At 59.0% G+C, this 57671-nt stretch carries 43 protein-coding genes (2 of these 43 cut by a window edge); 20 read left to right on the forward strand and 23 right to left on the reverse strand.

Translation table 11 applies throughout. The features are described 5' to 3' along the window. A protein-coding gene (drt3b, locus tag G411_RS21360; RefSeq protein WP_022958548.1) for an antiviral reverse transcriptase Drt3b crosses the window boundary here: on the forward strand, nt 1–253 show its 3' end. 1685 nt of this gene lie to the left of the window's left edge; the window shows 253 of its 1938 coding nt (coding positions 1686–1938); its start codon lies beyond the left edge, outside the window; its stop codon occupies nt 251–253. Between the two features lie 146 nt (nt 254–399). Here the strand turns inward: drt3b and G411_RS0107410 are convergent, their stop codons facing one another. From G411_RS0107410 to G411_RS0107425, 4 genes are all read right to left on the reverse strand, one after another. Further along, nucleotides 400–819, reverse strand: coding sequence for a BLUF domain-containing protein (locus tag G411_RS0107410; protein ID WP_022958549.1), 420 nt, complete (start codon nt 817–819; stop codon nt 400–402). 87 nt (nt 820–906) lie between these two features. Further along, nucleotides 907–1350, reverse strand: a complete 444-nt coding sequence (gene cynS, locus G411_RS0107415) for a cyanase (protein WP_022958550.1) — start codon at nt 1348–1350, stop codon at nt 907–909. A gap of 16 nt (nt 1351–1366) precedes the next feature. Continuing rightward, the gene (locus G411_RS0107420) at nt 1367–3151 is read right to left on the reverse strand and encodes a bifunctional protein-serine/threonine kinase/phosphatase (protein WP_022958551.1); all 1785 of its coding nucleotides are present in this window, start codon (nt 3149–3151) and stop codon (nt 1367–1369) included. Beyond that, nucleotides 3148–3996, reverse strand: coding sequence for a formate/nitrite transporter family protein (locus tag G411_RS0107425; RefSeq protein WP_022958552.1), 849 nt, complete (start codon nt 3994–3996; stop codon nt 3148–3150). Before G411_RS0107425 ends, G411_RS0107420 begins: the two co-directional genes overlap by 4 nt. Nucleotides 3997–4692: 696 nt before the next feature. On the opposite strand from G411_RS0107425, the gene G411_RS0107430 reads away from it, so the two are divergent. Both G411_RS0107430 and G411_RS0107440 read left to right on the forward strand, forming a co-directional pair. Then, the gene (locus G411_RS0107430) at nt 4693–7467 is read left to right on the forward strand and encodes an ATP-binding protein (protein ID WP_157581175.1); all 2775 of its coding nucleotides are present in this window, start codon (nt 4693–4695) and stop codon (nt 7465–7467) included. Nucleotides 7468–7789: 322 nt separating this feature from the next. Further along, nucleotides 7790–11116, forward strand: coding sequence for an InlB B-repeat-containing protein (locus tag G411_RS0107440; RefSeq protein ID WP_022958554.1), 3327 nt, complete (start codon nt 7790–7792; stop codon nt 11114–11116). A 67-nt stretch (nt 11117–11183) separates the two neighbouring features. Here G411_RS0107440 and G411_RS0107445 read toward each other — a convergent pair whose 3' ends face one another. From G411_RS0107445 to G411_RS0107455, 3 genes are all read right to left on the reverse strand, one after another. Next, nucleotides 11184–11597: a hypothetical protein gene (locus G411_RS0107445; protein ID WP_022958555.1), complete on the reverse strand. Its 414-nt coding sequence runs from the start codon at nt 11595–11597 to the stop codon at nt 11184–11186. A gap of 3 nt (nt 11598–11600) precedes the next feature. After that, nucleotides 11601–12791 (reverse strand): MFS transporter, encoded by a 1191-nt coding sequence (locus G411_RS0107450; RefSeq protein WP_022958556.1) that lies wholly within the window; start codon nt 12789–12791, stop codon nt 11601–11603. Between the two features lie 134 nt (nt 12792–12925). After that, a complete protein-coding gene (locus G411_RS0107455) occupies nt 12926–14557 on the reverse strand; it encodes a long-chain fatty acid--CoA ligase (RefSeq protein ID WP_022958557.1) in 1632 nt (543 codons plus the stop codon). Between the two features lie 176 nt (nt 14558–14733). Here G411_RS0107455 and G411_RS0107460 point away from each other — a divergent pair, with 176 nt between their 5' ends. After that, nucleotides 14734–16191: an HDOD domain-containing protein gene (locus tag G411_RS0107460; RefSeq protein ID WP_022958558.1), complete on the forward strand. Its 1458-nt coding sequence runs from the start codon at nt 14734–14736 to the stop codon at nt 16189–16191. 108 nt (nt 16192–16299) lie between these two features. On the opposite strand, the gene G411_RS0107465 is transcribed toward G411_RS0107460, so the two are convergent. The 7 genes from G411_RS0107465 to G411_RS19700 form a co-directional block, all read right to left on the reverse strand. Next, the gene (locus G411_RS0107465) at nt 16300–21522 is read right to left on the reverse strand and encodes a PKD domain-containing protein (RefSeq protein WP_022958559.1); all 5223 of its coding nucleotides are present in this window, start codon (nt 21520–21522) and stop codon (nt 16300–16302) included. 261 nt (nt 21523–21783) lie between these two features. After that, nucleotides 21784–23262 carry a purple acid phosphatase family protein gene (locus G411_RS0107470; RefSeq protein ID WP_022958560.1) on the reverse strand — a complete coding sequence of 493 codons (1479 nt, stop codon included), beginning with the start codon at nt 23260–23262 and terminating at the stop codon, nt 21784–21786. 93 nt (nt 23263–23355) lie between these two features. Then, complete coding sequence (locus G411_RS0107475) at nt 23356–25629, reverse strand: TonB-dependent receptor (RefSeq protein WP_169530636.1); 2274 nt, start codon at nt 25627–25629, stop codon at nt 23356–23358. A gap of 140 nt (nt 25630–25769) precedes the next feature. Further along, entirely contained in the window at nt 25770–27167 is a 1398-nt protein-coding gene (locus G411_RS0107480) for a parallel beta-helix domain-containing protein (RefSeq protein ID WP_022958562.1), read from the reverse strand. Between the two features lie 28 nt (nt 27168–27195). After that, on the reverse strand, nt 27196–28371 hold the full coding sequence (locus tag G411_RS0107485) for a cytochrome-c peroxidase (RefSeq protein ID WP_022958563.1): 1176 nt from the start codon (nt 28369–28371) through the stop codon (nt 27196–27198). Next, entirely contained in the window at nt 28371–29093 is a 723-nt protein-coding gene (locus tag G411_RS0107490; protein ID WP_022958564.1) for a c-type cytochrome, read from the reverse strand. The genes G411_RS0107485 and G411_RS0107490 overlap by 1 nt, the downstream gene beginning before the upstream one ends. A 329-nt stretch (nt 29094–29422) precedes the next feature. Next, on the reverse strand, nt 29423–30247 hold the full coding sequence (locus G411_RS19700; RefSeq protein ID WP_022958565.1) for a metal-dependent hydrolase: 825 nt from the start codon (nt 30245–30247) through the stop codon (nt 29423–29425). Nucleotides 30248–30375: 128 nt separating this feature from the next. Here G411_RS19700 and G411_RS0107500 point away from each other — a divergent pair, with 128 nt between their 5' ends. After that, nucleotides 30376–31413 carry an AraC family transcriptional regulator gene (locus G411_RS0107500; protein WP_022958566.1) on the forward strand — a complete coding sequence of 346 codons (1038 nt, stop codon included), beginning with the start codon at nt 30376–30378 and terminating at the stop codon, nt 31411–31413. A 64-nt stretch (nt 31414–31477) separates the two neighbouring features. On the opposite strand, the gene G411_RS21835 is transcribed toward G411_RS0107500, so the two are convergent. Next, entirely contained in the window at nt 31478–33346 is a 1869-nt protein-coding gene (locus tag G411_RS21835) for a S8 family serine peptidase (RefSeq protein WP_022958567.1), read from the reverse strand. A gap of 195 nt (nt 33347–33541) precedes the next feature. Continuing rightward, the gene (locus G411_RS0107510) at nt 33542–34549 is read right to left on the reverse strand and encodes a DUF2804 domain-containing protein (RefSeq protein ID WP_022958568.1); all 1008 of its coding nucleotides are present in this window, start codon (nt 34547–34549) and stop codon (nt 33542–33544) included. A 163-nt stretch (nt 34550–34712) separates the two neighbouring features. Between G411_RS0107510 and G411_RS21365 the strand changes: the two genes are divergently transcribed. Genes G411_RS21365 through G411_RS0107535 form a run of 5 tightly spaced genes read left to right on the forward strand, consistent with a single transcriptional unit; the run spans nt 34713 to nt 39323 of the window. Further along, complete coding sequence (locus G411_RS21365) at nt 34713–35507, forward strand: 4'-phosphopantetheinyl transferase family protein (protein WP_022958569.1); 795 nt, start codon at nt 34713–34715, stop codon at nt 35505–35507. A gap of 59 nt (nt 35508–35566) precedes the next feature. Further along, nucleotides 35567–36727 (forward strand): iron-containing alcohol dehydrogenase, encoded by a 1161-nt coding sequence (locus G411_RS0107520; protein WP_022958570.1) that lies wholly within the window; start codon nt 35567–35569, stop codon nt 36725–36727. Nucleotides 36728–36776: 49 nt separating this feature from the next. Beyond that, a complete protein-coding gene (locus G411_RS0107525) occupies nt 36777–37226 on the forward strand; it encodes an acyl-CoA thioesterase (protein WP_022958571.1) in 450 nt (149 codons plus the stop codon). Beyond that, the gene (locus G411_RS0107530; RefSeq protein WP_028968245.1) at nt 37219–37854 is read left to right on the forward strand and encodes a GNAT family N-acetyltransferase; all 636 of its coding nucleotides are present in this window, start codon (nt 37219–37221) and stop codon (nt 37852–37854) included. Before G411_RS0107525 ends, G411_RS0107530 begins: the two co-directional genes overlap by 8 nt. A gap of 11 nt (nt 37855–37865) precedes the next feature. After that, the gene (locus G411_RS0107535) at nt 37866–39323 is read left to right on the forward strand and encodes an NAD-dependent succinate-semialdehyde dehydrogenase (protein WP_022958573.1); all 1458 of its coding nucleotides are present in this window, start codon (nt 37866–37868) and stop codon (nt 39321–39323) included. 4 nt (nt 39324–39327) lie between these two features. Here G411_RS0107535 and G411_RS0107540 read toward each other — a convergent pair whose 3' ends face one another. Both G411_RS0107540 and G411_RS0107545 read right to left on the reverse strand, forming a co-directional pair. Further along, entirely contained in the window at nt 39328–40248 is a 921-nt protein-coding gene (locus G411_RS0107540; protein ID WP_037508431.1) for an alpha/beta hydrolase, read from the reverse strand. An 11-nt stretch (nt 40249–40259) separates the two neighbouring features. Then, a complete protein-coding gene (locus tag G411_RS0107545; RefSeq protein ID WP_022958575.1) occupies nt 40260–41078 on the reverse strand; it encodes an SDR family NAD(P)-dependent oxidoreductase in 819 nt (272 codons plus the stop codon). Nucleotides 41079–41258: 180 nt separating this feature from the next. Here G411_RS0107545 and G411_RS0107550 point away from each other — a divergent pair, with 180 nt between their 5' ends. From G411_RS0107550 to G411_RS0107580, 7 genes are all read left to right on the forward strand, one after another. Beyond that, nucleotides 41259–42419: a helix-turn-helix transcriptional regulator gene (locus G411_RS0107550; RefSeq protein WP_022958576.1), complete on the forward strand. Its 1161-nt coding sequence runs from the start codon at nt 41259–41261 to the stop codon at nt 42417–42419. Between the two features lie 97 nt (nt 42420–42516). Continuing rightward, a complete protein-coding gene (locus G411_RS0107555) occupies nt 42517–43977 on the forward strand; it encodes a flavin-containing monooxygenase (RefSeq protein WP_022958577.1) in 1461 nt (486 codons plus the stop codon). Nucleotides 43978–43989: 12 nt separating this feature from the next. Next, entirely contained in the window at nt 43990–44718 is a 729-nt protein-coding gene (locus G411_RS0107560) for an SDR family NAD(P)-dependent oxidoreductase (RefSeq protein ID WP_022958578.1), read from the forward strand. 70 nt (nt 44719–44788) lie between these two features. Beyond that, entirely contained in the window at nt 44789–46114 is a 1326-nt protein-coding gene (locus tag G411_RS0107565) for a DASH family cryptochrome (protein ID WP_022958579.1), read from the forward strand. Beyond that, nucleotides 46107–47639 carry an FAD-binding domain-containing protein gene (locus G411_RS19715; protein WP_022958580.1) on the forward strand — a complete coding sequence of 511 codons (1533 nt, stop codon included), beginning with the start codon at nt 46107–46109 and terminating at the stop codon, nt 47637–47639. Before G411_RS0107565 ends, G411_RS19715 begins: the two co-directional genes overlap by 8 nt. Further along, nucleotides 47636–49198 carry a cryptochrome/photolyase family protein gene (locus G411_RS0107575; protein ID WP_022958581.1) on the forward strand — a complete coding sequence of 521 codons (1563 nt, stop codon included), beginning with the start codon at nt 47636–47638 and terminating at the stop codon, nt 49196–49198. Before G411_RS19715 ends, G411_RS0107575 begins: the two co-directional genes overlap by 4 nt. 31 nt (nt 49199–49229) lie before the next feature. Continuing rightward, a complete protein-coding gene (locus G411_RS0107580) occupies nt 49230–49475 on the forward strand; it encodes a DUF202 domain-containing protein (RefSeq protein ID WP_022958582.1) in 246 nt (81 codons plus the stop codon). On the opposite strand, the gene G411_RS0107585 is transcribed toward G411_RS0107580, so the two are convergent. Next, nucleotides 49472–49900, reverse strand: a complete 429-nt coding sequence (locus G411_RS0107585; protein ID WP_022958583.1) for a DUF3429 domain-containing protein — start codon at nt 49898–49900, stop codon at nt 49472–49474. The genes G411_RS0107580 and G411_RS0107585 overlap by 4 nt on opposite strands. Before the next feature lie 71 nt (nt 49901–49971). Continuing rightward, nucleotides 49972–51912, reverse strand: a complete 1941-nt coding sequence (locus G411_RS0107590; RefSeq protein ID WP_022958584.1) for an alpha/beta hydrolase — start codon at nt 51910–51912, stop codon at nt 49972–49974. Nucleotides 51913–52113: 201 nt separating this feature from the next. Between G411_RS0107590 and minC the strand changes: the two genes are divergently transcribed. From minC to minE, 3 genes are read left to right on the forward strand one after another with little or no spacing between them, the layout of a single operon-like run. Beyond that, nucleotides 52114–52866, forward strand: a complete 753-nt coding sequence (minC, locus tag G411_RS0107595; RefSeq protein WP_022958586.1) for a septum site-determining protein MinC — start codon at nt 52114–52116, stop codon at nt 52864–52866. 59 nt (nt 52867–52925) lie between these two features. Further along, nucleotides 52926–53741 carry a septum site-determining protein MinD gene (minD, locus tag G411_RS0107600; RefSeq protein ID WP_022958587.1) on the forward strand — a complete coding sequence of 272 codons (816 nt, stop codon included), beginning with the start codon at nt 52926–52928 and terminating at the stop codon, nt 53739–53741. Further along, nucleotides 53738–53989, forward strand: a complete 252-nt coding sequence (gene minE, locus G411_RS0107605; protein ID WP_022958588.1) for a cell division topological specificity factor MinE — start codon at nt 53738–53740, stop codon at nt 53987–53989. The genes minD and minE overlap by 4 nt, the downstream gene beginning before the upstream one ends. 11 nt (nt 53990–54000) lie before the next feature. Here the strand turns inward: minE and G411_RS0107610 are convergent, their stop codons facing one another. From G411_RS0107610 to G411_RS0107620, 3 genes are all read right to left on the reverse strand, one after another. After that, entirely contained in the window at nt 54001–54444 is a 444-nt protein-coding gene (locus G411_RS0107610) for a hypothetical protein (RefSeq protein WP_022958589.1), read from the reverse strand. 54 nt (nt 54445–54498) lie between these two features. Then, nucleotides 54499–55569, reverse strand: a complete 1071-nt coding sequence (locus tag G411_RS19720) for a CNNM domain-containing protein (RefSeq protein WP_022958590.1) — start codon at nt 55567–55569, stop codon at nt 54499–54501. A gap of 74 nt (nt 55570–55643) precedes the next feature. Beyond that, nucleotides 55644–57671: the 3' portion of a TonB-dependent receptor gene (locus tag G411_RS0107620; protein ID WP_157581184.1), read on the reverse strand. 486 nt of this gene lie beyond the right edge of the window; 2028 of the gene's 2514 nt are visible here — the last part of the coding sequence; the start codon falls outside the window, past its right edge; it ends in the stop codon at nt 55644–55646.

Consider the following 57671-nt stretch of genomic DNA (forward strand, 5'->3'; position numbering starts at 1 on the left):
GTTCATTAATGCCGAATACTTCATGTTTTATTTTGACTATATCGCATGCCCATATATAGACTTGAATTTCCGAAAAACCGTCATAGAAGAAGTTAAGACAAAGACTTTAAATAGGAAAAAACAAAATGTAGACTTCGACTCATCAAAGCACGGCGCTACCGCGCTCAAAAACGACTTTATTGTTAGTTGGCGCGACCCCGGATACTTAAAGAACAGCTTGGAAAAGAGGGAGTATATTTTTTCATATAACTAGTTTATGTCGCCCGCCTCCGTATGCTTCTGCAAACACTTTTCGGTGAATGCAAGGGCTTTGGGAAACCAAGGCCACACACACGATGGGGGGCGGGCGGCACCCTACATTTAGCGTTTGCTAAGCTAGGTTCCACCTCCCCCGCTCAGTCACACCGACTTCAACATCCCCTTCAGTTCTACCATCAACTTATGACAGCTCTCGCCCGACATATGGTAGGGGCTGAATTCCCCTGTCGGAGAGTAACGCTTGTAGCTTTCTCGTGTGGCTTTGGTCTCAGGCAGGTAGCCCATTTCCCAGGCGGAGAAGTCGCGGGCTTCGATTTCCTGATAGTCGAGGATGATGGGATCGCGGTGGCGTTTGTCGTTGAGGATGCGGTGGTAGATTTTGTTGACGTTGGAGCGGGAGCCTTCCAGGCATTGCAGGAAGTAGTGCTGATTGAAGTACATCAGACCAGTAACGGCCATCGGGCCATTATTGCGACGCGAGGCATCTAGTATGTCCTCAATGGATTCCGGTTTGAAATGTTCGGTGGGCTGGCTGGTATAGATCAGGCGGACGAGGTACATGGTGGCGTCTCCACTCGGGCAGGATAAATTGCATACGCGGCGCCCAGCCCAAGTGGATAATGCGGAATATACCTATCCTCCGCCGCGCTAGTAGGATTTGTAGGGCAGGAATTTACCCGACATCACCACGCTGACGCGATCGCCTTTGGGGTCGGCTTCCCGCTGGATATCTACCGAGAAGTCGATGGCACTCATAATGCCGTCGCCAAATTCTTCGTGGATAAGTTCTTTCATGGAGCCGCCGTATACGCTGACGATTTCGTAGAGGCGATAGAGCAGCGGATCGGTGGGAATACCCGGCGTGCCTTTGGAGGGCACAATCTTCAGCCAGGCAATGGCTTCGTCGCTGAGATCAAACAGGCTGCCGATAACAGCGGCTTGTTCTTCGTTCAGGGCCATCTGGCCGAGACAGGCGGCGGTGGTCCACTCTTTGGAGAGGCCGACTTTCTCAGCAACGTCTTTCCACTTGATCCCCTTACTGACTTTTGCGGCGAGGATCATCTGGGTGACAGTTTCACGGGATGTGATCATGGTGTGCTCCTTAGCATCAGGGTGAGTTGGGCCATTGGCTTAACAGGTAAACGACGAACGCCAGCAACAGCGCGCTGACGCCCTGCCAGAATTGCACGGGTTTGCGCTCAATGAGGGGCGGCCGGGTTTTGTTGAGAAACTGTTGATTGGGATGGCGCAGGTCGTAGAGGAATTCCGAGAGCTCCTGATAGCGTTTTGCCGGATCGGGATGCACGGCTTTTTTCAGGGTATCGTCCAGCCACGCGGGCAGCTCGCTGTCTTCATCACGCACGGAGAGGTAGCGCAGACGCCGCTGGGCATTGAGGCTTTTGGCGCGCGCTACGGTGGGGCCGTAGGGAAAGCGACCGGACAGGAGTTGGTAGGCAATCACGCCCAGCGAGTAGAGATCGGACGCCGGGCTGCCGCCTTCGCCGAGAAAGTATTCCGGCGCCGCGTAAAGGGCTGTGCCCAGCAGCTCAGGCTGATGCGGAGCCAATTGCGATTCAACAATGCCCGCCACGCGCGTCGCACCGACGTCGATAATTTTGACCGTGCCCGCAGCATCGATCATCAGATTGTCGGGCTTGAGGTCCTGATGCAGCATCTCCAGCCGATGAAAAGCACGCAGCCCCTTTGCGGCCTGTTCGATAATATCCCGCACGGTTTCGAGATCGGGCTCGGGATTGTCGCGCAGCCACTGGGTAAGCGTACGACCCTCGATGTAATCACTGAGGGTGTACAGGCAGCTTCGCGGGCGGCGGACCGGCGGCACGCTGAGCACATGGGGCGAGTGAATGCGCCGGGCAATCCACTCTTCCAGCAGAAAGCGCTCCAGATACTCGGGGTCTTCCGCCAGATCTATCGACGGCGTTTTCATCACGTATTTGTCGCCGCTATCGGTATCGACCACCAGAAAAACGTGGCTGCGACTGGTGGCGTGAATCTCCCGCTCTATGCGATAGCCATCCAGCACATCGCCTGACTCAAGCACCGGCGGCAGCGGCAGCGCCTCGGCCAGTAAATGCAGATCCCGCGCGTCGGGGTTTGGCAAGGCGTCCACGCGCAGCAACTGCACGCTGAGGTTGTCGTCGCTGCCTCGCTCAAGCGCGATAGTCGCCAAGCGGCGAGCACTGTCATTGAGGTCGTCGGCGTCACTGAGCGCCGCCCACACGGTGGCCGCATCGAGGTATTCATACACACCGTCAGTCGCCAGCAGAAAGACATCACCTGCACGCAGCGGCAGTGCCCGATAGTCGATTTCCAGCGGTTCCTCCACGCCCAGCGCGCGGCTCAGATAGCTTTCCTCGCGGGATATACGCAGGCGGTGGTCTTTGGTGAGCTGTTCCAGCTCACCCGCTTGCAGGCGATAAATGCGCGCATCGCCCACATGAAACAGGTGGGCCGTAGCCGCTTTGATCACCAGCGCACTAAAGGTGCAGACATAGCCCCGGTCGGCATCGTGGCGGTATTCGCTGCGGCGGGTTTGCGATACCAGCCAGGAATTGCTGGCGGCGATCACGCGCTCGGCCGCGGTGCGCACCGACCAGGCTTCGGAGGTACAGAAGTAGTCATCGAGAAAGCTTTGCACGGCACTCGCACTGGCGATCTGGCTGACCGGACTGGAGCTGATGCCATCGGCGATGGCAACGGCGGCGCCCTTGAGGCTGAGCTGGGGCTCGGGGGGAATCCTCGCGGCGCAGGCGTCCTGATTGTCGACCTTGCGTCCCTTATCTGAATACTGGCCGACACTCAGTTGCAGTCGCGGCGGTGTGGCTGCCACGTTTGCCCCGGCTACACTGGCCGGGGCCGTGGGACGGTTCATGCAGAGGTCGTCGCCGCTTTGGCAGCCGGTGCTGCAGCCACTTTTCGCTTGGCGCCGGTGCGCACATGCGTGGTGTAGAGAGTCAGGCCGGTGAACGCCAGACCGCCAACCAGGTTGCCCAGTGCGGTGGGGATTTCATTCCAGAAGAAGTAATCACCAATGGAGAATTCGCCGCCCATAATCATCGCGAAGGGGAACAGGAACATGTTCACCACCGAGTGCTCGAAGCCCATGAAGAAGAACAACATGATGGGCATCCACATCGCCAGCACCTTGCCACTGACGTGGGTGGAAATCATCGCGCCGACAACGCCCATCGACACCATCCAGTTACACAACATGCCGCGAATGAAAATGGTGAGCCAGCCGTCCATGCCGTAGGCCGCGTAGCCCACGGTACGCGATTCACCGATACTGGCCACTTTCTCGGCGATCGCGCCGCCATCGGTGTTGTAACCCATGGTGAAGATGTACGACATCATCACCGCCACGGTAAAGGCACCGGCAAAGTTGCCGACAAACACCAGCCCCCAGTTGCGCAAAATTTGTGAGGGGGTGACGCCGGGGCGCTTATCCAGCCAGGCCAATGGCGTGAGCATGAAGACGCCGGTCAGCAGGTCGAAGCCCATCAGGTAGAGCATGCAAAAGCCCACCGGGAAGAGAATCGCGCCGATCAGAAACACCCCGGTTTGCACCGCCACAGTTACCGCAAACACCGCCGCCAGTGCCAGAATGGCGCCCGCCATATAACCGCGAATCAGGGTATCGCGAGTGGACATGTGAACCTTGGATTCACCCGCGTCGACCATTTTGGTCACGAACTCGGAAGGAACTAAATAAGCCATAGAATTAGCCTCGCTCAGCGTTTAATGCACTACTTTCGATAAATGGTTTGAAGCCGCCCAAAGCGCATAAAAAAAGCGCCCGCACTTACCCCGCTTGCTGCAGGTCAGTGTCGGACGCCTTTATCCGGATACGCTCAATGTCGATCGAAGCCAGCCTTGGCCTCGAGTGATTTACGTTTCGCAAGCCTCGTGCCAATTAGGCAAAGCGGGGTAAGTTGTTGCAGAGAAAGGATTTATTGGAATCTCGGGAACGCCGCGCAAAGCAACAACATGCGTTGCACTGGTGCAGGCGCTGCAAACGCTGCGCCGTATTGGATCAAAACACAGTGAAATTAAGGCGCGATATGACGCCTACAAATTCAGCCTCCAGGCAATGAGCAAGGTATAACTCGCCGCCCTCGTCGAATCGAGGGCCAGTCAAGCCTGTCGCCGCAATGTTGAGCTAGCCTGCACAGTTCTGCGCTCTGCAATTGCTAGAGTCAGAACCGCTTCGCTATGATGGTGCCACCGTTCTAACCCGACTTGCTGCGCTTCCCGCTTTGTTCGCGAAGTGCCCTGTGCATTGCTGTGAACAATAACGCCTTAACCAACAACATCGCGGCATGGCTTTTCTTATTCCTTACCGCACTCTTTGCGCCATCGCTGCTGGCAGCAGACTCGCCGTGCCAGTTTCAATGGGATGCGAGCGCTGCGCCGATGACAGCGCTGGCCGGTCAGTGGTGCGCGCAGAGTGGCGACGCCAGCGGGCAGCTCAACGTGCCCGGCACCTGGCACAATACCCGGCTGGCAGAAGCCCGGGTGCCCGGCGATGCCGAAGTGCACTACCGCCTGACGGTGAAACACGGCGAGCTTGACCGCTCACTGGCCATTCGCCTGCCTCGCCCCTACGACAGTTATCGCCTGCGGGTTAACGGTCGCGAGCTGCTGGCAACCGGCCGATACAGTGCTTCCGGTCACGATGAACGCTACCCGCACTATGCCCAGTTTTATGCCAGCGGCGACCAGAGCCTGATTGAGGTCGATGTTGCCAACCAGCAGTTCATTGCCGGGGGCATGCGCTCGCCCCCCATATTGGGGCTGGCCGATGACATGTATGAATGGCGGGCCAGAGAGCTGGCCATTGAAGGCTTTCAGTCCGGACTGCTGGTGTTGATGGCCTTTATCCAGCTCGGCCAGTTTGCCGCCGCGCGGCGTGTCTATGCCGCCCAGCTTTTCTTCGGATTAACCTGTTTGTCGGTGGCGGTTTTTTCCAGCCTTGGCGGCGAACAGTGGCTGAGCCTGTTGCTAGCACCGTGGCACCTGGCTCCCGACCTGCATTTGCGCTGGGCGATGATTCCCCTTGCCATTCTCGGTTTAAGCGAATTCAGCGCGCAGCTCTTTCCCGATGAGTTTCATCGCCGCCCCCGACAATACTGGCGCGCCATTACTGTCGTCTTCCTGCTGGGAAGCCTGCTGCTGCCCAGCCGCCCTCTGGCCGTGCTGTTCTGGGCAATGGAGAGCGCAGCCCTGCTGATGTCGGGTTATATCCTGTTCGCCACCTTCCGTGCGGCGCGGCAACGACGGCCCGGCGCCCTCTCGCTCACCGCGGTGTATGGCATTCTGTTTATCACCGTGATGCGCGATATTGTGGTGGATTTTCAGGGCCAGTACCTGGGCAATCTCGGCCCCACCGGCATGGTGGTCTGCCTGGTCTGGCAGGGGCTGCTGCTGGCCCGCCACAACGCCCGCGCCCACAAACGCTCTATGGAACTGGTGCAGCAACTGGAGCAAGCGGAAGCGGTAAAAGATGAGTTTCTCGCCAACACCTCTCACGAACTGCGCACGCCGCTGCAAACCATCATCGGACTGGCCGGGCTGGACAGTCAGACCCAGGATCAACGCGGCCGCAATGCCGGACTGATCGGCGACACGGCTCGGCGGCTGGCCCTGCTGGTCGATGACCTGATGGACCTCACGCGCATGCGTCATCAGGGCATACAGGTGCAGCCGATGGCGGTGTCATTGCGCGGCGAATTTGAAACCCTGCAACAGCTCTTTTCGCCGGTGATCCGGCACCGGGACCTGGAAATCCGACTGGCGCTGCCCGCTGACGACCTGTACGTGATGGCCGACCCGAAGCGCCTGAGGCAGGTGCTGTATAACCTCCTCGGCAACGCGGTGAAGTTCACCCCGGCAGGCGAAATCTGCCTCTACGCCGAAGTACAAACAGAAGTACAAACACCGGGCGGCGAGCTGCGCATAGGCGTGCGCGACACCGGTCCGGGCATGGACAGCAAACAGTTGCGACTGGCTCGCCAGCGCTATCAGCAAGGTGAGCTTGCCAGCGAAGGCGTGGGGCTAGGATTGCCGATCAGCCACGGCATTCTCCACGCCCACGGCTCGGCGCTGGAGATCGACTCCACCCCCGGCAAGGGGACGGATTGCCACTTTGCCCTGCCGCAAGCAGAGGCAACGGCAAGTCCGTCTGTCAGCCCGATGGAAAACGCCATCCCGGCGCCCCGTCCCGCGCCTGTGATTGAGCAGACCGTCGATCAATCAAGCCCGCCGGACGAGGACTATATTCTGGTCCTTGATGACGACGGCTGTATTCTCGAAACCGTCGCTCAGCTATTGGCGCCACTGGAGCACCCGGTGCTCACCGAGAGTCGCATCGACCACGCCCTGTCGCTGATCGACAGCCGCGTACCCGCCCTGTTGATCCTCGATCTGATGATGCCCGAGGCCTCCGGGTTCGAGGTGCTGGAGCTGCTGCGCCAGCGCTACAGCGCCACCCATCTTCCCATCCTCGTGCTCTCGGCCCGGCAGGCCGAGAGTGATCAGCAACGCGCGCTGTTGCTCGGGGCCAACGACTTTCTGGTGAAGCCCTGCGAGCCACTGGAGCTGTGCAACCGCGCCGCCGGTCAACTGGCCCTGCGCGATAACTACCGACGCCGCTGGATGCGCCGCCTTGAACAGCAGGAGCAGGACCAGATCATTAGCGAATTGTTGAACAGCGAACGTCCCGTGGTGGTAAGCAATACCCACGGCGAACAACTGCTGAGCAACGAGGCGGGCAGGCTGGCGATGAACGAAGGGATTGAGCAGGCCGAGTTAAACCTGCCACTTCAGGGGCAGCGACGCCTGCTGCTGTGGCCGGAAAAATCGGCGCAGCACAGCCCGCGCGACCTGCTGGTCGCCCTGCTGCAAGAAGCCATCAAGCTTTGGGAAGACGCGGGACACAGTCGTCTTCACCTCGCCGAGCACTCCGGACAATGGCGGGTTCAACTCGACGGCAGCACGGCGCGCTCCCGCACCTTCGACCGCTACACCGCGCTCAGCTCACTGCCCAAACGCCCCAATGTCGACCGGGTCATCAGCACCGCGCGCTTTGTGGAACAACAGCTCAATGCCCCCGGTATTGAGCTGCAAAATCTGCTTGAGCGCGTTGAGGCGCTGCGCACCGCGAATCCTCGCGTATTCATTGAAGGCTGAGCATCGTTCCACGGCTTTACCAGTTTTTACCATCCGCAAACTCGCTGTGAGCAAGTGACCTAGGCTGTTGATTTAGCCGCACTTTCTTTCAGCAGCACAAGCGTTACGCGCCAGCGGCACGCTTGCTCCCCTCGCCGTTTCAACCACAATACTGGCTCCGCTATCGCGGCCAACACGCTCGGCAAATTCGCGGCGACGCCGTTTTTTGCGCGACCGCCGCAACCCCAACGCCACAGGAAGGCAAGCCACAGCATGGCCGCTTGCAGCCCGGCGGACACCCTCTGCCGGGCTGCTGCGCATTAGCCCAACCAGGAAGACGATCATGACACCACGACACCTCGCCCACCTTCTGCTGGCCAGCGCCCTGCTGACGGCCTGTAACGACAGCAACAGCCCCTCGCCCAGCAATACCCCCGACACGCCGACATCCACGGTGGTCAACGGCAGTGTGCGTATGGATTCCGGCGAGCCACTGAGTGATCTGTCGATTTCGCTGTACAACGCTAATAATGAGCTGGCCGCGTCGACGGTCAGCGATGCACAGGGGCGCTTTCAGTTTGACCTCGCCCAGCAGCTTTATCGCATTCGCGTCGATGCGGTATTCGATAACGGCGCCAGCCTCAGTCAGGGACGCGTGGTCGATGTGCAGGGCGAGCGCAGCAGCGAGCTGCCGGATATTGTCTTTCCTAACCTGGAGCTGTCAGCGCTGGTTATCAGCAACGGTGAGGCACAGGGTGAAGACATCGCCGTCAGCGGCTTGCCGGAGGCGACAAGCACCCTGTGGGCGGCAAGCTACAGCGGCGACGATCTGAGCGCTTTTCCCGGCGAGAGTGCAACGGCCGACGAAGCGTTTTCCTCTGGCGGCTACTGGTGGTTTGCCGCGGCAGATCAGGATGGCAACCGCCTTCGCCAATTCAGCCCGCCGCTGACCATGACGGTCGACATCGACCCGGATGTGCTGCCTCGCTATCAGGACATCACCCCCGGCAACCAACAGATTGATGTGGGCATGGTGTCTTACAATCCCGACACCGGGCTATGGCAGGACGAAGCCAGCGGCGTGCTGGTCGACGAACAGGGCGACGCCATTGCGGAATCACAACTGGCATCAATTCAGGCGGGTAGCTACAGCGGCGAGGTGAGGCTGCAATTCTCGGCACCGCATTTTTCTGCCTATTCCGCCGCGCTGTTTTATCGCGTGGGCCTGCCCGATTTCAACGACGCCAATGCGGGCCGTCAGCAGAAGCATCTGCGCCCGGAAATCGCCTTTAATACCGGGAATAACTACGCCGACTTCTGGCTGGGCCGCGATGTCTCCGGCGAATTCGAGCCCGCCATTGGCGACGGCAGCGACGATGCGCTGCTGAGCTGCGGTGCCCAGAGCTGGGTGAAGGTCAGCTATAAGCCGGTGCCGGGACGCAGTCCCAGAACGGTTTATTTGCAGGTCTTTCAGATGGCTGGCGATCTCTTGGACATCGACGGCAAGGGCAATGCCGAAGACGGCCATGCCATTACCTTCGACAGTTCGCACTGGGTGGGCCAGAACATTGCCGTCGATGATTGGCGTGCCAGCTACGGGCCGGTCAGCCACGCCTATGTACTGCTCGACGACGTCATCGGCAGCGGCGGCACCGACAGCGATGTGCTGGTGCACGGTCAGGGCTATCTCCGCCTGATGCTGACCGGCAGCCCCATTACCGACGTTGAAGCCGACAGCCCGCGCGTTTATGAAGGCGGGGAAACCGAGGACTACCTTAACTCCTGTGCCTATCAGTTGCGGCTGAAAGCACAGGGCCAGGCTGGCGATACGGTCAGCGTCGGCGGACTGAGCTGTCCGGAGGGCGAGAGCTGTAATCTGCGCATCGCCGCCGGAGAAACCCTCACGCTCGAAGCCCGTCGCAATGGTGAAGCCATCGCGGTGGACTGGTACCTGCCCGCCGGTGTCAGCAGCACACAGCCTTGTGAAAACACCGCTAGCTGCAGTATTCAGCGGGCCGACGCGGGCATCGTTGACCTGAGTGCGAAACCCTATCTCGGCGTCGAATTTCCGCTGCCACCCTCGGTACTCGTCTCGTATATCAAGGGCTTTGGGGCAGTGACCGACGACGTCGGCAAAATTAACTGCGACCGCCGCTCTCACGAGGAGCGCCCTGACTACGAGCAGTGCAGCGCACAATACAGCGACGGTGAAACCGTGGTGCTGCGGGCAGACGCCGCCGAAGGCTGGGAGTTTTCCTCCTGGTTCCCCATCACCTGTGAGGAAGGCGACCAACAAGGCAGTGAGTGTTCATTCAAGGTGTATACCGACGATTCACTGCGTCAGCAGGCGTATTTTGTCGAGTCACCCACACTGACCGTCGCGCCGAATGGTGACGGCCGCATAGTCAGCAATCCAACGGGGATCGACTGCGATACCGCAGTGCCTGACAGCCCCTGTAGCGCGAAATTTTCGTCCGGCAGTGACATTGTACTCACCGCCATTGCCGACGCGGGGATGGCGCTGAGCGGCTGGACCGGCCCCTGCGCGGGCACCCAGGGCAATCAATGCACCCTCAGTATTACCGAGGACAGCAGCGTAGGGGTTAATTTTGGCTCCTCCGCGCCGCTCACGATCACTATCGACGGGCAAGGCGAGGTGGTCAGTACCCCCGCCGGCATCGATTGCAGTGAGCTTGCAAGCAGCGACTGTCAGGAAGATTTCGCTTTGGGGCAATCCGTCACCCTCAATGCAACGGCGGCCAATGGCTTTGTCTTCGCCAACTGGAGCGATGTCTGCGCCGGTGAAGGCGATGAATGCACATTGACCCTCGATCAGGCGCGCAGCATCACCGCTAACTTCGACCGTCTCTTCGACCTCGACGTGAACGTAACCAGCACCGGCGGTCAGGTCACCGGGACCGGCAGCATTATCGGCTGCGAACAGGACGAAGCGGGCACCGCAGTCTGTCAGGAGTCCTACCCTGACGGCAGCCAGGTGACTCTGCAGGCCGAAGCGCAGGACGGCTTCGAGTTTGTTGGCTGGGGTGGCGACTGCGCCTTTGCCGCGAGCAATACAAGCTGCAGCTTTGCCATTGCCGCCGACAGCAGCGTAAGCGCCAGCTTCCGGGAAACCGTACGCTCCTTCACGCTGACGTTGCGGGTTGAGGGGCGGGAAGGCTCTGCCGGGGATTATATGGAGCTGCTGGGCTGCGATAACGCGCGCTCACCCTGCTCGCAAACCTATACCAGCGGCAGTCAGGTTTCGCTCTACGCCGTTCCCAGCAACGATGGCGACATCGTGCGCTGGAGCGGCGCCTGTACCGGCACCGCCGATAACAGCGACTGCACCGTGACGATGGACGAAGCACAGGAAGCAGTGGTGACGTTTATCGAGGCGAGCAATCAAGAAAATGCCACGCTGACGGTTACCCTCACCGGCGATGGCGAGGGCACCGTCAGCGATGACCAACTGCAACTGAACTGTTCAACGGGCTCCTGCAGTGCGGCCTACCCCAGCGGCACGTCGGTCACGCTCAGCGCCACACCGCTATCGACGGACGACCAGTTTATCGGCTGGCTTGCGCCATCGGGCTGTGTGGGTGCCAGCGCCAATTGCTCGATATTGCTTGAGGGGGATGTCTCCGCCACGGCCGAGTTCGGCAAGAACTGAGGCGCAGTATTAGTAGCAGCACGGTCGGCGATCCGCCCGGCGAGGCTTACTCATTGCCGGGCGGGAATCAGCGCGACAGGGACGCCAGTTGTGCCTGATAGGCCTGCTGCTCAAACACCCAGCGCGACAGCTCGGCATAGCGCTCCTCGGAATCGGGCCAACCGCCCAGCCGCCAGTGAACCCAGCCATTAAAACAGCGTGTATCGGCCCACAACTGCGCACAATCCACATCGCCGCAGGTGCATCCCAACAGGATGATCCGTCGGCTTTGTCCGTCCTCGGCGCTCTGCCGCCAGCTTTCGAGGGAATACCAGACAACATCACTGTGCGGCAGAAACCGCAGACCGAGGTCGGACTCGGCTAACTGGGCAGATACCCGTTCAATCAGTGACTGCCCGCCGATCTCCACGCCCAGTGACGCCTCCCCTCCGGCATTTTCCGGCGGATGCCAGGTCAGCGTCAGTTCACTGTAGGCAGCCATGATTCACACTCTTGCCAGCCGGGTCGCGAACGCAGAGACCAGTAAAAGCATTGCCGCCACCAGCACATAGGGCACGACCGCATTGAGGGCGTAGACAAGGGTGCCGACCAGCGGCCCGACAATCACCCCCGCTCCCTGCGCGGCACTGACGGTACCGGCAACCACCCCCTGCTCGCTGGACTCCACCGCGTTGGCCGCCAACGCGGATACCGAGGGATACACCCAGCCCATACCCGCAGCGGCGATACCAAAGCAGACCCACAGCGCCCAGTCACTGGCCGCCAGCGCGGTGGCCGCAAAACCGACGGCGGCAATCACTGCGCCCACTCGAATCAGGTTCAGGGGTTCCCAGCTTAGGCGGCGCATCAAGGTCTGTGACAACACCAGCGCCACGCCGACGACCGTCAACGCAATACCCGCGACCTGTGCCGCCGCCGAGGCGTCGAGCTGCAGCACGTCCAGAGCAAAGAAGCCGACGGTGACCTGAGCAATCGATACCGAGAATGCGGCGACGAAGGCCACCACAATCGGCGCTCGCAAACGCGGATCGCGCAGCGAGGGTGACGGCATGGCTCGCGTGGCTCTCGGTGGCTGGTCCGGCAGTCGCCACCACACCACACAGAGCGCGATCAGCGGCAGCAGTGCCGTGATGTACATGGGCAGACCAAGACCATAGGGCGCCAGCAAGCCGACAAAGCCGGGGCCGACCACCATACCCGCGCCGGTTGCCGCGCCCAGCATCGCCATGGCTCCCGCTCGCTCATTGGCGGGCAGATTATCGGCAACCATGGCGGCCGCAGAGGCCGGAACCGCCGCATAAAACACCCCGATAATGACTCGCCCGAGCGCAATACCGCCGAACGCCAGCAGCGGGGTCAGCAACCACTCCAGCGACAGGTCGATAAACAGGCAGAGTAGAAAGTAGCTGACCGTGAAGCCGCTGAGCCCCAGCAGCATGACGCGCCGCCGACCGTGACGGTCGCCAAGACCACCCCACCAGCGTGCGCAGAATATCCAGGTGAAGCCACCCAGCGTCATCGCAACGCCAATATGCCAGGCCTCCAGCGACAGGATGCTGGCCACCGGCCCCACAAGCGCAACAAAGGCCATGATGGCCAGTGTGCAGCTAAAGTTCTGGAACATCAGCGGCATCAAGCTGAAGTGGGGCGTTTTTACGGCGCTATCACTGTTCATGAAAAGTCATCGTTGAATACTCTGGCCAGCGCGAGACAGCCCCTGAAACATTCCGTCATACAAGAACATCTCGTCAGACAAGAAAATCCCGCCATAAAAAAAGCCGCACAAGGCGGCTTGTTCACTGGCACAGTTTACGCTTCATCCGGCCAGCGATAATCCTTGTAGGTCTCACGAATATCTTTTTTGCTCAACTTGCCGGTCGCCGTGTGGGGCAGGCTGTCGACAAACAGGCAGTCTTCCGGAATCCACCACTTGGCGACCTTGCCATCGAACCAGTGCAGCATTTCCTGCTTTTCCATGGTCTGGCCTTCCTGCAGGATGACCAGCAGCAATGGCCGCTCGCTCCACTTGGGATGGGGAATCCCCACCACAGCGGCCTCGGCCACCTTGGGGTGGTTTACCGCACAGTTTTCCAGATCGATGGAGCTGATCCACTCACCGCCGGACTTGATCACGTCCTTCAAGCGGTCGGTAATCTGCATATAGCCATGCTCGTCGAAACAGGCGACATCCCCGGTTTCAAACCAGCCGTCATCATCGAGCGTCTGACCGTCATAGCCATAATATTCATTAACGATCCACGGGCCACGAACTTTCACCGCCCCGGAGCTTTTTCCGTCCCACGGCAGGGTATTGTTGTCGCTGTCGACCACTTTGATATCCACACCAAAGGTGGGACGGCCCTGCTTGAGCTTGATTTTGATGCGCTCTTCTTCACTAAGCGAGTCCAGCTCGTGAGGCATACCGCCGTTGTATGTGCCCAGCGGGTTCATCTCGGTCATACCCCAGGCCTGCTGCACTTCCACGCCGTATTTCTCGCTGAATTCTTCCATGATTTTATAGGGGCAGGCCGCGCCACCGACGGTGACTTTATTCAGGCAATCCACGGTCTTGCCTGACTTGGCGAGGTAGTCCAGCAGCGCGAGCCACACGGTCGGCACCCCGGCAGACATGGTGACGCCTTCCTGATTGATCAGCGAGCACAGTGTCTCGCCGTCACCCATCTTCGGTCCGGGCATCACCAGCTTGCTGCCGACCATCGGCGCACTGTAAACCAAACCCCAGCCATTGACGTGGAACATCGGCACGATGGGCATCACCACATCTCGCAGCGACATGCCAAACACGTCCGGTGCAATGCTGGCAAAGCTGTGCAGAATGGTGGAGCGGTGGGTGTACATTACCCCTTTGGGATGGCCGGTGGTGCCAGAGGTGTAGCACAGTGCTGACGGCGTATTTTCGTCCAGCTCCGGCCAGCTAAATTCATCACTGGCCTTTGCCAACAGGCTTTCATAGCAGTGCGCATTGGGCAGGCTGGTTTCAGGCATGGAGGCTTCTTCGCACATCACGATATAGCCTTTCACCTTGGGCAACAGCTCTTTGACCGGCTCGAGAATCCCCAGCAGGGTCAGGTCGATGAAAATCCACTGGTCATCTGCGTGGTTAACAATGTACTCAATCTGCTCGGGGAACAGGCGCGGGTTTATGGTGTGGCAGATGGCGCCACTGCAAGACACCGCATAGTAGATTTCCAGGTGACGGTAGTCATTCCACGCCAGCGTGCCGATGGTATCCCCCGCTTCGACCCCCAGCTCTGAAAGCACATTCGCCAACTGCCGCACGCGGCGAAAAGCGTCCCGATAACGGTAACTGTGCCGGGGATGATCCGCCGTTACAGAAACGATTTCGGCATTGCCGTTCACTTTCTCAGCGTGTTCCATAATGGCGGTAATGGTGAGCTGACTCATCATCATTGGGGTCATTCTTATTGGTCTCCGAGTGTTTTTCTTTTGCCCCATACTATCCCGGCCAAAGAGCCGGGTGAACCGTTATCATCGGTCAAAAAGCGGGATTCGCGGACAAGCTGCTGACCCCGCATCACCGCGCTGGTATGGTCTACTCTATAACCGACAACTACCCAGGCGGCAGGCCCACAACGATGTATGGTCAAAGTGATTCACTGGACCTTTCGGATCCGCGCTTACCCGCGTTACTGCCGGTTATCCCGCTGCTTGTCGATCTGCTGCGCGAGCAGGACATCGCACCGGAGCAACTCGTTCATCTGCTCAGCGATACTCCCGGCCTGGCCGAGGACACCCTGAACTTTATTAACTCCCCGGTCTTCAACCCAAAGCGCCCACTGGTCGACATCCGCCGCGCCACCGTGTTGCTGGGCAGTCGCAGTATCGCCATTCTCGGGCTCGCCGTAAGCCTGATAGACAGCTACAAAAAACAGCCGCTCAATGGCCTTCGTCACAATACTTTCTGGGCACGGATACTGTTCTGCGCGGTGTCAGCGCGACTGATCGCCGAACGCGAAGAAGACATTGCCGTTGATGAAGCGATTTTTATCGCCAGCTTCCAGGATATCGGCATGCTGGTGATCGATACGCTGGAACCCGGTTTCTACGCCTCGATTGCCCAGCACTGGCAGTCCCATACCGACCTGAAATTACTGGAAAGCGAATACTTCGGCTGTGACCATGCGGCCATCAGTACCGCCGTGATGCGTCAATGGGGGCTCGCTGATGCGCTCGCGGAGGCCGCCGCACTCAGTCATTTAAGTGAACCGCCGCTGAGCAAAGGCAAAACGGAGAGGCTGGGCTGCATTGCGCGTATCGCCTCGCAAATGGCCGACCTGCCCTTCAGCAACGACCCCGACCTTATTCTTCGGCAACTCCACAGCGAGTGTATTGATGGCCTGCAATGGCAGGATGGTCAGCTCGCCATGCAGTTGCATATCTATCGAAATGTGTTTTCGGAGCTCGCCCCCCTGGCACAACGGCTTGGCATAGAACGCAGCGCCTATGAGCGCATTGCCCAGCTCAGCCGTGAGCGTCTGCAACCCCGGCTGGTTGACGCGGCTTTTCGGGCACCGGCCAAACCCGCACCGAAGCTCCACCGCGAGGCCGATGTTCAGGAGGTCAGCGATGCCATTGACCCATTGACCGGGCTGTACAATCGCGCGTCGTTTCCCGAGCTGCTACAAAACGCCCTGAACAACGGTGAGTACGACCAGCAGCCGCTGACCCTGGTTATGCTCAGCGTGAGCAATTTTCCGCGTATTGCGCGGGAACGCGGCGACGAAAGCAGCCATCAACTGCTCGCCGACGTCGCGCGCGTACTGGACCGCCATACCCGGCGCGACGATCTGGTCGCCCGGATCTCAGACGCGATTTTCGCCATCGCCCTGCCTGACGCCCCCGGCACCGCCGCCGCCGCCATCGCCCAACGCTTTGTTGCCAGCGTCACCGAAGCGCTGAGCGAAGATTTTCCGGAAGCGCGAATTCATGCCGTGCCCGCCACTCAGGAAGAGAGGCAGCCCTATCTGTCAGCGCAGGCGCTGATCTCTGATACCGGAAAACAGTTGCTGGCAACGCTGAGAGCAGCCAAGTAATTCCGCACTCGGCAAGACTCACCGTCGTGATGTCAGCGAAGCGATGGGCCAAAAACAAGAAAGCCGCCTGACTTGCAGGCGGCTCTGGGATAAAGGGGCTAAGCGGTGCTAGGCACCGCAGAACAGCGTAGCGCCGTCCGGATCGAAGGTCTCACAGATGCTGGCAACCCCGTCGCTGAGGCACTGATCTGGACTGGAAGCATCACCACACAACTCACCCAATAAAAGGTCGGGGTCCAGCGGAAGCTCTGAGGGCAATGCGGGATCGCTGCTCTCGCCACAGAATGGCGACAGACCATCGGGGTCGAAGCTGCCACACAAGCCTGCAACGCCATCGGTTAGACACTGTTGTGGATCACTGGCGTCCTCGCACAATTGCCCCAGCAGTACCGATGGATCGAGCGGGAACTCTGTGGGATCGCTCGGCTCACCGCAAAATGGCGTCGCCCCCTCGGGGTCGAAAGCATTACAGAGTGATGCCGCGCCATCAGTAAAGCACTGTTCGGGCTGACTGACATCCTCACAGAATTGGCCGAGAAGTGCGGCGGGATCCAGAGGAATGCCGTCACCCGAGCAGAAGGGTGTTTGCCCTTCAGCATCAAACGTCTCACAGACGCTGTTAACGCCGTCGGTAAAACATTGCTCCGGGCTGCTGACATCCTCGCAAAGCTGCCCCACCAGTGTGGAGGGGTCAAAGGGGAATTCCGGCAGCTCCGGGTCGGTCGCGCCGCCACAGAACGGCGTCAAACCGTCGGGATCGAAGGTCTCACAGATTCCGCTGGCACCGTCGGCAAAACACTGTGGCAGGTTCGCAACATCGTCGCACAATTGTCCCAACAGCTCGGAGGGATCGACCGGCAGTTCGCCCGGCTCAGCCGCACCGCTACACAGTGGCGTTTGCCCCTCGGCATCGAATACCGCGCACAGACCCTCGGCACCACTGCTCAGGCACTGCGCCGGATCACTGCTGTCCTCACAGAGCTGGCCCAGCAGCTCGGAGGGATCAAAGGGCAACTCGGGCGTCCCCGTGCCAGCACAGAATGGCGTGGCGCTTTCAGGGTCGAAGGTCTCGCAGACTGCACTGAAGCCGTCGGCGAAACACTGTTGCAGATCCGTCTGATCTTCACACAACTGTCCGAGGAAGCTTCCCGGATCGAGCGGCAGCTCCGGCGGCAGACCGGGACCCGTTGCGCCACCACAGAACGGCGTCAAACCGTCGGGATCAAAAGCGCCACAGAGTCCGGCAACCCCTTCAGTCAGGCACTGCTGCGGGTCCGAGCTGTCTTCGCAGAACTGGCCCAGTAAATCGGCGGGATCAATCGGCAGTTCGGGAATAGACGGATCACTCGGCTCGCCGCAGAACGGCGTCGCGCCATCGGCATCAAAGGCCTCGCACAAGCCATCGAGGCCGTCACTGAAACACTGTTGCGGATTCGTGGCGTCATCACACAACTGCCCCAGCAGATCGGCCGGGTCGACCGGAAACTCCGGCGGAAAACTCGGATCGCTGGGTTCACCGCAGAAGGGGGTCTCGCCATCGGGGTCGAAGGCATCACACAGGCCCGCCAGACCACTGGTGAAACATTGCTGCGGATTGCTCAGGTCATCGCATAGCTGCCCGAGAACGTCCGCTGGATCGACGGGAAACTCGGGGATCGATGGATCACTCGGCTCACCGCAGAACGGCGTCGCCCCGTTGGGATCAAAGGCATCGCAAAGGCCATTGAAGCCGTCAGTAAAGCACTGCTGCGGGTTGGAGGTATCCTCGCAGAGCTCCCCAAGCAGTGTCGCCGGATCAAGCGGCAATTCGGGAATAGACGGATCACTCGGCTCGCCGCAGAACGGCGTCAGGCCGTTGGGATCGAAGGTACTGCACAGTCCGTCTAGACCGCTGCTGAAGCACTGTTGAGGATCACTGGCGTCTTCGCAGAGCTGCCCGAGCAGTACCGCAGGGTCCAGCGGAAAGGCTGGCGGCTCAGCGGGATCGCCCTCGCCACAGAACGGGATTGCACCCTCGGCGTCGAAGGTCTCGCAGAGTCCGGCAACGCCATCGGTAAAACACTGCTGGGGATTGCTGACGTCCTCACAGAGCTGGCCAAGCAGAACAGCGGGATCAAAGGGCAGTTCCGGGGGGAACGTGGGCTCAGTCATCTCTCCGCAGAACGGGGTTTGTCCGCTGGAATCAAACGCGGCACACACCGCCTCGACACCCTCGGCAAAGCACTGTTGCAGATCGCTGCTGTCCTCACAAAATTCGCCGAGCAGCGCCGCAGGGTCCAGCGGCAGCTCTGGAATAGAGGGATCGCTCGGCTCACCGCAGAAGGGGGTTTGACCGCTGGAATCAAAGGCCCCGCAGAAAGCGTTGAGGCCATCAGTAAAGCACTGCTGCGGGTTGCTCACATCGCTGCAGAATTCACCCAGCAGCTCTTCGGGGTCGAACGGCAACTCTGGCGGATCCGTCGGCTCGCCGCAGAAAGGCGTCTGTCCGCTGGAATCGAAGACCTCGCAGATACCGTTCAAGCCGTCAGTAAAACACTGCTGAGGATTGCTGGCATCCTCACACAGGGCACCCAGCAGTTCAGAGGGATCGAAGGGGAATTCGGGCGGGAAGCTTGGGTCACTCGGCTCACCGCAGAACGGCGTTGCCCCGTTGGGATCAAAGGTAGCGCAGAAACCGGCGACACCGTCAGCAAAACACTGTTGCAGGTCACCGCTGTCTTCGCATAGCTGACCAAACAGATCCGCCGGATCGAAGGGCAGCGAGGGCTCTCCGGGCTCACTCGGCTCACCGCAGAAGGGTGTCTCTGCATCCGGATCGAAGGTCTCGCACAGACCGGCTACGCCGTCGGCAAAACATTGCTGAACATCACTGCTGTCATCACACAACTGCCCAAACAGATCCGCCGGATCGAAGGGCAGCGAGGGCTCTCCGGGCTCACTCGGCTCCCCGCAGAAGGGTGTCTCTGCATCCGGATCGAAGGTCTCGCACAGACCGGCTACGCCGTCGGCAAAACATTGCTGAACATCACTGCTGTCATCACACAACTGCCCAAACAGATCCGCCGGATCGAAGGGCAGCGAGGGCTCTCCGGGCTCACTCGGCTCCCCGCAGAAGGGTGTCTCTGCATCCGGATCGAAGGTCTCGCACAGACCGGCTGCACCGTCAGCAAAACATTGCTGAACATCACTCACGTCCTCACACAGCTCGCCTAACAGCAAGCCGGGGTCCAGCGGAAATTCAGGGAACGTGGGATCGCTGCCGCCACCGCAGAGCGGGGTTTGGCTGCTGGAATCAAAGACCTCACAGAAGGCGGCGACGCCGTCGCTGAAACACTGTGCCGGATCGCTGATATCGTCACAGAGTTCGCCGAACAGCAGCGCGGGATCAATCGGAAATTCCGGATCGGATGGCTCGCCACCATCAGCGCAGAATGGCGTTGCTGATGACGGGTCAAAGGCACTGCAGAGACGGTCCACACCGCTGGTAAAGCACTGCTGCAGATCGCTGGCGTCCTCACACAACTGACCCAACAGTTCAGAAGGCTCGCCCGGAAACTCCGGGAACTCCTCAATGGGCAGCAGGCACAAGGTCTCTGGATCCATGTCGGCGCAATTCTCGAACTCCTCGGCAATCTGCTCGAAGCCGGAGAAGTCATCGGGAATAAACTCCTCGTAGGGCAGCGGACAGGCCGTTGCCACGTCGCCATCGGTACAGGCGATAAAGCACTGGCCGTAGGTCGTCGGATCAGTGGCATCACAGGTAGGCAACGGCGTTACCGTAATGGCTACCTGCGCCGAGGCGTTCAGCTCGCCGTCAGAGACTGTCAGCTTGAACGTCAGCACCTCTTGCTCACTGACATCCGGCGCCACAAAGCTGGCTTCGGCCTGATCGGCATTCTCCAGGGTGACAGCACTGCCCTCCAGCTGCTCCCAGGCGAAGGTGACAACATCCTCATCGGGATCGCTCCCGCTGCCGAGCAGTGCCACCTGATCACCGCTAGAGACATTTTGCGCGTCACCCGCATCGGCAGTCGGCGCCTGATTGGCGGGGGTATCACCGGGCTGCACCGTGACAATTTGCTCGTCGCTGCTGCTGGCGCCCTGAGCATCGGTGACCGTCAGCCGGAAGGTCAGCTGGGTAGCCACTTCAACCGTCGGCGCCGTGAAACTCGCCTGCGCGATGTCGGCGTTTGTCAGCGTAACGCTGGGCTCGTCACCGCTGATGGACTGCTCCCAGAGATACGATGCAATCGCGCCATCACTGTCGGCGCTAGCGGAGCCATCCAGGGCGACATCGTCACCCGAGGTCACCGTTTGATCCTCACCGGCATCGGCAGTCGGCGGAATATTGCTGCCGCCGCTACTGTCGCTCACAGAGACGGCAATAATGTCGTAGGCCGACTCATCACTATTGTCGGTAGCCGTCAGGGTAAAATAGAAAATCCGGTCTTCATCGACCTCTGGCGCAACAAAACTGGCCTGATTGCCATCAGCGCCGGTCAGTTCAATACCGCTGTCGACCGGCACACCGTTGCGATTGCTCTGTTGCCAAAGCAGGCTCACCACGCTGCCATCTTCGTCGCTGGCAATCCCGGCAAGGGTGACCGTCGCACCTTCTTGAGCGGAGATATCGGCCCCCACCTGAACCGTGGGCAGCAAGTTAATCGGTGTACCGCTGTTGCGTTGGGCTTCAGTGTCGCGTACTTCCGCCTCGGCGGCCGCTGCGGTTTGAATATCGTCGGCACTGCAAATATTGGCCCCACGGCTCTGCTTCACGTCGCACACAAACTGCACTGCGGGCTTGTCATCCGACGCGAACATTTGCGGGTCGGAAAAGTCGAGCTGGCTGGCATAATTCGCCGCGATGGCATTGGCCTCGAAGGGCACTTGAATCCCGTTACTGCTATCGCCATCCACGTCCAGTGATTGCAACAGGCGGGCAATATTCAACACCTGCGGATAGCTGCCAAACACCTCATCGAGGGTCGCGCCACTGTCGGCCGCGGCCCGGGCGCCATCCACCAGATCAAGCAATGTCACCAGCGGTGCGCCAGGCACATTCCCCAACATCAGAGAACCGATAGAGAAGCTCACCGCATCACTGGGCAGATAATCAAACACCCCGTTCACGTTGGTGATACCGGCTCTCGAGCCGGGACTCGTCACGTAGCGCAAGCCCTGTACAGGGCTGTCGATAATACGCCCGGCAAGGGGATCGGTAGTGGACCCGTCACCTCCAGAACCGGAGGAACGACTGGAGGAAGATGAACCGCCACAAGCGGCCAGGCTGACCGCCAGCGCAGCAACGGCGAGTTTCGAGGATAAAGACATATTGCCCCCAACTGGTGTTCGCAGATAAACCCAGATGTTTATTATTTGAACGATTTGATGAATGACAGATGAGCAGCCGAAGCGGCGAGTCCCTGCCTATTTTTATTTAACCAGCGAACTATGTAACACACATGCGAGATGTGTGCTATAGCAAATCGTTATAAACGGGGGCGCCCTGACAGACGATCAGGCACATTTCATCAGGAAACGATCCCGGCCACGGTGGCGGCCGGGATCGGCAAAAGCGCCGGCGCATTGCACTCAGCAGTGATGGGACAGAATGCGGTGATTCCGCTCACGGGTATGCTGGGAGATGGCTTCAAAATCCGCCAGCAGGATCTCGGGACCACGCGCAGGCAGCACGCACATTTCGCAGGCCAGTTGGCTGCGCGCATCGATCTCGAAACTGTCACGCAGGGCGAATTCGCCGGTGGTGTATTGCCGCCCCTCATCGCTCATATCGAGCGGAGGCGCACCATAGTACTCACCGCGAATTTTTCCTGGAGAGACAAAATACTTGCAGTAGCCGACGCCCACAAACTCGCTCGCCGACCAGATTTGCGGCCCGTTGTCATCGAAGATGCGAATAGACTGACCACCCGTCCCCACCAAGACTTGAACATAACCCAGCGGGTTGGGGAGCCCGAAGCCCATTTTTTCCGAGCGCTGATACACATGGTCGTGTCCCACCGCCAGCAGGTCGACGCCGTAGCGCAGCAGAATATTTTCCTCGAGCAGCACCAGCGCGGGATTCATCGGGCTGCGGCCATCCTGATCGGTCCAGATCGTGTAGTGCTGCATCACCACAATAAAGTCGATTTCGCCCCGTGCGCGACGCAGGGCCGCTTGAGCCAGATCGACCTCGATATTCAACAGCTCTTCCGGGAGCGTGCCGTCATTAATGAGCGCGCCTGCCGTCGTGACCAGGAAATGCACGCGGTTGTAGTCAAAGGAATAGAACGTTGTACCGGGACCATCGGGATTGATACCGGATGTCAGCGGCTTCGGCGGATGGGTGAAGCGGTTTTTGAAGGTGTCGCCATCGAAGTCTTTCTGCTCGTGGTTACCCGGCGCGGCCATGGTAATGCGCTGCGACATCAGCGGCTGCATCTGATCAAACCAGGTATCCCAAATCGCTTGCTCGCCATTGGCATAACTTAAATCACCCGCTAACAGCAGCAAGTCAGAAGGGTTCTTCATCACTTCGGCGGTCAGCATTTGCGGCATTTCCCCAATGCCATGATCGCCAAAATGGATGAAACTCCATTCGCCACTGGGCGACGGCGGAATCACATACACCGGAGACCAGCCCCCGTCATCGGACCCTACCCGGTAGCGCATCGGCTTTTCCGGATCGATCCCGGTCGCCGTCGCGCGATGCGTGAGTGCGTCTACACCAGTTGTCTCAGCAGCGCTGGCATCGACACTGAACTCAAACACCCGGTCTGCAATATCGGCATCGCTCATTGTCTCGTCGACACTGCCGTACTCCATGCGCGAGTAGGGGGCATCCAGCCCATCGGTAAACCAGGTGATCGAGCGTGAGCTGTGACTGTCTTCGGTGAAGCTGGCGTGAATCCCTCGCGGCTGATAAGGGCCGGGTTCTTCAGTATCGGGAATCGGTGTATTCGTACCGCCACCCGAAGAGCCAGAGCCCCCGTTACAGGCAGACAGCACCAAACCCGCCATACCGGCGGCAACAAAACGGCGACGCGTCCAGGGATTTGAGGGGCCAGACATAAAAAAACTCCACGGGGAATATTCAACCCCGTAGAGTGTAAAGAGACAATATGAAGACTGCGTGACAAAGGGGCATAAATGCCCCGTTAGAACCTAGAAAAACGCTTTAAAATCGACACCATAAGTTCTCGGGTCAACCACACCCACATGGTAGGTGCCGAGCACATCGCCGGTCAGACCACCCGGCTGTGACACCCGGTCATCATCAAGCAGGTTTTTGCCCCATACCGCAAACTCATAGCCGCCACCCAGGGTGATATAGCTGAAGCGTGCATTCAGGAGTTTGCTGTCTTCGCCGTAACCCGGAACATTGAAGAACTCATCGAGGTGATCCTCGTTCTCCGGGTCGGTGTTTTCTTCGTAGATGTAATCGACGTGGAGCAACACCGTACCGAATGACACTTCAGGCGACCAATCGAGAGTCAGCGTGTATTCCTGCGGTGAGGTTGCCGAGACATTATCGGCAGTAACGAATTCGCCCTGCGCATTGTAATGCGCTTCACGACTCGACTCCTGCTCGCGGTAGGTATAGATCACACCAAAGCGAAGAGATTCAATCGGCAGCCAGTTTGCCGTCAGCTCAACACCTTGAATTTCTTCATCGGTATTAATCACTGTCGGTACCGCCGCGTTATCATCTGGCCCTCTCGACTCAATCGCCTCCTGGCGATCATCGATAGTCATACTGAACAAGGCCAACTGCGCACGAACCGTCGTTGCAAGGAAATCGCCCTTCACACCCAGCTCGTAGTTTTCTACGACTTCAGGCGAAAGCGGCGCGGTGCGCGTACCGGTATTCAGCGAATCAAAGCCACCAGCCTTGTAGCCGGTAGAAAAGCTGGCGTAAGCCATCGCCGTTTCACCGAGCGCATAATTGGCCACCAGTCGACCCGTGACTTTCTCCCAGCTATCTTCGCCTTCTTCCAGGCCATCGCTGTTGAAAAAGAAGTTTTCGCCAAGCAGTTGCGACAGGGCAAAATCCGTCAGCGGCGCATCCCAGTCAAATTCCTTCTCATCCTTGCTGTAGCGAACACCTGCAAGAATATTCAAGCGGTCAGTAACGGTGAAGTCGGCGTCAGCATAAACACCGTAGTTTTTGAACTTACCGTTGTTGGTCATGGTTTCTGTGACGAACTGTCCCTCCAGCAACCCGCCGAACAGATCATTGATCCATCCCGTGGGCAGCCCACCCAGCATCGAACCTGCCAGCTCAACTACCGCCTGATAGCTGAAGGTGAGCGAGGTGCGCTGATAGGTCTCTTCTTCGCTGTAGTTGAAGCCGGTAACAATATCCACCGACTCCAGTGCCAGGTTGTACTGGGCCTCAAAATAGGCGATATCAGAGTCTTCTTCGTTGTTGGTATCAACGTAAACTTTCTCGACGCCTGTGCCGTCCTCGTCCTGGCGGTTGTAGGTTTCGAACGCGCGGTAGCTGGCGATCAAGCTCACACTGCTGCTGTCACCAATGTCGTACCAGAGCTTTCCGGTCACGCCGTACATGTCACGACTTTCACCGCCTTCCATCACGTCGGTATTCAATTTCCGATCTTGTGGGTCAGGAAAATTGGAGTACTCCTCGCTAATCCCCATCATCGCCTGAGGACCGTTATCCACCTTGTCGTAATCCGCTGCCAATTGCAGGCGAAGCCGGTCGCTTGCTTCCCACAGCAGAGCCGCACGAGCGAACTGATTATCCTGCTGGCGAGGGTCAGGCTTGGCTGGCCCCTTGTTCTCGATAACGGCGTCACGCTCGTTGTGTAATACATTCAACCGCAGTGCCAAGGAATCGCTCAGCGGTATATTGCCCATACCCTCTACGCGCAGCAGACTGTAATCACCCACTTTTGCCGAGACAAAACCTTCCGCTTCATCTAGGCTCGGTGCGTTGGGCACGAAGTTAACCACCCCGGCCGCGGCGTTGCGACCAAACAGTGTTCCCTGTGGCCCTTTCAATACCTCGATGCGCTCCATATCGGAAAACGGCACGGTAATCGCCGCACGCGGCAGATATACGCCATCAAAAAATGTGGCGACGGATGGATCTCCGCCGGTACTGATGTTCGAACTCTCAATGCCACGGATCACAAAAGAAGACTGTGTGACGCCGCCGGCATCCTGCACATTGGTGCCCACTTTCAGACCGGGAATATAGGCCTGAATATCAGCCATGGTTAATGCACCGGTATTTTCCACATCCTGCGTGGTAAACGTATCGATTGTGACCGGCACGGTCATCGCACTCTGCTCACGCTTCTGCGCGGTAACAACGACTTCTTCGAGAGCCAGATTGTTGGCAGCCTCACTCATGGGAGCAACGGCAAGCAGGCCCGCCCCGAGAAACATTGAACGTCGACGGTTCTTGTACATGGTTTCGCCTCTTCGCTTCTGTGGAGCAGCTTGAGCCACTTCCAAAGATTTAGGACCCATCCCTAGTCGGGAGTTAAACCTTCCAACCACAAACAATGGATCGGAAGGAACTTCTTAACTCTTTTATAATTAGCGAATACTTACTTCTTAACCTGTAGCATAAACTCTGCCACTTTGCGCCTTAATTCAGGTGACAGGTGAGATTGCGTCGGCATCGCCGGATAATCCGGACGCACTTTATGCGGATTGGCAATATATTCAGCAATACCTTCAGCGTTATTGTGATAAATCGCCTGCACAGCCAGAGTTGGCGGACCAATCATCCGCACGTTATAGGCGTGGCAACCCGCACAAATTCCGTAGTAAAGACGTTTAATACGTTCTTCGTCATTTTCAATTTCGCGATCAGGCGCGCCATCAGCGAGCAGGTAGGTATCAATATCGTGCGTATTTTCACGCTCGCATTTGCTCCACTTATCCAACCCGAAGGTGACGTACATTTCTTTGTTTCGAATGCAGTTGTCGGGCTCTTGTGCTGAACCCAAATTAGCCAGAACATCGGGACCACGGCGTTTAAATTTCGTGAGCATAGCCGCTTTAATTTCCGCTACCGGATCCGCACCGTTATCAAACATCAGGTTATCAAGTACGGCGATGCGATCCGGGTTGGGCTCTGATTCGGGGTCGGAAGCAATATCGGTCACGAACGACAAATCTGTCACGACAATACCGGCGGTCTGGTTACCGGAGATTTGATTGCCTTCTACAATCACGTCATCGGCAGCCATAATTACCACACCGATACCCTTGGGCACCTTGCCAACCAGGGAGCCTGGCTCGCCAAAGTTTTCGGTATTGTTATTCACCACAAAGTTATTGCGGAGAATAATGTCGTAGGCGGTTTTAATCGGCAGACCGGGAGTAATAAAGACCAACAGGCCCGCAGTGTTGTTATGCGCGTAGTTGTTTTCAACAATGGCATGGCGCGTGTTTTCGATTTCGATACCCGCGACGTTTTCGAATACTTCATTGTTACGCACGACCACGTTGTCACACATGCCAACATAAATCGCGGCGTCCTCAATACCACTGAGGGTGTTGTACTCGACCAGACCATTTTTACCGAGCTGCGGGAAAATACCGTAAACGCCGGTATCAATAACGCGGTTATAACGGATCACATAGTTATTGCCCGCCTGCCCCATAATTGCATTACCTTTGTAATGCTGAATGGTCAGCCACTCGACCGTAACGCCATTACCGGAATACAGGACGGCATCATTGAGCTTGCCCTCGCCTTCCATGACCGGCCACTCACCATCGACCACCACACCGCGCAGCGTAATATCGTCTTTGTCGATATAGACACTTTCTTTATAGGTGCCAGGATGAATCAGAATAACGTCACCGGGTTCGGCCTTATTGACGGCGTCCTGAATCGACTCGCCATCTTTGACATTAATTTCCGCCGCCAGCAGCCCCGGTGCCAAACAAATCAGGCTGAGCCATAACAGCAGTTTGCGAACAGAGGTACTCATGGTTGATCTCCTCGATACATGCGCCGACTCAGGTCGACGGCAGCTTGACGCCCAATACCGGCGGCAGCCCTGAAGGAACCGCATCAGGCAAAGCCGGCATAAAGCTTTCATCAGTCAGTGTGTGTAAAAACTCCACCAGCAGATCCAGTTCCTCATCGGTCAGATTCGGTTCCCAGATATGCCAGTGCAAACTCAGTTGTTCCCCTTCGGGCACCGCGTGGCCGCGACCGCCGGTATAAAACGCCACCGCCTCGCGCAGCGTGGCAAAGCGACCGGAATGCATATACGGCGCTGTTTTGGCGATATTTCTCAGCGTCGGCACCTTGAACCCGCCGCGCAGTGACGGGTCGCCAGTCACCGTTTGAGCTCCGGGGTCCAGTGGCAAGCCTTCCGGCTCCGGGGTCCCAAGTACGGCGATTTGCTGATTGGTAAACGCGGGCGGGGTGTGGCATTCCGCACAGCGGGCAACAAAGGAACGAAACACGTTCATCCCCTGAATTTCACGCTGATTCAGCGCCTCGTGGTAACCCAGGGCGTAAATGTCGTAGCGGCTGTTCAACGAGATCAGCGAAGCCTGAAATGCTGCGATGGCCTCGTAGACCTGCGCCAGTTGAATATCGCCATCTCCGCCGTAGGCCTGAGCAAACAGCTTGCGGTACGCCGCGTTGCCGCGCAGATCGCTCAGCAACTGATCCGGCGTATTTGCCATTTCATTGGCTGCAAACAGGGGCTCGAGCATCTGCGCCTCCAGCGAGGCCGCGCGACCGTCCCAAAACAGACGACGCAGAAAGCCGACATTCCAGAGGGTGGGTGCAGAGCGAGGCAGCGGCTTGCCGTCGGCCCCCATGCTGCGACCCACGCCATCGGCAAAGCCTTTTTCAGGGTCGTGACAGGAGGCACAGCTCATTTGGCGACTGCCAGACAGCAGGGGATCGAAGAACAGCAGGCGCCCCAGATCAATCTGCTCAGGAGAAAAGCCCTGGCGCAGCGCTGGCAAACCGGTCTGCAAACCACCAACACCGCTGTCTTGCAGCGACGCATAGTCGTTGTACAGGCTGCTGAGATAACAACCGCCATCACGCAGGGCAAAGCCGGCGGGACAGTAGTCGTTAAGCTGCCAGTCTGCACGCAACAGCGCGCTATTCGTCAGCAACAGCAATAGCAGCAGCGGCGCCACAACGCCGCGCCCTGTCAGCGCCAACATCAGTCTGCCAGGCTTTGGATATAGCTCAGCACGTCCGTCAACACCGCCTCATCAGACAGGTGCCGGGCCATGATCGCCATTTGATATCCGTACTTATCTGCCTCGTCAGCACCGCGCAGACCATCGCGGAAATGCTGGTACTGACGCATCAGGTACCAGTCATCCACACCGGCCAAAGCGGGCGCCTGCAGCACGTCCAGCCCTTCCGCAGCCGGGCCATGACAGGCGCCGCAGAGGTTGCTGTAGTAGTCAGCACCGCGTTTGATATTACCTTCCAGCGTCGCTTCCGCCGCTTTGCCACCCAGACCGGCGATGTATGCCACTACCGCATCGACGGCAGCCTCATCGGGCAGGGTTTTGGCGATAGCCTGCATCTGCATGCCATAGCTGTCTTCAGGGTGACTGCCGCGCAGGCCCGCGCGGTATTGCTGCAGTTGACGCTTCAGATACCAGTCCTGCTGGTTGCGAAGCGACGGTGCACCCAATGCGCGATTGCCCTCGGCTTTGTCACCGTGACAGGCAACACAGGCCGCATACAGCGCTTTACCATCGGCGCTGCCGCCAGATGCCAGCATCTGCTTGGCTTCCGCCGCCGCTTGCTCACTGTCGGCCGATGGGCCGGGATCGCCACTACAGGCGCTTAATACGATTGCCAAAAGGGCCGTGATAATTGGACCGGCACGGAATACCGGCAAGCCAAAACGACCAACAAAAACTTCCATTGCGCTCTCCTACACTCAGGCGTTATCCGTCATATCAATTGCGGATATTTTTCTTATCGTCGCTTTGCGCAGCCTTGCTAGCAGGGTCTATGCCAAAAACGTTTACATTGCCCCGTTAGAGCGCAAAGTTAGCAGCTAACACATAAGAAGTTAGCACCTATTACATCTTCGGCAAGGGGGAATGTGACCGTAGCATTACGACTCATCGCCTTTATAACATGTAACTACGTCGCGCAAAATGCCCCAAAAAAATGCCCCGACCGGAATTTCGCACTCCAGCGGGGCAAAGGGCATCGAAACATGCAGGGGCACAGGGCCCCGTGGAAAACTCAGCGCTGCAGGGCAGCAACCTCGGGGTAGCGCTGCTGCCAGTCGGCAATCAGCGGGCGCTGATCGATATCATCAGGATGAAATCCCCGACGGAAGGCCTTTAGAAAATGGGGCAGCGATTCGCGCATCAAACCGCCCTTCCCCCAGAAGAAGCGCATCGCCTGCCACCATTCGCGCAGGCTGGCGCGACGCTTGTCGGCGCGCATCAGGAAGCGCTGGAATCCCATCATTCGGACGAAGAACAGGATCAGTGACAGCAGCAACACACGGCGACGCAGCCATTCACTGCCAACCTGCTGACGAAAAACATCAAATGCCACAGACTTGTGCTCGATCTCTTCAACAGCATGCCAGATCAACATGTCCCGGAACGTCGGGTCCATCTGCGCCATGATCTCGGGGTGACGCAGGGCGTGCTCTGCCAGCGTTGCGGTGACGTGCTCAAGAGCAACGGTAATCGCCAACTGCCGCTTGGGACTGAGCCGCTGGCGAGCATTGTTCAGCAACCACTTGGAACGCTCTGTCACTTCCCCCATGGGAAACCCAAGATCCTCAAGGGCTTGATTAAAATCCTCGTGCGCCTTGCCGTGATGCGCTTCCTGGCCGATAAACCCGCGAATACGCTGCTTCAATTCCGGGTCGTCAATGCCAGGCTGGTAGTGGCGAACCGTATCGATGAAGAAACGTTCGCCGTCGGGAAAGGTCGCCGACATCGCAAAGAAAAACGCGGAGATGAGGGGATTCCCTCCAAACCAGTATTTTTCCATATCGGGGCGAATCTCAAAATTCATTCGCCGAACGGTAATCGATGCCGCTTCGCTCATGATCTTTCCCTCTTAGTGTTATAGCGGGGCGCACACTGCCCCTTGGATGATTACACTATGGCATGGCACATTAATCAGCGGCAGGTTAAATTGTGTCACTCATCGGTGCTTAGAATGCAGCAATAAAAATGGATATCGAAAAGCATGGGCACGGCCGGTACGCAATTTCCAGCGACTATCTCGTGTCGTTGAGCGAACAGGCCTTTGAACGCGGCATGAACGTCACTAGTCTTCTGCACAACAGCGGACTGGAGACCAGTGTGCTGCTGCGGCAGGACGTCAGTATTGGCCACGAGTCGTTTCTCACGGCGATTGCCAACTTCCACAATATGGACGGAAACCTCTGGTCTGCCTTGGAGGGCGGGCGCCGCATGACACTTTCCAAACACGGTTATCTCGGCTACGCCGCGCAACACAGTCGCAACTTGCTGGAGGCCGCCGACAAGCTCTATCGCTATGTTTCCACGCGGGTTGATTTCATCAGCCTGCAGCGCGGCGGACGCGAGGACCGGGCAGAAGTGCTGATCCTGCCGCGCATTGAGGAAAGCCCCGCTCTGCGCTATATCTGCCTCTGCATCATGGTCTGCCTGGAGACACTGGGTCGCCAAATGATGGGCAGCCGGGCAGAGCAGCTCGCCAGTTGTATTACCATGAAAGGCCCCGCCCCATCGACTCCCGCGCCGCCGCTGCCCGGCAATTCACGTATTGTCTTCGACGCGGATCGATACAGCGTCTCCTGGCCGCTGGAAGTGGTCGACTTTCCCCTCGGCAGTCGCGACGCCGAGCTGGCCAAGCTGGCCGATGCGCGCTGTGAAACTGCCCTGCGGCGATCGCTGGACAGTCAGACATTGACCTCTCGGGTACTGGCCCTGCTTCACCGCAACACGGGCGAGCTTCCCTCACTGGACGACATCGCCGCGCGGCTGAATATGTCCACCGCAACGCTGCAGCGGCGCCTGAAATCTGAGGGCGCAAGCTTCCAGCAGTTGAAGGACCGCTTCCGGGAGGATCAGGCCAGAACCCTGCTCGCCAGCGCGATGAGCATCGAGCAAATCGCCGATCAGCTTGGCTACAGCGACGCCAGCAATTTTGCCAAAGCCTTCAAAAGTTGGACCGGCAGCAGCCCCAGCCACTATCGACAACAGTTGACCAGAGCCGGGGAATAAACGCCCCTAAACCAAAACAGGCGCCCGAAGGCGCCTGTTTCCAAAGAGCTGAGATTCAATATTCTCAGGGGTTATCGGTATACAGCGTGTAGTCACCGCTGCCACTGTAAGACTTTATCCGCCAGCGGTAGGTGCCGCTGCTCCCGTTGTAGGTAATGGTTTCATCCGAGCCATTGGTTTCACTGCTGGCAACGGCCGACCAACTACTGAAGATCAGGAAACCACCCAGCTTCTCCAGTACCAGATCAAAGTCTGCATTCGCCGGTCCTTCCAGCACCGCGTAAAACTCACCGCCATTGCTGTTAAAGCCGCTACTGCTCGGGCTATAGTCAGTATCGTTGCTGCCACTGAGATTGCCACTGCTTTGCTCGCACTCCGGACAGGGGCTGGCACCCGGCTCGAGCAGACTGATCAGCTCACTGGCCGTATCGGATTGCCCTTCGGCGTCGTTAACCTGCAGGCTCACCGTGTAGTCGCCGTATGCGGCATAGCTATGACTAGGGGCTTGTCCGCTCGCCGTCGCGCCATCACCAAAAGACCAGCTGTGCTGGGTAATACCCTGATCGTCCGTCGATGCAGACGCATCGAAGCTGCACGTCAGCGCATTACAATTGTAGGTGAACGACGCGCTTGGTGGGAAATCAGCGCCTTCGCCCTGTGCGATCTGCAACAGCAGATTCGGTGAACCGCTACCGATGCTGCTCAGTTTGTTCGCAACACCACCTTGCAGCAGGCTGGCAAAGACACTGGCCGGACTGGCCGTCGGGGTCTGCGCCAGAATCAATGCCGCCGCCCCGGCAACATGGGGCGAGGCCATGGAGGTACCGCTGATGGTATTGGTGTCACTGTCACTTTGATACCAGGCAGAAGTGATGGACGAGCCCGGCGCAAAGATATCCACGCAGCTGCCTTTGTTGGAAAAGGAAGAGCGTGCATCCGATGCGGTCGTCGAGCCCACCGTCACCGCCTCGGCGACGCGATTAGGCGAACCATTGCAAGCATCTACATTGTCGTTGCCCGCGGCCACCACAAAGGTCACACCCGCGCTGATTGCACCGCGCACCGCCGCATCGAGCGCGTCACTGTTCCCGCCACCCAGACTCATATTCGCCACGGCGGGGGCCTGGTGATTGGCCGCCAGCCAATCCACCCCGGCAATCACCCCGGAGTTACTGCCCGAGCCATTACAGCCCAGAACACGGACGGGATGCACTGTCGCCGCTTTGGCCACGCCGTAACGACTGCCCGCGACGGTGCCCGCCACATGGGTACCGTGTCCGTTACAGTCATCGGTATCGTCGGGGTCTGTGCTGCCGAACAGAAAACCGGAGGACACAAAGTTACGCCCGGCACCGACACGCCCGCCGAACTCGTCGTGGCTGCTGCGGATACCGGTGTCGACAACATAGACATGCACACCCTGCCCATCAACGGAATAGGCGTACTGATTGTCCAGCGGCAACGACGGCTGATCGATGCGATCCAGCCCCCAGGTGGCATTGCTCTGCACCTGAGCGATCGCGACGGTCTGGTCCTGCTCAACCAGTTTGACCAGAGGGTTGTTCGCCAGCAGTGCGGCGGCCTCCGGGCTTAACTTGGCAACAAAGCCGCTGACGGCAGACTGATAGATACCCAGCAATTCACCGCCAACCGTGCCCAGCAGTTGCTCCACCAGTTCCGGTATTGGCAGACCGGAGAGCAAACTGTCTTCGGCCTTCTGCAGGAGGACAATGTACTGGCCGTCGATCGGTTCACCCGCAGCAATGCCATCAGACACCGACACACTGACGTCGCCACCCTGCTGCTCCCCGGCCGCGGGCTGACTGAGGCTTTGTGCCGCGGCACCGCTACTCTCGCCGCCACTTCCACCACCCCCACAAGCACTTATCGTCAGCGCCAGCAGAGTACTCAGCATTACCTTGTTTTTATTCATATTATTAACGTCCTTAAACCAATAGCGTGAAGTCTTATCGACAACAGGAGCCCGGCAGAGCCCAGCGCAGAACTGTAGACAAGCTATTGGGTAAACGACCGTTAACCAATACGTATTCCTAAGGAGCCGCATAGGCGAAATGTCATAAATCTTCCGTTTCGTGACATCGTTCACCACAGCGACGCTCGGCAGCGCTCACCACCGCGCGTAGTGATCCTCCGCCAGCCCCCAAAGTCCGTCCACATGCAGGGTTTCTCCCGGCAGCCTAACCGTGCCGATATAGCGGCCAAAAAACTGACTGAAGTTGGAGGCAATAAAACCCGCATCACGTCGCTCGCTGCGACGTCCAGCGGGTTCGAAAGACAGGTCCAATACGCCGTCCTGGGAGCGCATTCGCCAGCGCGACTCACGATGGTCGCGGTCGAACTCGAACACCACCGTACTGAGCTTGATAAGCTGGTCGTCCAGCCAAAGCGCATTTTCGGTGTAACCGGTGTCATTAACACCGGCAACCAGATTGAATCCTAGCCGTCGACCATCGGGCAGGTATGCCGACAGACTGCCCCAGTTCCAAAAGGTCTCACGGCGCATATAGCCCGCCGTCCAATCTACCGAGCCGAGACTGCGCTGCGCCGCCAGATCGTGATCAGTCCCCTGCCAGTGTACCGTCCCTTTCACCGGCCTCGCGGTGATCTTCTGCGTATACACCCAGCCCTGATAGCCCGCACGGGTGCACAACGCCATCGGAGCGTAAGCATCGCCCTCATCAATATCTGCCTCAATGCGCAGCCCCGAGGCGAGGCTCACCGACACGCGACGCAACCCCCGCTCTGCAGAGATATGCAGGCGGTTAGAGCCTTTGTGGAACACGGCTTCGCCATCATTAGGACGCGTCTCGATGCCTGTCCTGCGCGCCAGTGGCTGGAGAAAACTGAATTCCTCAAATGCGCCGCTCAGCGGCGAGTACGCGTAGACAAAGGCGTTGCTCAACCACTTCAAATCTACAATGGCCAGCCCCACAATTAACTCGGGGCTGCTCAGTGCCACAAACTGAAACTGATTAAATGCAAAGTGTCGGGCAAGCCGTCCCCGGCGCCTGTCCATGGGGCTGCGCAGGTCGCAGTCGCGATAATTGATGTCAGCAGGCGCCGGATCAAATTGACCAAAATGCGGCTGGCCGTTGTCGCCAATCAGCTTTTCCATATCGATATTTTCCTTCCGAACGGCTCAGTGCCAACACTGACGACAAGCACCGGCAAAGCAAACCTATTTCCGCCGACATTAAATGACAGCGGCAACCACTTTAGCCAGCCGTTAGCAAGCATTCACTCTCAAAATCGCGACATTCGACGCATCAAGCCCTACAATGGCTGTTTTTACCCGGTGCGGGATCAAGGAAGACGTCACCGACGACCGCTTTGAAACGATGAGTCGACAGGGTTCATTCATGCTTGGCATTGAACAATTTATTCGACTGCAAACACCCCAGCCGCCGCTGGGGGAGACTCCGTGCTGCCTGGCCGCAGACTTCGACGCCGCCTATTTCAACCCCGCCTTTTTTGACGCCTACGATATTCACTGCCCCGACAATATTGCCCGTGCCGCCAATAAACGGCAGGCGGAGTATTTTGCCGGACGCTGGCTCGCGGCCAAAGTGATGGAAAACTTTGGCATTCGCAACTTCAAGCTCAGCGCCGATACCCGAGGCTGTCCGCAATGGCCCGAGGGCTTGCTGGGCAGTCTCAGCCATGGCGACGACCATGTGCAGTGCTGCGTCGGCGAGCGCAAACACTTTCGCGCCATCGGCATCGACGTTCAGGCACCGATTACAGAAGACGCCGCCCGAAAACTGCAAATGCGCATTCTCTCCAGCGCAGAGCGCGATCTGCTGGCGCAGAGTGAGCTGCCACTGAACACCGCCGTGGCCATGAGCTTTTCTGCCAAGGAGAGCATTTACAAGGCCATCTACCCGATTGTGCGGCGCTATTTTGGCTACCGCAGCGCCGAGCTGATCGCCATTGATGAGGCGCAGCAGTCGCTGCGTTTCCGGCTCGACGCCGAATTGACGGAATTGCCCGGCTGCCCGGCCGAAGTCAGCCTCAGTTACCACTGCCAGCCCGAACGGTTGCGTACCACCTTGCTGCTGAAAACCGGCAGTTGAGCCAACACCGCGCTTGGCCGAGCATTTCTGACATCGTCGAGAATAAAGGAGCCCAGACCATGCAGAACTTCCTCTTCCAGAGTTGTCCCCGCATCGTCAGCGAAGCCGGCGGCCTGCAACGCCTCGCCGACTTTTGCCGCCAACTGGGCATGAAACGTCCCTTTATCGTGACCGACCCCGGGCTCGCCCAACTCGGCCTGCTGCAGAATGTGCATCAGGCGCTGAACGATGGCGGCCTGCCCCACGCCAGTTACAGCGAGGTGGAAGCAGACCCCGCCGAACACATTGTCGAGGCCGCACTGGCCGCTGCCAAAGCCTGGGGAGCCGATGGCATTATTGGCTTCGGCGGCGGCAGCTCCATGGATACCGCCAAACTGGTTGCACTGATGGCGGGCGGCGGCGAGCCTCTCAGCGCGCTCTACGGCGTGGACCAGGCCAAGGGACAGCGCCTGCCACTGGTTCTGATCCCCACCACCGCGGGCACCGGCTCGGAGGTCACCGCCGTAGCGATTGTCACCACTGGCGCCACCACCAAGATGGGCGTCGTCACCCCGCAACTGTTTGGCGATCTGGCCCTGCTGGATGCCGAACTGACCCTGGGCCTGCCCCCTGCGATTACTGCCATGACCGGTATCGACGCGATGGTTCATGCGATTGAGGCTTACACCAGCGCGATCAAAAAGAACCCCTACTCCGACATGCTGGCACGGGAAGCACTCAGGCTGCTGGCAAGCAATATTGAAACCGCCACCCACCGTGGCGATGACCGCGATGCCCGTCAGGCCATGCTGCTTGGTGCCTGTCTGGCCGGGCAGGCCTTTGCCAACGCCCCGGTCGCCGCCGTTCACGCGCTGGCCTATCCGCTGGGCGGCCACTACCACTTGCCTCACGGACTAAGCAATTCACTGATGCTGCCCCATGTGCTTCGCTTCAACGCCGCCGAAGCCGCACCGCTGTATGCGGAGTTGGCCGAATTGCTGGTCGATCCACAGCGCCTGAGCGGCGACAGCGAAAGCCGCTGTGCGCAGTTTATCAGTGACATCGAGCAGTTAATCGCACGCCTTCAGCTACCCACAAAGCTGGCGAAACTGGATGTCCCCGAGGCGGACTTGCCGATGCTTGCCAGCGATGCAATGCTGCAACAGCGCCTGCTGGTCAACAATCCGCGTCCGGTCAGCGAGGCCGACGCGCTGGCCCTTTACCGGGCCGCTTACGCTTGACGGCAAAGGCCGCATCGCCGCTGTCGCCTCGTCATCACAAGGAATAATCATGTCTGAAGATGCCGCCCGCCAGCGGTCGCACTATCGCTGGTTCACCCCCATCACCACCCGCTGGCTGGACAACGATGTCTACGGTCACGCCAACAACGTCAATTACTACGCCTGGTTTGATACCACCGCCAACCGCTACCTTATTGAACATTGCGGGCTGGATATCCACCGCGGCCAGCAGATCGGCTACATCGTGCACAGCGAGTGTTTCTACAAAAAAGCGGTCGCCTTTCCCGACCAGTTAGAGGGTGCGTTGCGGGTCAACCGGCTGGGCAACAGCTCGGTGGAATACGGTCTGGCCATCTTCCGGCAGGGCGAGGAGGCGGCGGCTGCCCACGGCCGTTTTACCCACGTTTTTGTCGACCGCGACAGCGAGCGCCCGCAGGCAATTGAGGGTGAGCTTCGCCGGGGCCTTGAGCAATTACTGGATGCTGACAGCCATGGCTGACCCCCACTTTCGCCCCTGTCGTCCCGGTGATATCGACGCCGCCCTGCCAATGATTATCAGTTCCGGCCCCGAAGCCTTTGGCTATGTTTTTAATGACCAGCGCGAGGATCAACTCGCCGCCTTTCTGCGCCGGGCTTTTCAGGAAAAAGGCAGTGAATTCAGCTTTCAGCAGCATGTCGCCATCGACGTAGGCGGTGAGGTCATGGGCGTTGGCGCCCTGCGTTTTTCCCACCAGACAGCGGGCTTTTCACTTCGCGCACTGAGCCTGATGCTTCGCCACTACGGACTGATCGCGGGACTGCGCACAGCCATCCGCGGACTGCGCACTGAAGCCATCATCAAACCACCACCAAAGAACGTCGCCTATCTTTATCAATTGGGCGTACGTCCCGAGCAACGCGGACGCGGACTCGGCAGGGCACTGATTGCCCACCTGATTCAACGCGCCGAGGACTTGGGCTACCTGCGGATTGGGCTGAGCGTATCGATCGAAAACCCCCGCGCCCAGACGCTGTATGAACAACTGGGGTTTACCGTCATCAGAGAGTACAGCAGCGCGTTGCGCAGCGATTTCGGTCACGTGCCCGGCCAACGCTATATGGAGCTGGACCTGAGCAATACCCGGTAGGAGGACAGATCATGCAACTGCAACGTCAAAATCTTTTGCGTCGCGACAATTACATCGACGGTCAATGGCGCAGCGCCGCCAGCGATCAGCGCTTCAGTGTACTGAACCCCGCCACCGGCGATACCCTCTGCGACGTGGCAGATGCCGGGGCGGAAGACACCCGTCTGGCCATTGCTGCCGCCGATCGCGCACTGCCCGCCTGGCGCAGTAAAACCGCCAAAGAACGCGCCAATCTACTGCGCCGCTGGTTTGAACTGATCATGGCCAACCAGCGCGACCTGGCGCAGATACTCACTGCCGAACAGGGTAAAGTCCTCGCCGAAGCCGAAGGGGAAATCGCCTACGGTGCGAACTACGTGGAGTGGTTCGCCGAAGAAGCCAAGCGCATCGATGGCGATATTATTGCGCCGCCCAGCGGCGACAAAAGGCTGCTGGTGATAAAGCAGCCGGTCGGCGTCGTCGCGACCATTACGCCCTGGAACTTCCCCAACGCGATGATCGCCCGCAAGGTCGCCCCGGCGCTGGCTGCCGGCTGCTGTGTCGTCAGCAAGCCCGCGGCAGAAACCCCGCTCAGTGCGCTGGCTCTGGCGGTGCTGGCAGAGGAAGCCGGCATCCCCGCAGGCGTATTCAACGTGGTCTGCGGCCAGGACGCCAGCGCCATTGGCGGTGAGATGACCGCCAACCCCACCGTGCGCAAACTCAGTTTTACCGGCTCAACCGCCGTCGGCAAACTGCTGATGGCCCAGTGCGCCGATACGGTCAAAAAGACCTCTATGGAGCTTGGCGGCAATGCGCCCTTTATTGTCTTTGACGACGCCGACCTCGACGCCGCTGTCGACGGCGCGATGGCCTCCAAATACCGCAATGCCGGGCAGACCTGCGTGTGCAGCAATCGCATTCTGGTGCAGGACGGCATTTACGAGGCCTTCGCCGAGAAACTGACCGAAAAAGTCCGCGCGTTCACGCTCGGCAATGGCGCCGAATCGGCGACCACCATGGGGCCACTGATCACCCCCGTCGCCTGCGACAAGGTCCGCACACTGGTAGAAGATGCCTTGGAAAAAGGCGCCTCCGCGACCACCGGCGGTCAGCCTTCTGCTCTGGGCGAGCACTATTACGAACCGACGGTACTGCGCGACGTCACCACCGAGATGCGGGTGTTCCGGGAGGAAATTTTCGGCCCGGTAGCGCCGCTGCTGCGCTTCTCCACAGAAGACGAGGCCGTGGCGATGGCTAACGATACCGAATTCGGTCTGGCCGCTTATTTCTACAGCCAGAACCTGGGTCGCATCTGGCGGGTGGGCGAAGCACTGGAATACGGCATCGTCGGCATCAATGAAGGCCTGATCTCCAATGAAATGGCCCCCTTCGGCGGTATCAAGGAATCCGGCAATGGCCGCGAAGGCTCCAAATACGGCATCGATGACTACATCGAAATCAAGTACCTGTGCCTGGGCGGTCTGCGCTGAGTGCTTAGGCCTTGTCCAGCGACGCGGCCACTTGCTCCACGACCCGACGCGCGGCGGGTAAGCCTTGCAGGTAGCTGCAAAATCCGTGGATCTGCCCCGCCTCGCAGTGATAAGCCACCGTATTTCCCGCCCGCGCCAAGGCCTCGGCAAAGGCCTGACCCTCGTCGCGCAGAGGGTCGCAGCCCGCCGTGATCAGCGTGGTTGGCGGCAAGCCTGCCAATTCAGCCCGCAGCGGCTGTGCATAGGGCGACTGGCGCTGCGACGCGGGCAAGTATTGCGCCCAAAACCAGCGCATCTGCTCCCGGCTCAGCAGATATCCCTCGGCAAATTCATGCATGGAATCACTGTCGCAGGCCGCATCGATTGCCGGGTAGAGCAAACACTGCCGCGCGGGTTGCGGGCCACCGCGATCCCGGCACAGCAGACTGGTCGCCACCGCCAGATTTCCCCCGGCACTGTCACCGGCCACCGCAATATTGTTGGTGTCGACGTCCAGCTCCACCGCCTGTGAGGCCAGCCACTGAAAAGCGCTGTAGGCATCTTCAGGGGCCGCCGGAAAGGGATGTTCCGGTGCCAAGCGATACGCCACCGACACCACCAGGGCACCAGCGGCGTTGCACAGCGCGCGGCAAATATTGTCGTGGGAGTCGAGATCGCAGAGGACAAAGCCACCGCCATGAAGAAACAACATCGCCGGACGCGCCGCGGCGGCCGCTTCCGGTGCATACAGGCGAAGGCGCAAGGGCTGGCCATCGCCACCGGCTATTGTTTCCTCCCAGACACGCCCCACCGCTTCGACTTTGCCCTGCGGCATTGTCATCGCCTGGCGAAGGGCCTCAATCGGAAGCTGGCTGAAATCGACCGCCGGCTGACGATTCATGGCCTCGAGCAGGCGCCGCGTTTCCGTATCCATCGTCGTGTTCATGCGCCCTCGTTTTACTCGCAAATCGCCATTTGGAATTGTGGATTCTGGTCGTTTAGCAACTCCTCGGCACGGCGTCGATATTCCCCTTTGAAGTCATCGTGACTGAAGATCCAAAAGCGCTGCTGCTCAACGGCAGCCAACATCAGCGCGGCAAGCTGATCAGCGGGCATCCCCGCCGCGACACCGCTGCGCAGAAAATCATTCAGCTGCCCGGTGGCCGCGTCAGGATCGGATACACCCTGCATGATATTGCTCTGCACCTGCGCCGGGCAGGCGACGGATACGCCTATCTCGGCGCCCTGCTCCTGCAATTCATAGTGCAGCGTCTGGCTCAATGCCACCACCGCATGCTTGCTCACCGAGTAGGCCCCCATGCGCGGCGACGCCAGCAAGCCGGCCATCGAGGCCGTGTTAACGATGTGAGCGGGGCCACCTTGGGCGAGCATTCGCGGGACAAACACTTGAATGCCGTGCAGCACCGACATCACGTTCACATCCATTACCCGCTGCCATTCTTCATATGACGTTTCCCAGCACCGACCGCTGCGCAGCATACCGGCATTGTTAAACAGCAGTTCGACCTGCCCGAAACGCTGGTACGCCAGCTCTGCCAGCGCCGCAATAGACTCACGGCTGGCCACATCCACTGACTGACACAGCAGTTCGCCGCCAATACCGTTTAATTCACTTGCCAGCGATTCCAGACGCCCGGCATCCAGATCGGCCGCCACTACATTCAGACCGCGCTGCGCACAGGCCATCGCCAGTGCCCGCCCGATACCGCTGCCCGCGCCGGTAATCACCGCCGTTTGGCCTGCTGCTAGTTCCATGACTGTCCTCGTTGCTTTGCTGTTATGTGATGACAAGAATGTGCGCCAGACCGCTCACGGGACATCGTTGATATGGACTAATCAACGGTTTTTTCCTCGGGGTATACTGCCGGGAGCTCGGATGGAATACTTGTCCCGACAGGCTGCCATAACAACACTAACCGCCAGTTTGAGCTTACTATGACGCCCGGTCCTCACCAGTCAGACAGCGATATTCTCGACGCGATGGTCGACAGCATTTACGCGGGTATCGACGAGCAACCGCTGTGGCAAACCCTGCTGGACCAGCTCTGCCAGACGCTGACAGCGGATATCAGTTTTCTCATTCTGCGCAAGCCGGTGCCCGGCGACACCGGCCTGTTGCTGAGCCACGGGCTGCCGCCGCATATTTCCCAGTCACCCGCCAATATCTACAGCGAAGGGCTGTATGCCCTCGACCCCTTCGTCAACCTGCCAGAAGGGCAAGTGATGTCGCTGGACGAGCTGATCGCCGGCGACAGCCTGCAACGCAGCGAGTTTTACCAGAGCTGTATGAAACCTTACGGTATAGAGCATATTCTCGGCGCCGACCTGCGCCTGCCAGAGGGCCTGAACGCCAGCCTTCGCCTGACCCGCAGTGACGAGCAAGGCAGCTTTGAACCGGCACAGCGTGCGCTGCTGCAACGGCTGTTGCCGCACCTGCGACGCGCCATCGGCCTCTTTGCACGCCTGCAGCGCATTGAGAGCGAGCGCTCACTGATGGAGCAGACCGTCTCCCAGTTGTCGCTGGGCAGCGTGCTGCTGGACGAGCAGCGCAATGTGCTGCACAGCAACCGCGCCGCGCAAAATATCGCGCTGGAGAATCCGGACATTCTCCACCTCGGTGAGCAACTGTCGATCAAGGTCGACCATCTTGCCGCGCGCTTCCGGCAGTTACTGGAGCGCGCTATCGCCGCCCATCACAGTGCTGAAACCGATGTGGTACAAGCCTTGTCGCTGGGCCGCAGCGAGCAACAGTTACCACTGAATCTGGTGCTTCGCCCACTGCCGCCCGGCAGCTCTATCGACGGCCAGGCACTGCCTGCCGTCGCGGTATTTATCAGTGACCCGGAATACAAATCCCCGGCTCCGGTAGATGTTCTCCAGCAGCTTTATGGCCTTACCCCCGCCGAATCCCGGCTGGCGACGGCATTGGCCGACGGCCTGAGTCTGGACGCCGCCAGTGAGATGCTGCACATCAGCCGCAATACCGCCCGCGCTCACCTGCGAGCTATTTTCGCCAAGACCGGCGTCACCCAGCAGACCATGCTGGTCAGCCTTCTGCTGAAGAGCGTCGCGGCCGCCACCGCCAAACTTCCCTGATCGACGGTCACGCAAAATAGTTGATCTGGACGATTTCGGCTTGCCCCCGCCCTCCTAGCATGGGCTCATCAACACAGCGCTCATCCAAGGTGAAGGCATGACACAACAACAAGATACACGCACTATCATCATCGGCGCCGGCATGGCAGGCATCCTCGCGGCCATAAAATTGCTGGAGCAGGGCAAAACCAACTTTTGTGTTTACGAGAAGGCCGATCGTATTGGCGGTACCTGGCGGGACAATACCTACCCCGGTCTGACCTGCGATGTCCCCTCGCACTCCTACACCTACTCCTTTGAGCCGAACCCGAACTGGACCCGGACCATGCCGCCGGGCGCAGAGATTCAGGCCTACTTTGAAAACGTGGTCGAGAAATACGGCCTGGCGCCCTATCTGCGCTTTGGCGAAGAAGTGACCCGCCTGGACTTCATTGACGGTCGCTGGCAGTTGCAGACCATCAGCGGGCGCCGCGACGAGGCGGACTTTGTCGTCGCCGCCACCGGCGTGCTCCACCACCCTCGCTTGCCGAACATCAACGGCATGGAGCGCTTCAAGGGCGAGCTGTTCCACAGCGCGCGCTGGGACCACAGCGTGCCACTCGACGGCAAACGCATTGCCGTGGTCGGCACCGGCTCCACTGGCGTGCAAATTGTCTCGGCGCTGGCAGGTCGCGCCAGCCATCTCTGCCACTATCAGCGCAGTCCACAGTGGATCATGCCGGTGATCAACACCCCTTTCAGCGAAGAAGAACGCGCCGCCTGGCGACGCGACCCGGCGCTGCTGAAACGCCTGCAACACGACCCGGAGCTGGAAGCCAATATCGAGCGATTCTCGGTAGCCATTACCGAGCCAGACTCCGAAGCCATGCAGCAGATCGAAATGATCGTGCAGCAAAACCTGGAGCAGTCGGTTCGCGACCCGGCGCTGCGCGAGAAGCTGCGCCCTAACTATCGCGCCGCCTGTAAGCGATTGATTTACGCCGATACGTTCTATGAGGCCGTACAGCGCGACAACGTGGAAGTGGTCATTGAGGATGTAACGCAGATAGAGGAAACCGGTATTCGCAGCCCCAATGGCGAGCTTCGCGAATTCGACATTATCGTGCTGGCTACCGGCTTCCAGGCTGATCGCTTCATGCGCCCGATGACCATTACCGGCCGCAACGGCAACACACTGGAAAACGCCTGGGCACAGCGCCCAACCGCCTATATGGCCGTGTCGATTCCCGACTTTCCCAATCTGTTTATGCTGAACGGCCCCAATGGCCCGGTAGGTAACTTCTCATTAATCGAGATCGCCGAGCAGCAGTGGCACTACATCCAGCAGTTGATGGACAAGGTCGAGCAGGGCGAATGCCGGGAAATCTGCGCCAGCGAAACAGCGCTGGCGCAGTTTGACGAGGCCCGCATCGCGGCGGCCAAGCGCTCGATTTTCGGCTCCGGCTGCCAAAGCTGGTATCTGGATGCGCAGGGTGTGCCCGCCACCTGGCCGTGGAGCCGCAGTCACTTTAAAGCCTGTATGCAGCGCCCCGACTTTTCCGCCTACGAACAACATTAAGGGATTCCGACCATGACTACTGCACTTGTCACCGGTGCCAGCTCGGGCATTGGACAGGCCACCGCCAAGCGACTGGCCGCAGACGGCTACCGGGTGATTGCCGCCGATGTTCAAGCTCCCAAGCCCCCCTGGGAAGGCGATGTCCACTACACCGCGATGGACGTCAGCAATCACGACGCCATCAAACAGCAATTGCCGGAACTGGCCACCCAGCATGGCGATATTGATGTGCTGGTGAATTGCGCCGGGGTGGCGAGCTACGGCCCGGCTCTCGGCTTGGATGACGCGGAATGGCAGCGCGTATTGACCATCAACCTCAACGGCAGCCTATGGCTGAGTCAGGCGGTACTGCCGGGCATGCTGGAACGCGGACGGGGCTGCATCGTGCACGTCGCCAGCATCTTCGGCCTGGAAGGCTGCGACAACAATATCAGCTACAACGTCTCCAAAGGCGGCGTAGTGCAATTGACCCGGAGTCTTGCCGCCGATTATGCCCATCGGGGCATTCGCGTGAATGCCGTCGCCCCCGGCCTGATAGAAACGCCCATGACAGCCATGATGAAGGAGAACCCGGAGGGGCATCAGCAGTTTGTGAACTGGCATCTGCAGGCCCGCGCCGGTCGCCCCGAGGAAGTCGCCGGCGCCATCGCGTTTCTCTGCTCCGACGACGCCAGCTTTGTAAACGGCCACGTGCTGCCGGTCGATGGCGGCTTCGGTGCGGGGCGTCGCTTTACGCTCTGAGCAACACGCCTGCAAATCCATTTCCCCGGCCCCGTCATATAACGAAGACATTCGCCAATGACGGACCACCATGCGCCGGGGCCTTTTTGTTTTCACCCATGATCTGCGACTGCATGATCATCCACCGCTTCAACAGCTTGCTCGGCAGGTTGATGAACTGCTGCTCGTCTATTGTCTGGACCCTGACGAGCGACGACCCGGCCGCTATCAGCTCGCCTCGCTGGGCCCACACCGCCTGCGCTTTCTTCGTGAAAGTCTGCGTGACCTGCAGCACCGGCTGGCCACACAGGGACAGCGACTGACCATTCTGGAAGGTCGCCTTGACGAGGCGCTGCCACCACTGATTGCCGAGTATCGCATTGATATCGCTGGCAGCAGCCTGCACAGCGGTATCGATGAACAACGACAGTGGCAGGCCCTACAACAGCATTGTCCGGACTGCCGCTTTATCCAAGGCAATAGCCACAGCCTGTTCGACGCCGAAGCCCTGCCGTTTTCGCCAGCGGAGCTGCCCGACAGCTTTTCAAAATTCCGGCGTCAGGTGGAAGCGCAATCTGAGCCATCGCAGCCTCAGACCAGTATCACCTCGCTGCCGCCACCGCCTGCGGGGTGGCGTACGGAGAGTCATGCCGGTCACAGCGCCGCCATCGCCCAGCGTTTCATCGGCGGCGAGACGGCTGCTCTGGCGCAGCTCGATGTCTATTTCCACAGCGAGCGGCCACAGTCCTACAAAGCCACTCGCAACGCCCTCTGGGGGTGGGAGAATTCCACCAAATTCTCGGCCTGGCTGGCAAATGGCTGCCTGTCGCCCCGACGGCTGTGGGCACAATTAAAGCAACACGAAGCGGAATTCGGCGCCAATGAGTCCACCTACTGGATAGGCTTCGAGCTGTTGTGGCGGGAATTTTTTCACTGCTATGCCCGCCGCTACGGTGTGCGCCTGTTCAACAGCAAAGGCATTCGCTCGCAGGCGCCACTGACCAGCTTTTATCCCGGTCGATTCCGACAGTGGTGCGAGGGCGCCACACCGTATCCCATCGTCAATGCCTGTATGCGCGAATTGAATGCCACCGGATATATGAGCAATCGCGGTCGGCAACTGGTTGCCAGCTGCTTCGTTCACGAACTGGGGCTGGATTGGCGATTTGGCGCCGCCTACTTCCAACACCAACTCATCGACTACGATGTTGCCAGCAACTGGGGCAACTGGCAGTACCTGGCGGGTGTGGGCGCCGATCCGCGCGGTCACCGCCGCTTCGATCTGGATAAACAGGCCCGTCAGTACGACCCGGATGGCAGCTACCGCCGCCACTGGTTGGGAGACGACGCCGACAACAGCTTGCCTCTGGACCATGTTGATATGGTGGACTGGCCGCTGGAGTCCGGTCATGACTGAGGGGATCAGCGTGGTGTGGTTCAAGCGCGACCTGCGTCTCAGCGATCACGCACCGCTGCAGGCGGCCTGCGCATCAGGGCGACCCGTCATACTGCTGTATATCGTCGAACCCATGCTGCTGAACGACCCGCATTACAGCGAGCGGCATTGGCGATTTATCTGGCAATCACTGGAGCAGATCAATGCACAGCTGCGCCCGCTAAATACCCAGCTCTATACCGTGCAGGGCAACGCGCTCTCGGTGCTGCAAACGCTGCATCAGCAGCTGGGCATTCATACGCTCTACAGCCATCAGGAAATTGGCCTGGCCAACACCTTTGATCGCGATCTACGTGTGGCCGCCCGCTGTCGCGAGCTCGGCATCAACTGGCAGGAAAGCCCCTATGCGGCAGTCATTCGCGGTGCCCGCGACCGGCGGCAATGGGACCGGCACTGGCAACAGGTGATGCGTCAAGCACTGGCCACCCCCGATCTGGAGAGGGCCCGCTTCAGCGCCCTTCCGCCAGCATTGCTCTCGCAGCAATGGCAGCCGAGCGACCCTACGAGGCGTCCACTGGACACCTTTCAACACGGTGGGCCGTTCGCCGCACAACAGACACTGCACAGTTTTTATGACGGGCGCGGACAGGACTACTACCGCTCTTTATCGAACCCCTCGTTGAGTCGGGAAGCGTGTTCGCGCCTGTCACCCTATCTGGCCTGGGGCAACATCAGCCTGCGGGAGAGCTACCAGTTTCTGCTTCAGCACTGGCAGCGTCCCGGCTGGCGGCGCAGCCTCAGCGCCCTGTCGTCGCGACTGCACTGGCACTGCCACTTCATCCAGAAATTTGAAAGTGAATGTGAGATGGAAAAGCGCCCCATTAACCGCGCTTACCAGGGTTACCCATGGCGACATGACACGCGCGTCGAAGCAGATGTCACCGCCTGGGCGCAGGGCCGCACCGGGTACCCGCTGGTCGATGCCTGCATGCGCTGTCTGCATGCGACGGGCTATATCAACTTCCGCATGCGTGCCATGCTGGTGAGCGTGTTGTGCCATCATCTCAATATCGACTGGCGCCACGGCGCCGCTCACCTCGCCCGTTTGTTTCTCGATTTCGAGCCGGGCATTCACTACCCCCAAATGCAAATGCAGGCTGGCGTGACCGGCATTAATACCCTGCGCATCTACAATCCGGTGAAACAATCCCGGGAGCAGGACCCCGACGGCCACTTTATTCGGCGCTGGTTACCCGAACTGTCTTCGCTGCCCACCGAGGCTATCCATCAACCCTGGCTTATCCCGCCCCTCGAGGCACAGATGCTCGGCTTTCGGCCGGGCGAAGACTACCCCCTGCCAATTTTTGACCTGTCAGAAAGTGCAGCTGCCGCGCGTGAACGGCTCTGGCAGTGGCGCGGACGCGCCGAGGTTAAGCGCGAAGCCCAGCGCATTCTTCACCGTCATGTGCGGCCCGATAACGGCCGTGGCGATAGCCGTCGTCGTGATAACCGTCGCAGTGCAAACACAGGGAGACATCGCGCATGAGTGGCTATCAACGCCTGAGATTGATCCTTGGCGACCAGCTCAATGCCAGTCACAGTTGGTTTCGGGAGAACAACCCCCAGACCCTGTATGTGATTGCCGAGATGCATCAGGAAACCCGCTACTGTCGACACCATATACAGAAGCTTTGCGCCTTCTTTGCGGCGATGGATGCCTTCGCCCGCGCACTTCAACAAGCGGGTCACGAGGTGCTGCACCTCACACTGGATGATACCGTCGACGACCCGGACTTCCCCGCACTGCTCTCGAGACTCTGCCGCGACTACGATATTCGTGAACTGGAATACCAGCAGCCGGACGAATACCGCCTGGCCCAGCAGCTCGCCGAAGGCCACCTGCCCGACGGCGTAGAACGGCGCGTGGTCGATAGCGAACATTTCCTGCTGCCATTCGAGGAAATCCCGGACTACTTCCGTCCGGGTAAGGCGCAGAAAATGGAGTTCTTTTACCGCAAACTGCGGCGACGCTTCGGCATTCTGATGGACGGTCCCAACGGCGACGAACCCCGCGGTGGCCGCTGGAACTTCGACAGCGAGAACCGGCAATCCCTGCGCGGCAGCGATCTGGCCGAGATACCCGAGCCACTGTGTTTCAACAACCCTGTGAAGGCGGTACTGAACCGATTGCAGCGGCACGACGTGCAGAGTATTGGCAGCGCTGCCGATCCACTGCCCTGGCCTATTAGTCGCCAGCAATCACTGGCGCTGCTGCGCTACTTTTGCGATGCCTTGCTCCCCAACTTCGGCCGTTATCAGGATGCGATGACGGGCCACAGTCCTCATCGCTGGAGCCTCTATCACTCGCGGCTGTCGTTTGCGATGAACGCCAAGCTACTGTCACCCGCCACGGTGATTAACGCCGCCCTGCGCGCCCACGAGGCACGGCCTGAGGCCATTAACCTCGCGCAAGTCGAAGGTTTTATTCGACAGATACTCGGCTGGCGGGAGTTTGTTCGCGGGATTTACTGGGCCAATATGCCCGACTATGCCGAGAAAAATGCCCTCGGCGCGCACGCGTCACTGCCGAGCTGGTATTGGGACGGCAACACGCGAATGCGATGTCTGCAGCAGTCCATCACACAATCACTGGAGCATGCCTATGCCCACCATATTCAACGCCTGATGGTTACCGGCAATTTCGCGCTGATGGCCGGGGTCAACCCCGACGAGGTCGACGCCTGGTATCTGGGCATTTATGTCGATGCCATTGAATGGGTCGAGTTGCCCAACACCCGCGGCATGAGCCAATACGCTGACGGCGGTCTGCTGGGCAGTAAGGCCTACGCCGCCAGCGCCAACTACCTGCAGAAGATGAGTGACTACTGCGGTGACTGTCACTACCACCCCAAGGAAAAAATCGGCGAGCGTGCCTGTCCCTTCAACAGCCTGTACTGGGACTTCATGCTGCGACACCGGGAAAAATTCAGCCGCAACCCGCGCATCGGCATGGTCTATAAAAATTGGGATAAGATGGAGACTGGACGCCAGCGCGCCATTCTCGATCAGGCGCACTGGAACAAAGGCCACCTCAACGAGCTGTAAACACCGGCAGCTCTGAACCCGGAACGCCGCAATGGAAGACACTCAAATTCGCGACCAGCTTGCGCTGGAGCGCACTCATCTGGCAAACGAACGCACCGTACTGGCCTATTTGCGTACCGCCCTGGCCTTTGTCGCCGCGGGTGCCGCCATTCTCCATTTCTACCCCGACCGTCCGCTGCTGGTGACTGGCGCCGCCGCGCTGATCGGCAGTGGTGCCCTTATCGGGATATGGGGTGCGCGACGTTTTTTTACCGTTAGAAAGCAGCTAAATAGCTAAGCCCAAAAGAAACCAGCAAGCAGCGCGGCGATGGCAACCGTGCTCAAACTACAGCGCAGGCCGGTATACCAACGCGGCAAACCGTAGCGATAAAAACGCAGCAAATCATAGGCCCATAAGGTTGCCAACAGCACGACCAGCGTCAGGTAGGCCTGGGGCATCGGCATCCACACTACCAGGGTCAAGGCCAGCGCCGCCAACATTCCCAATAGCGCGTCCTGAAAACGCGGCGGGGAGAAGGTGCCTCCCCACAGTGTTCCCGCCATGAAGCCGGTGATGGCGATACCGTAGCTGTGCAGCAAGGCCTGCCCACTCAGCCCCATCCAGCTTCCGCCAAGCAGTGTCAGCCAGGCGGCCGCCAGGAACGGTAAGGCCCCCAGTGCCCCTGCAACAATATAGGCCAGTGATGATTCCGCCTTGCGCATTGCTCGTCTCCAGAAGGGTTTTCCGGTTTACGAACAATGCCCCACTAGCCGATTAGCCGCAGGGATGACCGCTAGCGATACGGCACTTTCTGGAACAGCACATCAGTCAATTGCAGGGTGCCCAGCGGACGCTGGTCAAAGTTCAGGCGCAGCGAACTCAGCGCATCAAGATTGACCTCGGCATCGTGGATCACTTTGGCATCAAGCCGGAACGGCAGCATATTGATAATGGTCTTGGCGCCGGTATCTCGCGCCGAAATGGTCAAACCGGGCGGAAAATACAGCGCATCACTGTAGTCGCTGGCCAGCAGTGTGACCGAATCGCCATCGGTATCGGTGAGACTGAGTGTCAGGTCTTGCCCCAGCAGGTTTTCCGGCGTGGCACTCACCCCCATGCGCAGCGTCAGGAAGTCCATATCGCTAACATCCAGGCCCTCGGCCGGCAGCGAGTACTCAATAGATGCGGCGTTGCCAAGGTAGTTGAAAAAGACCTGCGGTGCCTTCGAGATGGTGGCCGGGGCCGGACAGCGATCGGTATTCATGCCGGTCAGATCTTCGAGGCTACCGCCATTGGGTTCACACCAGCCCGTAAACAGGAAGCCATCAAAGGTATTACTGCCGAAGGCATTCATGGTGAGTGAGGCATCGCTGAGTGTGTCGTCGACCACTATCAGGTTTTCGCGCGATTGATGAAAGGACAGATGCACTTGCTCGTCGCAGCTCTGCACACCTTCGGGGCAGGCGCTCTCCGGCAACTGCTCCAGCGCGCTCCAGTAACCGGCGAACTGGGTTTCACCGCCGGCAAAAAGGCGCAGGAAACTGCTGATCAGAAATTCACCGCCCCGGCGCTGGTCTGCCCGGCTCAGACGACCACTGCTGGGCACCCCCTCTGTACAGTAGGGGTCGAACACATTGAGCTGGGCGTCGTCGTTAAACCAGAAGTCGTTGTAGTAGTTGTGGTTCGCTCCCATCACCGTGAGCATGAACTGGGGCTGCGCCACATCATTCTCGTTATAACGGACGTTATCGTACATATACACGCCGTGGAGGGTGGAGACATCGCCATCACAATACGGCGACAGGGTGGCCCAGGCGGTATTGAGCGGCAGCTCGGAGTCGAAATCGGTCGGGGCCAGCGAAAACACCGCCTTGATACTGTGAGGCTGGTCAAAATCGCCGCTGCGCCGAAACTGCGGATCCTGGTTATAGGTAATGGTTTTTGCCACGCCATTGCCACCGCGAGAATGGCCCATTAAACCAATGTTCGACAGGTCGACGACATCGAGCAACTCGCTGAAGTCATTGCCGTTTTCGTCAAGGTGATACACCGAGTCAGGCTGCTGGGCAATGTCCCGGAAAATATCCAGGTGATGGAGAATCACTTCGGCGCGAGCGGTGATGCCCTGATCATTGGACGCGGAATCCTGCGCATTGATATCGTTCACGTCGATAGAGATCACCACATAGCCGTGGGAAGCCAGGGTATCCGCGATGTAGTCATAACCCTTGTCTGAGCGAATCGGCAGCAAGCCCTCTGACTCGCAGTCAGTGCCCGACGATTCGCTGCCCTCAGCGTCACCCGTGGTAGAGCAGGTGGAATGCCGGCCGTGCTGAAACAGGATCAGCGGGAAGCCCGCCTCCGGCAGCTCGGTATCGGCGTCGATCTGCGGATAGTGGATCACCCCGAGGATATCGACCGGATCAGTAAACTGATCGACGGTGCTCCCGTTGCTGTCATCAATATTGCGGGTCGCCATGACCGGCGCATAACGGTAATCCAAAGGACCGACGACGGCATAACTCCCCGTGGTATCTGCATCCGGGGCCACGGTATCAAAACGGGTTTCGGAGAAACTGGGCGGTTCTGGCTCCGGTGCCGGAGGAGCCACCACATCACCGCCACCGGGCGACGAGCCGCTGCTGGAACCCCCGCAGGCCACCAAGCCGCTAATCAGGAAAACACTGGCACAGAGCTGCCGGGAAAATCGTAAAAGTTCAATAGAAGCCATCATTCACACTACTCACATACATCAGTGGATAATCGGCATTGGCGGCGTTCCAGCTCTCCCTGCACAGGAAAACGTCACAAATACGCACTCGTGAGACGTAATGCAGAATCGATGCCACTTTTTATCGGCAGCGGATTTGCGGCAGCCCCCAGAAAGCGGTAATTTGCCGCCTTTTCCAGCGCAATATCCGGTACACTCTCCCGCATGGACTCTCAACCTCAGAACGCAGAATTGCCCTTCGACAACAGCCCTCAGTTTCGACTGAAAGCCGGGCTGTATCCGCTTACCCAGCTCGATATCAGCCATTATGAGTACAGCCGCTTTGACGAGCAGCTACGCGCCAAGGCCGCCGAAGCCCCCGCGTTTTTCCAGCACACCCCGGTGGTACTGAATTTTGAGCCTTATGGCGACCAGCTAGCGCCGCCACTGCGGGAACTGGCAGCCCTTTGTCAGGAACACGGATTGATTCCGGTCGCGATATCGAGTCGCGACGAGGCGCTTCACGCAGCCGCCAGGGAAGCCGGACTGGCCATTCTGTCGGTGGGCCGCGCTGCCCGCGAACCCGCCACAGATCCCGCGCCCAAAGCCGAGGCCCCCTCGGCTCCGGCACCCGAGCTTGCGGCAACCAAGCCCACCCGGGTCATCGACACGCCCATCCGCTCCGGCCAACAGGTCTACGCAGCCGGTGGGGATCTGATTGTGTTGTCAGCGGTGTCGGCCGGTGCGGAAGTACTGGCTGACGGCAATATCCATATTTATGGCGCTTTGCGCGGCCGGGCACTCGCGGGTGTAAAAGGCGACACTTCTGCACAGATTTTTTGTCAGAGCCTGGAAGCTGAGCTGGTGTCGGTAGCAGGCACCTTCATGCTGGACGAAGACTTGCGCGAGGCACATTGGAAAAGCGCCCGGCGTATTCGCCTGAACGACCAGACGCTCGATATTCAGCCACTGAACTAATTTCATCGACAACAAGCACCGGGAACACAAGCCCGGAAATAAACGAAAGGGGAACTGTTTTGGCCAAAATCATTGTTGTGACCTCCGGCAAGGGCGGTGTGGGCAAGACCACTACCAGCGCTGCGATCAGCAGTGGGCTGGCATTGCGCGGCCACAAAACCGCTGTCATCGACTTCGACATTGGCCTGCGCAACCTCGATATTGTGATGAACTGCGAACGTCGTGTGGTCTACGACTTCGTGAACGTCATCAATGGCGACGCCACGCTTCGTCAGGCACTGATCAAAGACAAGCGCGTTGAGAACCTCTACATTCTCCCCGCCTCGCAGACCCGCGACAAAGATGCGCTGACCGTGGAAGGTGTGGAGAAAGTCCTGAAAGACCTGGACGCCGACGGCTTTGAATTTATCATCTGCGACTCTCCCGCCGGGATTGAGCACGGCGCATTTATGGCACTGTATTTCGCCGATACAGCCATTGTCGTCGCCAACCCCGAAGTCAGCTCGGTGCGCGACTCGGACCGCATTCTGGGCATTCTGCAAAGCAAGTCGCGTCGCGCCGAAAACGGCGAGCGCGTGGAAGAATGCCTGTTGTTGACCCGCTACAACCCCGACCGCGTCGCCAAGGGTGAAATGCTGGCAGTGAGTGATGTGGAGGAGATTCTCGCCACCAAACTGCTGGGCGTCATCCCCGAATCGGAAACTGTCCTGAAAGCGTCCAACCAGGGGGTGCCGGTAATTCACGACGCCCAAAGCCCTGCTGGGCAAGCTTACAGCGACGCGGTGGCTCGCCTGCTCGGTGAAGAAGTGGAACAGCGCTTTATTCACGCCGAACAGAAAGGCCTGTTCAAGCGCTTGTTCGGGAGGACCGCATGAGCATCCTGGACTTCTTTCGCAGCAGTAAAAAAGAAAGCGCGGCGGTCGCCAAAGAGCGTCTGCAAATTATCGTTGCCCACGAGCGCAATCAGCGAAACCAGCCCGATTACCTGCCCAAACTGCAGCAGGAATTGCTGGAGGTGATTCGCAAATACGTGGAGGTGAATCAGGATCAGGTGGAAGTGGCGTTGGACAACAACGGCAACTGCTCCGTACTGGAACTGAACATCACCCTGCCCGATCGCTGAGCGCGGCGCCCTCAGGGCGCCGCTGAGAAATTCTGCAGGTAAGGGTTTGCCGGATTGCGCTGCACACGAATATAGTCGTGCTCCGTCATTGCATGGCAACGGTTGCAGCCTTCCAGAAGAGCATCGAAAGCCTTATCCGCACGCGGCAGGTCACCGGCATCCAGTCCCGCGATCAGTTTTTTAAGCAGCGGAGACAAGGTGCTGGTGGTCAGCCTGCCGACGGGGTAGTCGCTGTAGCTGTCGATCTGTCCCACTGCAGCAATCGCCCCGCCCAGTTCATGGGCATAGAAATCGGCAAGCAGCGCGTTTTCAGCGTCCAGCGATAGCTGCAGCTTGTGAGCAAAACGCTGCATATCGCCCATCAAGCCCACCAGATGGGGCGACTCATCCGTCTCGGCCAGTGCAGCGCCAGCCAGCCAAAGACCGACAACCAGACCTATTGCGCGACGTTTCATACTTAGTACCCTTGTTGCGATTGAGTCTCATTGTAGTTCAGCAATCGCCGGTGCTCACTGCGACATATCGTCGCGCGCCGCGCCGTCGGGCAGCATACCCATCTGCCGCGCACGCTGCTCCCAGCGCTGGCGGGCAAACAACTGAAGATCCTCGACTTCATCCGTTTCGTCGGTAATTTCCATACCCAACAGGGTTTCCAGCACGTCCTCGGTAGTCACCACACCGTGGACTTCGCCGTATTCACCGACAGCAATCGCAATCTGCCCGCCGGGCACCAATACCTTTTTGATCAGGCCACGCAGCGGCAGTATTTCCGGCACGGCCAGCAGCGGCCGCTGCAAGGCGTCGACCTTGGTGCCCGGCTGGTCGATGGCGGCCCTCAGCAACTCGTCTTTGCGCACAAAGGCATAGATATTATCGGGCTGATCCCGGTAGATGGGGATTCGCGAATAGGGCAACTGCTGGTGCTGTGCCAAAACCTCTTCCACCGTCAGCTCGCCATTCAGGCAGAATATCACCGTGCGCGGACTCATAATGTCGCGCACCTTCATATCGCCAAAGTGCAACAAGCTGCGCACCACCTGTGCTTCGCGCATAGAGAACACACCCTCGGCAGCGCCCAGCTCTGCCAGTGCGGCAAATTCCTCGCGACTGACTGAGCCCTCGTCCGCGCGCCGACTGAACAGTTTTGTGATCCACTGACTCAGCCACACCAGTGGCGCCATTAAACGCTGCACCACCGATAGAATCGCCGCACACGGTGCGGCCAGACGACGCCAGTGAAGCGCTCCCAAGGTTTTGGGGATGATTTCGGAGATAACCAGAATCAGCAGGGTCAGCACCGCCGAGATAATACCGAAGTAGAGTTCGCCAAACAGCTTGGTCGCCTGAGCCCCGGCACCGGCAGCGCCGACGGTATGAGCAATGGTGTTCAGGCTGAGAATGGATGCCAGCGGTTTATCAATATCTTCCTTGCACTGTTTCCACCACTGGCCATTGCGACGCCCGGCCGCGATTTCGCTGGCGATGTAGGAAGCGTTGACACTCAGCAGCACCGCCTCCAGCAAAGAGCAGAGAAACGATGCGCCAAGCGCGACGGAGATGTACAACAGCAACAGTGCCATAGTGAACGTATCCAGTACCCGAAACAGGCATCACTTTGGCACAGGGCGGCACTCGCTTAAAGCGTCGCTAACGATTAGAACCGCCAAGCGACTTCCAGCCCCGCATTCCGCGGGTCGCCCTGAACATAGGTCCCTGCGCCGAGCAGTGCCGACACCGCAAACCCACTGCGGTAATACACTTCATCGGTCAGGTTTTCTACGTACGCCGTCACGCTCAGATTTTCAGCAGGCGTCCAGTTCAAGCGAAAATCCCACAACCACAGTTCGTCGATATAGGCGTTGCTGTATTCCACCGCCTTGTAATCAATACCGGTGAATAACTCACTGCGATAACGCGCCGACAGGCGTGGCACAAAAATCCCCAGATCCGTCAGCCAGTGGTAGCTCACGGAAATGCCGCCACTATGCTCTGGCACCAGGGCAAAATCTTCCGCGCTGCGGTCCACCACCTGCTCGCCTTGCAGGGGAATCACTATCGGAGTGAGGAATTCATCATAGCCCGCATCGGTATAGGAATAATTGGCCTGCACAAACCAGTTATCCATCACCAGCGTGGTCTCGAACTCCGCGCCCTGGACCGTGGCCTGACCGGCGTTAGAGAGGTACAGGAACAGGTCGCTGATGGCATCGCCCTGTTCGGCGACACGAACCTGTATGTTCTCGTAATCCATGTAATACAGCGCCGCATTGAAACGGAGCTGGGAGTCGAGCGCATCGAGCTTCACCCCCACTTCAAAGTTGGTCACTTCTTCGGGATCGAAGGGCACCAGCTCATCCCCCTTCGGCTCAAACCCACCCGCTTTGAAGCCCTGGCTGTAAGTAAAGTAGGCCATAAAACTGTCCACGCCCAGATCGCTGTGCCAACGCTCGGGCGCAATAAACGACAGGGTTGCCGACGGCGTAAAGTTATTCCATTGCTCTTCAGCACTGTCGGCGTTGTCACGCATGATCAGCGGTAAATCCGGCGTGTTTTCGCCCAGCGCATTGAACTGCGCCAGAGTGATAGGAGAATAAATGCCCGCCGCGTCGATATACAGAGCGCCAATGCGGCTGCCGTATTCCTGAAAGTCGACATCGAAGACGGTCAGGTCACGACGTCGTTCTTCAACCGTATAGCGACCGCCCAGAGTAAACTGCAGGTACTCGGTAATATCGTAGGTCGCCTGAGCGAAGGCCGCCCAACTGCTGTTCTCGAGATCGCTGCGCGTGGCCAGAAAGGTGGCCAGAGGAATCACAGCAACGTCATCCAGCAGGCCACACACCACGGCTAGCCCGACAGCATCACAGGCCGTGGAGGGACGAATACCCGCCAGCCCCTTTTTGCCAACCAACTGGGAAAAGTTGTTGTTGTCGATTTCCTCTATCGAGGCAAACAGGCCAAAGGTGTATTGCAGGCGACTGTCGAAGGCCTGACCACTGAGCTGCAGCTCCTGGCTGAACTGCCAGCGTTTCTCGTCGGGCGCCGATTTTCCATCGGCGGCAAGCGTGCGGTTAAGGGCCTCGGTACCGCTGTCTAATATGGGAATCGAGGTGCCGTCCTGATCGTCGTTACGGGCAATGCCGTCCTGCCAGCTGGCGGCGGAAATACTCTTCAGCGCCAGCTGCTCGTTCAGTTCCCAGTCCAGCGTCAGCGCCGCCATGCGGCTTTCCATGGTGATTTCAGAATGCGCAGTGGTCACATCCAGCTTGCGGTCTTTCGCCAGCCGCTCACTTTTTTCACAGGCGTCACGAAACTCCGGCTGACCGGGATACCGCAGCGTTGCAATATTCGCCTCGGGGTTCTGGAACAGGCAGGACATCCCCGAGCTCAGTTCCTGCTGCCGACTCCAATACAGAAACACATCGCTGCTCACCGTATCCGTCAGCTGAGTCTGCCAGCGCGCAGAAAACGCCAGACGGTCTTCGTCGCCGAACATGGCGCCATCCGAATTTTCAAAGTAGCCGTCGAGGCGGGTACTGTTGATGGCAACACGCACGCCGGAGCGCCCTTCCACCAGCGGAATATTCCCTGCCAGCTTGGCATCCCGCCGCCCATATTGGCCCACGCGCACATCCAGGCTGCCACTCACCTCGGAGAAATCCGCATTTTTCGTATTGACCAG

Origin of the sequence: Spongiibacter tropicus DSM 19543, assembly GCF_000420325.1 — a bacterium.
In the GTDB taxonomy this organism is placed as follows: domain Bacteria; phylum Pseudomonadota; class Gammaproteobacteria; order Pseudomonadales; family Spongiibacteraceae; genus Spongiibacter; species Spongiibacter tropicus.

What these genes read in the sequence shown, in the direction of transcription:
- G411_RS0107490 (WP_022958564.1), bottom strand. Translation starts at nt 29,093, where the DNA reads ATGGAAGTTTTTGTTGGTCGTTTTGGCTTGCCGGTATTCCGTGCCGGT.
- G411_RS0107465 (WP_022958559.1), bottom strand. Translation starts at nt 21,522, where the DNA reads ATGTCTTTATCCTCGAAACTCGCCGTTGCTGCGCTGGCGGTCAGCCTG.
- G411_RS19700 (WP_022958565.1), bottom strand. Translation starts at nt 30,247, where the DNA reads ATGAGCGAAGCGGCATCGATTACCGTTCGGCGAATGAATTTTGAGATT.
- G411_RS0107445 (WP_022958555.1), bottom strand. Translation starts at nt 11,597, where the DNA reads ATGGCTGCCTACAGTGAACTGACGCTGACCTGGCATCCGCCGGAAAAT.
- G411_RS0107580 (WP_022958582.1), top strand. Translation starts at nt 49,230, where the DNA reads ATGGAAGACACTCAAATTCGCGACCAGCTTGCGCTGGAGCGCACTCAT.
- G411_RS0107430 (WP_157581175.1), top strand. Translation starts at nt 4,693, where the DNA reads ATGACAGCGCTGGCCGGTCAGTGGTGCGCGCAGAGTGGCGACGCCAGC.
- G411_RS0107455 (WP_022958557.1), bottom strand. Translation starts at nt 14,557, where the DNA reads ATGACCCCAATGATGATGAGTCAGCTCACCATTACCGCCATTATGGAA.
- cynS (WP_022958550.1), bottom strand. Translation starts at nt 1,350, where the DNA reads ATGATCACATCCCGTGAAACTGTCACCCAGATGATCCTCGCCGCAAAA.
- G411_RS0107535 (WP_022958573.1), top strand. Translation starts at nt 37,866, where the DNA reads ATGCAACTGCAACGTCAAAATCTTTTGCGTCGCGACAATTACATCGAC.
- minC (WP_022958586.1), top strand. Translation starts at nt 52,114, where the DNA reads ATGGACTCTCAACCTCAGAACGCAGAATTGCCCTTCGACAACAGCCCT.
- G411_RS0107500 (WP_022958566.1), top strand. Translation starts at nt 30,376, where the DNA reads ATGGATATCGAAAAGCATGGGCACGGCCGGTACGCAATTTCCAGCGAC.
- G411_RS0107585 (WP_022958583.1), bottom strand. Translation starts at nt 49,900, where the DNA reads ATGCGCAAGGCGGAATCATCACTGGCCTATATTGTTGCAGGGGCACTG.
- G411_RS0107565 (WP_022958579.1), top strand. Translation starts at nt 44,789, where the DNA reads ATGCGCCGGGGCCTTTTTGTTTTCACCCATGATCTGCGACTGCATGAT.
- G411_RS0107525 (WP_022958571.1), top strand. Translation starts at nt 36,777, where the DNA reads ATGTCTGAAGATGCCGCCCGCCAGCGGTCGCACTATCGCTGGTTCACC.
- G411_RS21365 (WP_022958569.1), top strand. Translation starts at nt 34,713, where the DNA reads ATGGCTGTTTTTACCCGGTGCGGGATCAAGGAAGACGTCACCGACGAC.
- G411_RS0107555 (WP_022958577.1), top strand. Translation starts at nt 42,517, where the DNA reads ATGACACAACAACAAGATACACGCACTATCATCATCGGCGCCGGCATG.
- G411_RS0107450 (WP_022958556.1), bottom strand. Translation starts at nt 12,791, where the DNA reads ATGAACAGTGATAGCGCCGTAAAAACGCCCCACTTCAGCTTGATGCCG.
- G411_RS0107550 (WP_022958576.1), top strand. Translation starts at nt 41,259, where the DNA reads ATGACGCCCGGTCCTCACCAGTCAGACAGCGATATTCTCGACGCGATG.
- G411_RS0107475 (WP_169530636.1), bottom strand. Translation starts at nt 25,629, where the DNA reads ATGTACAAGAACCGTCGACGTTCAATGTTTCTCGGGGCGGGCCTGCTT.
- G411_RS0107440 (WP_022958554.1), top strand. Translation starts at nt 7,790, where the DNA reads ATGACACCACGACACCTCGCCCACCTTCTGCTGGCCAGCGCCCTGCTG.
- G411_RS19720 (WP_022958590.1), bottom strand. Translation starts at nt 55,569, where the DNA reads ATGGCACTGTTGCTGTTGTACATCTCCGTCGCGCTTGGCGCATCGTTT.
- G411_RS0107560 (WP_022958578.1), top strand. Translation starts at nt 43,990, where the DNA reads ATGACTACTGCACTTGTCACCGGTGCCAGCTCGGGCATTGGACAGGCC.
- G411_RS19715 (WP_022958580.1), top strand. Translation starts at nt 46,107, where the DNA reads ATGACTGAGGGGATCAGCGTGGTGTGGTTCAAGCGCGACCTGCGTCTC.
- G411_RS0107540 (WP_037508431.1), bottom strand. Translation starts at nt 40,248, where the DNA reads ATGAACACGACGATGGATACGGAAACGCGGCGCCTGCTCGAGGCCATG.
- G411_RS0107485 (WP_022958563.1), bottom strand. Translation starts at nt 28,371, where the DNA reads ATGTTGGCGCTGACAGGGCGCGGCGTTGTGGCGCCGCTGCTGCTATTG.
- G411_RS0107520 (WP_022958570.1), top strand. Translation starts at nt 35,567, where the DNA reads ATGCAGAACTTCCTCTTCCAGAGTTGTCCCCGCATCGTCAGCGAAGCC.
- G411_RS0107420 (WP_022958551.1), bottom strand. Translation starts at nt 3,151, where the DNA reads ATGAACCGTCCCACGGCCCCGGCCAGTGTAGCCGGGGCAAACGTGGCA.
- G411_RS0107590 (WP_022958584.1), bottom strand. Translation starts at nt 51,912, where the DNA reads ATGATGGCTTCTATTGAACTTTTACGATTTTCCCGGCAGCTCTGTGCC.
- G411_RS0107460 (WP_022958558.1), top strand. Translation starts at nt 14,734, where the DNA reads ATGTATGGTCAAAGTGATTCACTGGACCTTTCGGATCCGCGCTTACCC.
- G411_RS0107480 (WP_022958562.1), bottom strand. Translation starts at nt 27,167, where the DNA reads ATGAGTACCTCTGTTCGCAAACTGCTGTTATGGCTCAGCCTGATTTGT.
- G411_RS0107545 (WP_022958575.1), bottom strand. Translation starts at nt 41,078, where the DNA reads ATGGAACTAGCAGCAGGCCAAACGGCGGTGATTACCGGCGCGGGCAGC.
- G411_RS0107470 (WP_022958560.1), bottom strand. Translation starts at nt 23,262, where the DNA reads ATGTCTGGCCCCTCAAATCCCTGGACGCGTCGCCGTTTTGTTGCCGCC.
- G411_RS0107410 (WP_022958549.1), bottom strand. Translation starts at nt 819, where the DNA reads ATGTACCTCGTCCGCCTGATCTATACCAGCCAGCCCACCGAACATTTC.
- minE (WP_022958588.1), top strand. Translation starts at nt 53,738, where the DNA reads ATGAGCATCCTGGACTTCTTTCGCAGCAGTAAAAAAGAAAGCGCGGCG.
- G411_RS0107510 (WP_022958568.1), bottom strand. Translation starts at nt 34,549, where the DNA reads ATGGAAAAGCTGATTGGCGACAACGGCCAGCCGCATTTTGGTCAATTT.
- G411_RS0107425 (WP_022958552.1), bottom strand. Translation starts at nt 3,996, where the DNA reads ATGGCTTATTTAGTTCCTTCCGAGTTCGTGACCAAAATGGTCGACGCG.
- G411_RS0107530 (WP_028968245.1), top strand. Translation starts at nt 37,219, where the DNA reads ATGGCTGACCCCCACTTTCGCCCCTGTCGTCCCGGTGATATCGACGCC.
- G411_RS21835 (WP_022958567.1), bottom strand. Translation starts at nt 33,346, where the DNA reads ATGAATAAAAACAAGGTAATGCTGAGTACTCTGCTGGCGCTGACGATA.
- G411_RS0107610 (WP_022958589.1), bottom strand. Translation starts at nt 54,444, where the DNA reads ATGAAACGTCGCGCAATAGGTCTGGTTGTCGGTCTTTGGCTGGCTGGC.
- G411_RS0107575 (WP_022958581.1), top strand. Translation starts at nt 47,636, where the DNA reads ATGAGTGGCTATCAACGCCTGAGATTGATCCTTGGCGACCAGCTCAAT.